The sequence below is a fragment of the Yimella lutea genome (genome assembly GCF_006715095.1).
Classification (GTDB): Bacteria; Actinomycetota; Actinomycetes; order Actinomycetales; family Dermatophilaceae; genus Yimella; species Yimella lutea.
This window is the reverse complement of record NZ_VFMO01000001.1, coordinates 3089032-3146702: the sequence shown is the minus strand read 5'-3', so window position 1 is coordinate 3146702 and position 57671 is coordinate 3089032. Positions and strand designations below refer to the sequence as shown.

Sequence of the window (57671 nt, the reverse complement as noted above, 5' to 3'; positions counted from 1 at the left end):
CAGACCTACCGGGACGCCGAAGGCCTATGACGGACCGACGTCGTGTCCACCATCGACCTGCGGTCAGTGATAGCCCGCGGCCTCACGTGTCAGTCACGTCGAGCAACATGGAACGGCGCCCGGTGCGCCCACCAGGTGGCCGGGTCCACGTGGATGTTCGAGGTGTCCCGCCGGTGGAGCGCAGTCAGCCGAGGAGGTGATGCGTGTAGCACCACCGCCACGCCTCGCCCGGCTCGAAGGACCTCATCACCGGGTGGCCGGTGCGTTCGAAGTGCGCGCTCGCGTGCTTGCCGACGGACGAGTCGCAGCAGCCCACGTTCCCGCAGGTCAGGCACAGCCGCAACGAGACCGGGTGGAGCCCGTCCCGCATGCACTCGGGGCAACTGTCGTGGGAGAGCGGTTCGACGGTGTCCGGCGCCTCGCGCAGTTCCTCGCACCCGAACTGTCGCTCCTGCGGCGTCAACAGCGTGTCGTCGCCGACCCGCTCGTCGCTGTCGTTGTTCTGGGCGATCATCGACTCCTCCACGTCGATGCCGGTCATGATCTCGACCAGCACCTCGTGGTCGATGACGCCCTTGTCGCGCAGCTTCAGCAGCTTCTCCCGCTCGGCATCGAGCATCGATTCACGCAGCCGGCGATAGGCCGTCGAGGGGTTCTCGACGTCGGGATCGTTGCGGCCCAGTCGTTCCCATGCTGGGTTGACCCGTCGCTTCGCCTGGTCCCGGAGTGCTTCGACGGTCGGCTCGGGGACATTGGGAGACTTCGCGATCTCCTCGTTCAGTCGTCGCTCCCCGGCGTTGACTGCCATCTGCAACATCTGCGCGTACTGCAGCGCCGTCTCGCGCGGGTCGGGTCCGTGCAGGTCGAGCTTGCGGGCGACCGCGCCGAGGGTGAAGCCCTGCAGGATGAGGGTGCCGAGCGTCACGACCAGCGCGGTGAAGACGAGCACGCCGCGTTCGGGTGCGTCCTCGGGGAGCAGTGACGCGGCTGCCAGTGTGACCACTCCGCGCATGCCGGCCCAGGACGCAACCGCACTTTCGCGCATGGAGAGACCGCCGTCGGTACCTCTGACACGACGCACCCAGGCCCATGCCAGCAGCCACACCGGTCGCACAACCACGACCGTCGCCAGCACCGCCGTCGCGACGAGCACGCTGCGTCCCAGACCGAGCGGAGAGGCCTGCATCTCCTGCAGGATCGTGCGCGCCTGCAGGCCGATCAGCAGGAAGACGAGGTTCTCCAGGATGAACTGGATCGTGCCCCAGTTCATCCGCTGCGCCACGCGGGCGGACGGTGTCTGGTCGACCGGGGAGGTGTGCGCCAACATCACGCCGCACACCACCACGGCGACGACACCGGAGGAGTGGACGAGTTCGGCCGGGATGTAGGCGATCCACGGCGTCATGAACGAGACCGCGACGTTGGTGGTCGTGTCGCGCAGGTGGCGGCGCACCAGTTGGATCAGCCGATAGGCGAGGAGTCCGATGAGGATGCCGCCCAGCGAGGAACGCAGGAACGAGACGAGGACGTCGACTCCCGTCACTTCTTGGGTGGACGCCTCGATGGACAGGCTGACGATGACGAGCGCGGTGGCGTCGTTGAAGAGTGACTCGCCCTCGAGGATGGAGACGATGCGGCGGGGGAGTCCGATACGTCGGGCGATCGCTGTGGCCGCGACCGCATCGGGCGGTGCGACCACACCGCCGAGCGCGAGCGCGAGTGCGAACGGAAGTGCGGCGAGGAGACCCCAGGCGACCGCAGCAACGGCGAACGCCGTTGCTAGCACGAGGAATACGGACAGCCCGATGATCGAGCGGCGCTCGCGTCCGAGGTCGATGAGGGACGTGTTGATCGCCGCGGCATACAGCAACGGCGGGAGGAATCCGAGCAGGACGACGTGCGGTTCGACATGTACGTCGGGCATCCACGGCACGAACGAGGCAACCGCGCCGATCGCGGTGAGGATCAGCGGAGCCGACAGGCCGAACCGTCGACAGACCGCCGTGACCGCGACGACCACGGCGAGCAGGGCAAGAGTGATCTGGGCGAATTCCACCGCGTCAGTATGGCCCCGCGAACGCTCATCCTGTAGCGCGCGCTGCTGTCGCTCCCGTCATACCGAACGCGCTGTGCACGAAGGAGATCAGGCGAGAACGGCCTCACGCAAGGTGTCGAGGCCGACACTGCCGATGTCGAGGGCGCGGCGGTGGAAGGTCTTGAGGTCGAAGTCGTCACCTTCGCGGCGGGCGACCTCGGCGCGCAATTCCATCCACAGGCGCTCGCCGATCTTGTACGACGGGGCCTGCCCCGGCCAGCCCAGGTATCGGTCGAGTTCGAAGCGCAGGAAGCCCTCGTTCATGTCGCAGTGCGCGTTGAGGAAGGTCCACGCCTTGTCGTAGGTCCATTCGCCGCCGCCCACTTCCTCGGGTGCCTCGAAACCGCAGTGGAACCCGATGTCGAGCACGACGCGGGCCGCACGCAGTGACTGACCGTCGAGCATGCCCATGCGGTTGCCCGGGTCGTCCATGTAGCCGAGTTCGTCCATCAGCCGCTCGGCGTAGAGCGCCCAACCTTCACCGTGTCCGGAGGTCCATGCATCCATGCGACGCCACTTGTTGAGCAGTTCGCTGCGGAACATCGTCTGCGCGACCTGGAGGTGATGCCCCGGGACCCCCTCGTGATAGACGGTGGTGAGCTCGCGCCAGGTGCCGAACTCGGTCACGCCTTTCGGCACAGACCACCACATGCGCCCCGGACGGCTGAAGTCGTCGGACGGGCCGGTGTAATAGATGCCGCCGGACTGGGTCGGGGCGATCATGCACTCGATGGTGTGGACGGGTTCGGCCACGTCGAAGTGCACTCCGGCGAGTTCGGTGATCGCCTCGTCAGCCTTCTCCTGCATCCATTTCTGCAGCGCGTCCGTGCCGTGCAACTGGTACTTCGGGTCGGCGTCGAGAGCAGCTGTGGCCTCCTTGACGGTGGCTCCGGGCTGGATGCGCTCGGCAACCGCGGCCATCTCGGCGGTGATCCGCGCGAGTTCCTCCTGCCCCCAGGCGTACGTCTCTTCCAGGTCGACGGCGGCACCGAGGAACTGGCGGCTGTACAGCGGGTACTTGTCGCGTCCGCAGCCGTCGGCCTCCGGCGCCTTCGGGAGGATCTCCTCACGCAGGCGACGGCCTGCGTCTGCGTAAGCCGTTGCGGCAGAACGAATCTGGTCGGCGATCTGCGGGTGCTGCTGCGCGAACGTCGTGAAATAGCCGTCGTCCGCGGTGTGGTCCTCGGTCTGCTTGATGCAGGCTTCGACCTGGCGCTTGGCGGCGACATCACCACGGGACGCGGCCTCGGCCAGCGACTCGAACCACTGGTCGAGCGCCCTCGGCAGCGTCTGCATCCGACGCCCGATGGTCTCGATCTGCTCGTCGGTGTCGGTCGGCATCAGGTCGAAGATGTCGCGCATCTCCTGCAGCGGCGACGCGATCACGTTGAGGGACGCGAGCGGGATGCCGGCCTCGAACGCCTCGACCTCGAGCTCGAGGCGCTCGCGCATCGCGCTGAGCGTCACCCGGTCGACGTCGTCCACCGGTTGCGCTGCGTCCAACTTCGTGAGCGTCTGCCGAGCGAGGTCGGCCTTCGCCCGGTGGCCGGGGGGCGAGAAGTCGTCCATCTCGTGGTCGTGCCCGGGCACGCCGAGGTAGGTGGCGGTCAGTGGGCTGAGGGCGACGGTCGCGTCATGGTGGTCGTCGGCGATCCGGTCGATGGCGGTGTATTCGCGGTTCGAAGTCACGCGCTCGAACCTATCCCGTCACCCGTCGGGTCGACACCGTATTTGTGACGGCGCGGAAGGCAGGTGCCGGGGCGGGCCGGGGACGGGTGCCTAGACTCGGCGGGTGAAACGAGTCGCCGCACCGGCCCTGCTCCTGGCCCTTCTGCTGGCGACCTTCGTAATCCGTGCGCCGGTCACCAGCGTCCCGCCGGCGCTCTCCCTCATCCGTGACGACCTGCACCTGAGCGCCGTCGCTGCCGGATTGGTGACGACGCTCCCGCTCATCTGCTTCGGTGTCTTCGCCTGTCTCACACCGCCGCTCGCGGCACGCGTCGGAGTCGAGCGAACACTCGGGGTCGCGGTCGCCGCCATCGTCGTCGGCATCGCCGTCCGTCTCGTCGTCACCCCGCCCACCTTCTTCACCGGCACGCTCCTGATCGGACTGGGTATCGCCATCGCCAATGTGGTGATTCCTGCGATCGCCCGGCTTCGGTTCCCGGCGCATCTCGCGTACGTGATGGGCCTGTACACCGTGGCCCTCCAGATCAGTGGAGCGAGCGGGGGGTTCCTGACCCGGCCGCTCATCGACGGTCTCGGCTGGCAGTGGCCGTTCGTCATCGGCCTCTGGCTGGTGCCGGCGCTCGCGGTGTTGGCCTGGTGGACGCTCGCGGCTCGACGCAACTGCAGTGACGTGGCTGCGTCCGCGCCGCCCGTGACCCGTATCCGCGCGGTCGCGGCCCGTCCCGGCACCTGGCTCATCGTCCTGGTGATGGGTCTGCAGTCGATGGCCTTCTTCACGCTCGTCAACTGGCTGCCGACGATGCTCACCGATCAGGGATGGTCACCGTCGTCCGCGGGAATCGCGTTGGGGTTGTTCAGTCTGCTCGGCTTCCCCGGCTCACTGTTGGGCACCCGGGTACTGGGTTCGAATCGGCGGATCACCTGGATCGCTGCGATCACCGCCACGTACGTCGCGGGACTCGTCCTGCTCGTGCTGGGCTCGGTGCCTGCAGCGTTCGGCGTGCTGCTGTGTGGCCTGTGCCAGGGGCTGCCGCTCGCCATTGCCCTCTCCGCGATCGCGCACCAGCACGACCCGTCCGATGTGCCCGCCGTCTCGGCGGTCGGTCAAGGTGCCGGTTACCTGCTCGCGTCCGTCGGCCCGGTGGCCGTCGGCGCGCTCTACGGTGCGTCTGCCGACTTCGTCCTCGCGGTCACGGTGCTGGCCGTGATGATGGGGATCTGGGCACTCGCCACGGTCGCCGTCGGACGCGGCCAGGATGCGGCGGCGGCCTGAGCTCGGTCGCGGGCGTCGTCCAAGAACGGATCAGGCGGACGCGGCCGCGGCCGGTCGCTCCTCATGCGCCGGGATGGTCTGCTCCTTGCGGTACGCACGCCAGCTGTAGCTGACCGCTGCGGCCCACAACGCGTACAAGGCTGCGTACACCACGTAGCGAGTTGTGTCGGATGCGTCGAGCCAGTCGCTCTTGAGCAGGGTGCGGGCGTTGGTGACCAGGATCAGTCCACCGACCGCCGAGCCGAGGATGCGCGGTGGTACGTGTCGCACCAGCCATGCGGCGATCGGTGCGGCGATGAGTCCGCCGATCAGCAGAGCGGCGACCCAGCCGAAGTTCACGCCCTGCGAACCGAGGGCGACAAGGAATCCGATGCTCGCGGCCACCGAGACGAGGAACTCGCTGGTGTCGATCGAACCGATCACCTTGCGCGGCTCCAGCCGACCGCTCGCCAGCAGGGCCGGCGTGCCGACCGGCCCCCAGCCACCGCCGCCGGTTGCGTCGACGAATCCTGCGAAGAGCCCCAGCGGAGAAAGGAATCGCTTGCGCAGCGGTTGACCGAGCCTGTCGGTGCGCAGCCCGCGCACGGTGAAGCGCGCGAGCACGTACAACCCCAGCGCGAACAGGATCAGAGCCATGACCGGCTTGGCCGTGTCGGTCGACAGGTTCGCCAGGAAGGTCGCTCCGGCGAACGCGCCCAGCGCACCGGGGAGTCCGACCTTGAACACGACGGGCCAGTCGACGTTCCCGAACCTCCAGTGGGCCGTCCCCGAAGCGAGCGTCGTGCCGATCTCCGCCAGGTGCACCGTGGCTGATGCGGCGGCAGGATTGGTGCCGATCGCCAGGAGCAGCGTCGTGGAGGTGACGCCGTAGGCCATACCCAGGCTTCCGTCGACGAGTTGGGCTCCCAGTCCGACAAGGGCGAGCAGGACGAGCTTGCGCATGCCAGTCTCCATTCATAACGTTGTGTTTGGAATAACAAAACGAAAGCTAATGGTGACGAGCGCGGAGACACCAGGCCTGTCCGGATGATGAAATGAGGTGGGATCGGTCATGCAGAACGCCCGGCCAGAAGGCCGGGCGTTCAGTCTGAATTTCGTTGTGCGGCACGGGCGCCGCTTCTCAGCGTGGCAACCGCTCCACGAACCTCGCGGCCGGAAGACCGCTGGTGCGCCAGCCGACGCGGGCGCGTCCGGCCCACTCCGATCGAGGCATCGATGAATCGCCTCCACCGCCACCGGTGGCGGACAGCACGGCGACGACCGCCGCCATCTCCTCGGGCGTGACTGCGGACGTCTCGAACCGGATGGTGCCCGGCTGCGCGCTCTGCTCCTGGCTCACAGCGGGATGTTTCCGTGCTTCTTGGGTGGCAGGCTCTCCCGTTTGGTCTTCAGTGCGCGCAGGGCACGGATCACCTGGGTGCGCGTCTCGGACGGCGCAATCACCGCGTCGACGTAACCGCGCTCGGCCGCGATGTACGGGTTGGCGAGGGTGTCCTCGTACTCCTGGATCAGTTCCTGGCGGCGCTTGTCGACGGCGGCCGGATCGTTGTCGGTCTCGGCGGCGACGGCGGCGATGTCCTTGCGGTACAGGATGTTTGCCGCACCTTGAGCGCCCATGACCGCGATCTGCGCGGTCGGCCAGGCGAGATTGATGTCGGCGCCGAGGTGCTTGGAACCCATCACGTCGTACGCGCCGCCGTAGGCCTTGCGGGTGATCACGGTGACCAACGGAACGGTCGCCTCGGCGTACGCGTACAGCAGCTTCGCACCGCGCCGGATGATGCCGCCCCATTCCTGGTCGGTGCCGGGCAAAAAGCCGGGCACGTCGACAAAGGTGAGAATCGGGATGTTGAACGCGTCGCAAGTACGCACGAAACGCGCTGCCTTCTCCGATGCGTTGATGTCGAGCGTTCCCGCCAACTGCATCGGCTGGTTCGCCACGACGCCGACGCTCTGCCCGTCGACGCGTCCGAAACCGGTGACGATATTGGGTGCGAACAACTCCTGCACCTGCATGAATTCGCCGTCGTCACAGACGTGTTCGATGACCGTCACCATGTCGTACGGCATGTTCGGCGAATCGGGGATGATGGTGTCGAGTTCGAGGTCGGCATCGTTGATCACGAGTTCGGCCTCGTCGACCGCGGCGAACACGTCGCCGGGATCGAGGTTGTTCGGCGGCAGGTAGCTCAGCAGCGACCGCACGTACTCGATCGCGTCGTCCTCGTCGCTGCCCATGTAGTGGGCCACACCGCTGCGGCTGTTGTGGGTGCGTGCACCGCCGAGTTCCTCGAAGCCGACGTCCTCACCGGTGACGGTCTTGATGACGTCGGGGCCGGTGATGAACATGTGCGAGGTCTGGTCGACCATCACCGTGAAGTCGGTGATCGCGGGGGAGTAGACGGCACCTCCCGCGCACGGGCCCATGATCAGTGAGATCTGAGGGATGACGCCGGACGCGTGGACGTTGCGGCGGAAGATCTCGGCGTACAGACCGAGCGCGACCACGCCCTCCTGAATGCGCGCGCCACCGGAGTCGTTGATGCCGACGACCGGGCAGCCGATCTTCATCGCGAGATCCATGACCTTCACGATCTTCTCGCCGAAGACCTCGCCCAACGATCCGCCGAACACGGTGAAGTCCTGGGAGAAGACGCACACCGTGCGTCCGTCGACGGTGCCGTAGCCGCTGACGACCCCGTCGCCGTACGGGCGCTTTTTCTGCTGACCGAAAGCAGTGGAGCGGTGCCGTGCGAGTGCGTCGAGCTCGATGAACGAACCCGGGTCGAGCAACTGCTCGATCCGTTCACGAGCGGTCTTCTTGCCCTTGGCGTGCTGTTTCTCGACCGCCTTGGCGCTGCCGGCGTTCACGGCTTCATCGATGCGCAGGTGCAGGTCGGCGAGCCGTCCCGCGGTCGTGTGAATGTCGATCGCCGGCGACTGCTTACCGGCGTCGTCGGCTCCGGAAGTGTGACCTGCCTTACCCGTCATGGGATCAGACAATAGCCTTGTGCGCATGGCACCCGTCCTGGAGTCCGAGCGGCTTCGCCGAGACGTGCCCTCTCCTCCGTGGAACGACGTGGAGGTGCTCGGGTCGGTCGACTCCACCAATGCCGTCCTCGGCGCCGACCCTCGTCCGTGGCGGGTGGTGGTCGCCGATCACCAGAGCGCCGGCCGCGGCCGGCTCGATCGTCAATGGCACGCTCCGCACGGTTCGAGCATCGCGCTGTCGGCAACTCTTCCGCTGCCGGATGATCCCCGCCGCTGGGGCTGGGTGCCACTCCTGGTCGGGCTCTGCGTCCGCACCGCGCTGAGCCGACTGACCCACCTGGACGTCGGACTCAAGTGGCCCAACGACATTCTGGTGTGCACCGAGTCCGGTACCTGGCGCAAGCTCGGCGGAATCCTGTGCGAGGCAACGGGTGGCGAACATCCCGGTGTCATCGTCGGCATCGGTCTGAACGTGTGGCAGAACGAGAGCGAACTGCCGTCGGACGCGGCAACCTCGCTGTCGATCAACGGCGTCTATCTGGATCGCGAGCCCATCATCGTCGCCATCCTCGACGAGCTTGCTGAGATCCAGAAAGTTTGGGGCACAAGCAATCTGGACGACGACTACCGGGCGGCGTGCGTCACGGTGGGGCAGCACGTGAAGGTCAGTACCGCCCACGCCGCGGACGCCGAGGGTGTCGCCGTCGACATCGACGAGTCCGGCCGATTGGTGCTCGAACAGTCCGACGGCGCCCGCACACCGCACGCGGTCGGCGACGTGGTGCACGTTCGTCCGGCGATGCCACCCGCCAGTGATCTGCGCCCCGTCGACCGAGCCCGGTTCGTCGACCGGATCGAGGAACAACTGCTGCACAGCCCCCGCACCCTGCGCCGCGCCGACGTCAGTGAACTGGCCGGCGTCGACTCCGACTTCCCCCGGCGCCTGTGGCGTGCACTCGGATTCGCCAACGCACGTGACGAGGACGTGGTGTTCAACGAGCGCGATGTCGAGGCCGTCCGTCGCATGGTCGAGATGGTCGGCCAGGGGCTGATCAACGAGCAGACCGCCATCGGTATCGCCCGCGCCGTCGGTCGCAGCACCGACCGGATGGCGATGTGGACCCTGCAACTGATCAGCGACATGATGCTGGCCGACGAAGGATTCGAGGTCGACACGGAACGCGCCGCCGACGTGGCCGAACGCATGGTCGCAGTCGCTGACCACCTTGTCCCGCTGGTCGAGCACGTCACCCGGCGCAATGTCGCCAACTCGATCGCGCGCATGGTCGCCGACGCCGAACCCGAGTCGCACGTCGGAGTCGTCCGCACCGTCGGATTCGCCGATCTGGTCGACTTCACCAAACGCGTCCGGTCGATGAGCGAACGCGACCTCGCGCTGCTGGTGATCCGCTTCGAGACGCTTGCCTCCGATGTGGTCGCGCAGGCCGGCGGAGCCGTGGTGAAGACCGTCGGTGACGAGGTGCTGTTCACGCACCGGACCATCTCGGGGGGAGTGCAGATCGCTTTCGACCTGCTGGCGGCGGTGGAAGCCGACCCACTGCTGCGCAAGATCCGGATCGGCGTCGCAACCGGCCGGGTGCTTGCTCGGCAGGGCGACATCTATGGCAACACGGTCAACCGGGCGAGCCGGCTCACGGCGCTCGCCGCGTCCGGCGAGGTGCTGGTCGACGAGGACGTCGCCGACGCGATGCGCAAGATCGACGGTGTCGACGTGTTCGCCGCCGGCCCCACCCAACTCGCCGGCGTCGGCGAGGTGAACGTGTCAGCCGTGAGCCGCACCGGCAGCCATACCCACATCCACGAGGAGTTCAATCGATGATCACCGTCCGACGCCACGCCGACGGTCACATCGCCGAGCTGGTGCTCGACCGACCCGAGGCGATGAACGCCGTCTCCACGCAGATGGCTCGCGCGTTGGCGGACGCCACCGGCGAACTCGCTGCGGACCCGAGCGTCCGGGCCGTCGTCGTGAGCAGCTCCCACCCGAAGGCCTTCTGCGTCGGCGCTGACCTGAAAGAGCGCAACGGGTTCAGCGACGCCGACCTCATCGCTCAGCGTCCGATCGCCCGTGCGGCCTACACCGGAGTGCTCGACCTGCCGGTGCCGACGATCGCGGCGGTCGACGGATTCGCGCTCGGCGGTGGCGCCGAGATCGCGCTCGCCTGCGACGTGGTCATCGCCGGAGAATCCGCCACCCTGGGTCTGCCGGAGGTCTCGGTCGGAGTCATCCCCGGTGGCGGCGGCACCCAACTGCTCGTGCGTCGGGTCGGCTGGGGCAAGGCGGCCAAGGTCATCTTCAGCGCCCGTAAGTTCACCGCGCAGGAGGCGCACGAGTTGGGCTTCGTCGAAGAACTCGCACCCGCCGGCGGAGCGCGGGACCGAGCCCTCGAGCTCGCCGAGACGATCGCGCAGAACTCGCCCGTGGGCCTTCGTAACGCCAAGAAGGCGATGCGACTCGGCTCGGGCACCGACCTGCACGCCGGTCTGGAGATCGAGGACGCTTGCTGGCACGCCACCGCGTTCTCACCCGACCGCGCCGAGGGTGTCCGGGCCTTCGCCGAGAAGCGTGCTCCGCGGTGGCCGGGGCCGTGACGGCTACGATTCGCGCCATGACCCGAGTCCTGCTGGCCGAAGACGATGCTGCGATCTCCGAGCCGCTCGCGCGCGCACTGCGCCGAGAGGGATATGAGGTCGACATCCGCCAGGACGGCAAGGACGCGCTCGAGGGCGGCCGCGACAGCCCCGACCTGCTGATCCTCGACCTCGGCCTGCCGAGGATGGACGGCTTGGAGGTCTGCCGCACGCTGCGTGCCGAGGGCTACCCCGTGCCGGTGCTGATCCTCACCGCACGTGCCGACGAGGTCGACACCGTCGTCGGACTCGACGCGGGGGCCGACGACTACGTCACCAAGCCGTTCCGGCTCGCCGAGCTGCTGGCTCGCGCCCGAGCATTGCTGCGTCGTTCGCCGCAGGACATGATCTGCGCCCCGCTGGTACGGATGGACGCCGAAGCCCGGCGCGCATTCTGCGGATCCGACGAACTCCAGCTCACCGCAAAGGAATTCGACCTGCTCCGCGTGCTCGTCCGAGAGCAGGGAAAGGTCGTCTCACGCGAACAGCTGATGCGCGAGGTCTGGGAGACCGCCTGGCTCGGCTCGACGAAGACCCTCGACATGCACGTGTCCGTCCTTCGTCGCAAGCTCGGGGACGATGCGTCCGACCCGCGGTTCATCACCACCATCCGGGGTGTGGGCTTCCGATTCGAGGCACCGGACGAGAGCTGACCGGCGGTGCAGCACAAACTCGTCCGCCAGGCCACGGCCTCCGTCGTCGTCGCCCTGCTGATCGTCGTCCTGCCGTCGATGATCTTCGCGGTCGGCTGGTGGCGGCGCCTGGGGATCGTCGTCCTGTGCATCCTCGCCGGGGTCGTCGGCTATGTGTTCGCACGACGCACCGCCCGTTCGGTCTCCGAACCGGTGCAACAACTCGCCGCACAAGCCGAACTGTTCGGTGACGGGTCTGCCGTCTTCACGCCGCTGCGCACGGACATTGACGAGGTCAACCGCATCTCGCATGTCTTCGAACGACGCACCAGTGAGCTCACCCGATCGCTCGCGGCGGAGCGAGAGTTCGCCTCCGACGCCAGCCACCAGTTGCGTACCCCGTTGACCGCACTGCTGATGCGGTTGGAGGAGATCTCGATAGCGGACGACCTGCCCGCCGCTCACGAGGAGGCGAAGGTCGGCATCTCCCAGGTCGAGCGGCTCAACGGCGTGGTCGACCAACTGTTGCAGAGGGCCCGCAGCACGCCGACGGCGTCCATGCCGGCGACATCGCTCGACTCGGTGATCGCGGCCTTGCAGCGAGAGTTCCAACCGGCCTTCGCCGACGCCCGTCGCTCGGTGCTGGTCAGCGGGGAGCGCGGTTTGTGGGTGATGGTGACGCGCAGTGCGCTGTCGCAGATCTTGTCGACGCTGTTCGAGAACGCCTTGCAGCACGGGTCGGGCACCGTCGAGGTCAGAGCACGCCGCAGCGGCCCGTCCGTGGTGGTCGAGGTGAGCGACCGCGGGGCGGGAGTCGACCCGGCAATCGCACCGAAAGTGTTCGACCGTCAGGTGTCGACCGGCGGCACCGGACTCGGACTGGGACTGGCCCGGGACCTCGCTGACGCGGCCGGCGGACGACTTGAGCTACGCAGTGCCCGACCGGCGATCTTCGCGTTGTTCTTGTCGGCAGGCGAGGCGCCGCAACGGACGATCGGGCTCGGCGACTGAGATCTGTCGTCGGGCGTCAGTCGACGCGAGCGGGTGTGTGCTGGTCGACCAACGCCAGGTCGTTCTCCTCGTCCTCCAACTCGGCGGAGAAGATGAAGCGCCGATAGGTCCAGAACCGGAACAGGGTGCCGAGACCGATGCCGATGAACGCATTGACGTTCAGCCAGACCGGGCCGTCGAGACCGAGCGTGTAGTGCGTGAACGCAACCCACAGCGCAGAGACGCCCAGGGCGATCCCGTTCACCAGGAAGAACAGCGCGACCTCGTGGTGCACCGGACGGTTGCGCCGGTGACGGAAGGTCCAGAAACGGTTACCGATCCAGGCGACACCGGTCGCGACCGCGCCGCTGATGATCTTGGCGGTCGTGATCTTCGAATCCATTGCGCCGTTCACCAACAGATTGAACAGACCCATGTCGACCACGAAACTGACGGCTCCGACGATCCCGAACTTCGCGACCTCGTGCCAGAGACGCTGGACGAGAGTCGGCTGGGGGGTCTGCTGCACAAGGAGAGGGTAGTCGGTGATCATCGGTTCCTCGTTATCGTGTGCGCTGTGAATTCACAGGGAAGCTCAGGCGGAACTCCACAACGCGCTCCGGGAGGTTTCCCGGTCGTCGGAATCATCGGTGGCGGGCAGTTGGCTCGGATGTGTGCCCCGTACGCGGTGAACCTGGGGGTCACCCTCACGGTGCTGTCCGAGTCCTGCGACGACCCGGCGGCGCTCGTCGTTCCGTCCTCGCCGGTCGGCGCACACACCGACCTGGACGCCGTCCGTGCCTTCGCGGCCCAGTGCGACGTGGTGACCTTCGACCACGAGCACGTGCCGCAGCACATCCTGCGGGCGCTCGTGGACGACGGGGTGCGGGTGCACCCCGGCCCGGACGCTCTGGCGAACGCGCAGGACAAACTCGTCATGCGGGCGCGGCTCACCCAACTCGGCATCCCCTGTCCGCCGTGGGCAGCGGTCGACTCGATCGACCAGGTGGAGCAGTTCGCGACCGAGCACGGCTGGCCGGTCGTGTTGAAGACGCCGCGCGGCGGGTACGACGGCAAGGGAGTGTTACTGGCCAAAAGCGTTGCGGAAGCGTCCGATTGGGTGGACCGTCTCTCGGGTGGCGAGCAGCTGCTGATCGAGCAGGCGGTGCCGTTCAGGCGCGAACTCGCGGTGCTCGTTGCGCGTAGCCCGAGCGGGCAGGCCGCCGTGTGGCCGGTCGTGCACACCGTGCAGACCGACGGCATCTGCACCGAGGTGATCGCCCCTGCTGCCGATCTCGACGAAGAACTCGCCGGACGCCTGACGCGCGACGCTCTGACCATCGCCGCAGAACTCGGTGTCACCGGCGTGATGGCGGTCGAGGTGTTCCAGATCGACGATGCCGACGGCAACTCGGCCTACGTGGTGAACGAGCTGGCGATGCGTCCGCACAACAGCGGCCACTGGACGATGGACGGCTCGGTGACCAGCCAGTTCGAACAGCACCTACGTGCGGTGCTCGACCTGCCGCTGGGTGACACGAGGGCCCGGAGCCGGTGGACGGTGATGGGCAACGTCCTCGGCGGTGACTATCCCGAGTTGTATCCGACCTACCGCCACTTGATGGCGCGCGACCCTGGTCTGAAGATTCACATGTACGGCAAGGATGTCCGCCCGGGCCGCAAGATCGGTCACGTGAACGTCTACGGCGATGACCTGCTCGCGCTGCGCGAGCGAGCACAGCATGCGACCGATTACCTGCAGGGAGTGATCACCGAATGAGTTCGCAAGACGATCAGAACCCCGTCGTCGGCATCGTCATGGGCAGCGACTCCGACTGGCCGGTCATGCAGGCCGCGGCCGAAGCGCTCGACGAGTTCGACATCGCCTATGAGGTGGACGTCGTGTCGGCGCACCGGATGCCGACCGAGATGATCGAGTACGGACGCGGCGCTGCCGATCGCGGGCTGCGGGTGATCATCGCAGGCGCCGGGGGAGCAGCGCACCTTCCGGGGATGCTCGCCTCCGTCACCCCGTTGCCGGTCATCGGTGTGCCGGTGCCGCTGAAGTACCTCGACGGGATGGACTCGTTGCTGTCGATCGTGCAGATGCCGGCCGGTGTGCCGGTGGCGACGGTTTCGGTCGCGGGCGCTCGCAACGCCGGACTGCTCGCCGCCCGCATCCTCGCGTCCGGTTCGGACGAAGAAGCACAGCGCCTGCGCCGCGAGATGCTGCGCTTCCAGGAAGACCTCAATGCTCAGGCGACGGCCAAGGGCGAACGGCTTCGCGCCGAACTGGCCGGTCGGGACTGACCGATCGCCGCCGGCGGCCCGGATCGAAAGGACCCGGGCCGCCGGCGCGGACGGAACGGGCACAACTGCCCATCGGCTCATGGGCGGGTTAGAACTGCGGACAACGTTGCGGCAGGACGACTTTTTAGGAGTCGATGCCGAAGATGTCGCGGGTGTAGACCTTGTCGGCGACGTCTTCGAGTTCGGGCACGCGGCGGTTGGCGACGATCAGGTCGACCGAGCTCTTGAACCTTTCCAGGTCGCGTTCCACCGGAGAACCGAAGAAGGTCTCCCCGGCGAGCTCGGGTTCATACACTATGACCGGAATCCCCTTGGCCTTCAACCGTTTCATGATGCCCTGCACGCTGCTGGAGCGGAAGTTGTCCGAGCCGGCCTTCATGATCAGTCGGTGGATGCCGACGGACTTCGGCTCGCGGCCGATGATGTCGAATGCGACGAAGTCCTTGCGGGTGCGGTTCGCCTCGACGATCGCGCTGATCAACGTCTGCGGCACGTCGTGGTAGTTCGCGAGCAGTTGCTTGGTGTCCTTCGGCAGGCAGTACCCGCCGTACCCGAACGAGGGGTTGTTGTAGTGCCGTCCGATGCGTGGGTCGAGCCCGACGCCTTCGATGATCTGTCGGGTGCTGAGCCCGTGGGTGAGTGCGTAGGAGTCGAGTTCGTTGAAGAACGCGACGCGCATCGCCAGGAAGGTGTTCGCGAAGAGCTTGATCGCCTCGGCCTCGGTGGGGTCGGTGAGCAGCACCTCGACGTCGGGTTCGAGGCTGGCTTCGACCAACAGGTCGGCGAACCGCCGTCCGCGCTCGCTGTTCTCACCGACCACGATGCGTGAGGGGTGCAGGTTGTCGAACAACGCCCGACCTTCGCGAAGGAATTCGGGTGAGAACAGCAGGTTCTCGGTGTCCAACCGCTTGCGGGCGTCCATGACGTAGCCGACCGGGATGGTCGACTTCACGACCATGACCGCCTCGGGGTTGAGTCGGGTGACATCGGCGATGACGCCGTCGACGGTGGTGGTGTCGAAGTAGTTGGTCTTCGGGTTGTAGTCGGTCGGGGTCGCAATGACGACGAACTCCGCACCGTCATAAGCGGTGTCCTTGTCCGTGGTGAACGTCAGGTCGAGGTCACCCTCGCGCAGCATGTCCTCGAGCTCGTCGTCGACGATCGGGGAGCGTCCCTGGCCCAGCCTCTCGATGCGTCCCTCGTCGATGTCGTAGCTGACGACCGGGTGGCGCTGCGAGAGCAGGACCGCGATCGACAGACCGACGTACCCGGTGCCGACCACGGTGACGCGGGTCGACGAAACGTTCACAGCGGCAGGACGCGGTGTGTCAGACATGGCGCACACGCTACCGACCGTGTCGATGAGTCGCCCCGGATCGACGCACGACGAGACATGAACAACCGGTGACACCGGTTCTAGAGTGAACCGGCAGCGGTACACACACGTCCACGGAGGTTTCGCACGATGCGTTTCGGCATGTTCATCCCGCAGGGCTGGCGGCTCGACCTGGTCGGCATCGACCCGGCCGACCAATGGAAGACGATGTCGGATCTTGCTCGGCGGCTCGACCGGAACGATGCCTGGGAGTCGCTGTGGGTGTACGACCACTTCCACACCACCCCGGACCCGCTGCCGGAGGCCACCCATGAGGCCTGGACGCTGATGTCCGCCTTCGCCGCGATCACCGACCGGGTGCGCCTGGGTCAGATGTGCACCTGTATGAGTTATCGCGAGCCGACCTATCTGGCAAAGGTCGCCGCAACCGTCGATGTGATCTCCGGCGGACGGGTGGAGATGGGTATCGGTGGCGGCTGGTACGAGCACGAATGGCGTGCGTATGGCTACGGATTCCCTTCTGCAGGAGACCGATTGGGTCGGTTGCGCGAGGGTGTCGAGATCTTCCGGCAGATGTGGACGACGGGCTCGGCGACGCTCGACGGCAAGCACTACCAGGTCGACGGCGCCCTCTGCCACCCGCAACCGTTGCAGACCACCAGCGCCGAGAATCGCATCCCGATGTGGATCGCCGGCGGTGGCGAGAAGGTCACGCTGAAGATTGCCGCGAAGTACGCCGATTACACCAACTTCGACGGCAGCCTCGATGGCTTCAAGAACAAGTCGTCCGTGCTCGAAGGTCACTGCAAGGACATCGGCCGTGACTTCTCGGCGATCACGCGATCGGCCAACTACAACGTGATGATCGGCGAGAACGACGCCCAGGTGCAGGACCGTCTGGCGTTCTACGAGGACCTCATGATCAAGGGCGGTCTGCCGAAGGAGCGCGCCGCCGAGATGCGGGCGAACATGGCGACCCAGCCCGCCGTCGGCACACCGGAGCAGATCGTGGCCATGTTCGAGCAACTGCAGGACGCGGGCATGACCTACGCCGTCACCTACTTCGCCGAGGCCGCCTACGACACCAGCGGCATCGAACTGTTCGAACGCGAGGTCATCCCCGCCCTCGCCGCGAAGTAGGTCGACCGGCATCTGCCGAACGGCCCGGACGTACCCGAAAGTAGGATGAGCCTGTGAGCGCAAACACTGACTTCGATCTGTTCAAGATCTCCGAGGACCACGAAGCCCTGCGTGAGGCGGTGCGTGCCGTTGCCGACGCGAAGATCGCCCCGCACGCGGCCGAGGTCGACGAGAAGAGCGAGTTCCCGCAGGCGGCGCTCGATGCCCTCGTCGCGGCCGACTTCCACGCCCCGCACGTCGCCGAGGAGTACGACGGCGTAGGTGCCGATGCACTGGCGACCTGCATCGTGATCGAGGAGGTCGCACGTGCGTGTGCGTCGAGCTCGCTCATCCCGGCGGTGAACAAGCTGGGCTCGATGCCGGTCATTCTCGGTGCGTCCGAAGAGGTCAAGGCCAAGTACCTGCCGCCGATGGCCCGCGGCGAAGCGATGTTCTCCTACGGACTGTCCGAGCGTGAGGCGGGCTCGGACACCGCGTCCATGAAGTGCCGTGCCAAGAAGGACGGCGACTCATTCGTCCTCAACGGGCAGAAGTCGTGGATCACCAACGCCGGTGTCTCGCAGTTCTACACGGTGCTCGCGGTGACCGACCCCGACGGCGAGCGGGGACGCAACATCACCGCGTTCGTGGTCGAGAAGGACGACGAGGGCTTCGGGTTCGGCGAACCCGAGCGCAAGCTCGGCATCAAGGGTTCGCCCACCCGTGAACTGCACTTCGACAACTGCCGCATCCCGGCCGACCGCATGGTCGGTGCTGAGGGCGAGGGTCTGAAGATCGCGCTGCGAACGCTCGACCACACCCGCGTCACCATCGGTGCGCAGGCCGTCGGCATCGCCCAGGGCGCCCTGGACTACGCACTCGGCTACGTCAAGGAGCGCAAGCAGTTCGGCAAGGCCATCGCCGAGTTCCAGGGGTTGCAGTTCATGCTCGGCGACATGGCGATGAAGCTCGAGGCCGCGCGCCAGATGGTCTACGTCGCTGCCGCGAAGTCGGAGCGGGGCGACGCCGACCTGCCGTTCTTCGGTGCCGCCGCCAAGTGCTTCGCGTCCGACGTCGCGATGGAGGTCACGACCGACGCCGTCCAGCTGCTCGGTGGCGCCGGCTACGTCAAGGACCACCCCGTCGAGCGGATGATGCGCGACGCCAAGATCACCCAGATCTACGAGGGCACCAACCAGATCCAGCGCATGGTGATGGCCCGTCAGCTGCTCAAGAAGTAGAAAATCCGCGTGAGAAAGCGCCCTTCGCCGGACCCGGCGAAGGGCGCTTTCTCACGCGGATTTCGTGGGCTCAGGGAGCGACGTTGGGGGAGCGGTCGTTGTTCAGAGCGTCGAAGAGCTCCTTGGCCTTCGCGTCGTCCCAGAGCACGGCTTCCCCGGCGTAGGTCGGGTAGGCGGAGTTCGCCACGGGAATCTGCACCGACTGGCCGGAGGAGGTGACGTTCTTCAACGCCCACGCGATCTTCACGGCGGTGATCGGCCCCATGTCGTTGTCGACAGCAAGACCCTGCGCACCGGACTCGCCGACGCCCTTGAGGTTCCACGGCACGAGCAGGTTGCCGGGGGAGGCGACCTTGTTCATCAGGGCGGAAAGGAACTGACGCTGACGCGTCACCCGGCCGAGGTCGCCGAGCGGGTCGGAGTAGCGGGCGCGGACGTACCCGAGTGCGTTCTTGCCGTCGAGGTCCTGGCAGCCGGCCGGCAGGTCGATGTGCGCCTTCTCGTCCTTCATCGGACGCTCCAAGCACATCCGCACCCCGCCGACGGCGTCCACCACGTTGGCGAACCCGCCGAAGCCGATCTCCATGTAACCGTCCATCCGCAGACCGGTGGACTGCTCGACGGTCTCCATCAACAGCTTCGGGCCGCCGATGGCGTAGGACGCGTTGATCTTGTTCTTGCGATGACCGGGTACCGCGACCCAACTGTCGCGCGGTACCGAGACCAAGGTCGGACCGCCGCTGTCGGGTAGGTGCAGGATCATGATCGAGTCGGTGCGTTTGCCCTCGATGTTGCTGCCGCCGGTGCCCAGCCGGGAGGCTTCCTCGCTGGTCAGACCCGCTCGGGAGTCCGAACCCACCAGGACGTAGTTCTTGCCCTTGCCATCCGATGGACGCTGACCGGCCGGGAGAGCGTCCAGCTTCTGCACGTTGTTCCATGCACTGTTCGCCGCCCACAGCAGGCCACCGACCCATAGCGCGATGATCAGCAACGGGATCATCAGCCACTTGACCCAGCGGCGTTTGCGGCGCGGGCGTCCCGGTCCTGTCTCACCGTTGCCGTCACGCGGTGGACGTCCGCCGTACCCGGGGCCACCGGGCGGCGGTCCGGGAGGGCCTTGGCGTGATCCTGGCCGTGCGCCCTGCGCGGGTCCGGCGGGACGTCGTCCGCCGACCGGGAGTCGCTGGGTGTCGTCGGGACCGGGGCGCCCGCCCGCCGCGGCGAAACGGCGGGCCGAGTCCGGGTCACGCTGAGCCGACGGGCGGGCATTCTGGTGTGGGCCGCCGGCCGCAGGCAGCACCTGGGTGGAGTCGTCCCCAGGGGCACGGTCGGCACGTCCCCGGTCGGGACGGGCCTGCTGTGGTCGCTGTGGCCGCTGTGGCATGCGGGCGGTCGCGGGTCCGTTGCCGGAGCCGGCACCGTTGCGTTCCACCGGGATTGCACGAGACTCGTCCTGGGACGGGCGCCGCCGCGGCCGGCGGGATGAGCCGGGCCGCGTGTCGAAAGTCAGGGCATCGTCTTCGTCAGGCACCGCGCAAGGGTAGCGGTGCAACCTGAGAGAGGGTTGTAGCCTGACGGGCGTGCCAACCACCGATCCCGAACCCGGCGACCCCCCGCAGCGGAACCACCAGGAGCCGGTGAACGGCACGCACGACCGGCTGGACGGGATGTCGGTGATCATGCCCATCCTCGACGAGGAGCCGTATCTGCAGGAGTCGGTCGACGCGGTGCTCGCACAGCGGTGGGACGGCCCGATCGAGGTGATCCTGGCGCTCGGTCCCTCGACCGACCGCACCGACGAGGTGGCCGCGCGCATCGCGGCGCAGGACGATCGAGTCCGCCTCGTGTCCAACCCCAGCGGACGTACCCCGGACGCGCTCAACGCGGCCATCGCCCACGCCCGTTACGACATCGTCGCCCGGGTCGACGGCCACGGCGTGCTGTCGTCCGACTACCTCGTGACCGCCGCACGCACCCTGCAGGACACCGGGGCTGCGAACGTCGGCGGAATCATGGACGCAGTCGGGCGCACTCCGTTCGAGAAGGCCGTCGCAGTCGCGATGAAGAGCAAGCTCGGCGTCGGCGGGGCGAAGTTCAAGCTCGGTGGGGAGGCCGGAGCAGCCGAGACCGTCTACCTGGGCGTCTTCCGGCGGCACTGGTTGACCGCGGTCGGCGGTTACGACTCGCGATTCAGCAGGGCCCAGGACTGGGAGATGAACTACCGCATCCGGCAGCGTGGCGGCCTGGTGTGGTTCACGCCCGCGATGCGGGTGGCCTACCGTCCACGCCCCAACGTGCGGCGGTTGGCGCGGCAGTACTACGAGTACGGCCAGTGGCGCCGTGTCGTGGCCCGTACCCACGAGGGATCCATCAACGCCCGCTACCTCGCCCCACCGGTTGCGCTCGCCGCGATCGCAGTGGGAACCGTCGGCGGTTTCGTCTGGCGTCCGCTCTGGGCGATCCCGGGCGGGTACGCAGCGGCGATCGGGGCCGGCGGTCTGGCGATCTCGTCCGACGAATCCGCCGAGGTGCGGGTCCGCGTCCCGGTCGTGCTCGCCACGATGCACATGGCGTGGGGCTACGGCTTCCTGACCAGCCGCATCCGGATCGATGAACCCGACGCGATGTCGGACACCTCACTCGGCGAGCGTCCGGGCGACACCGGCCGCGCGGACTAGGCTGGCCCGGATATGTCGAAGATGAGCCGTCTCGAGCGCATTTGGGACCACCGCAAAGTGCTGGGCACGCTGGTGCGCCGCGACCTACGAGTGCGCTATGCCCGCAGTTTCCTGGGCTACATCTGGACCCTGATCGACCCGCTGGCGAGCGCTCTCGTCTACGGCTTCGTTTTCGGGATCATCTACAGCACCCGGGGTGTCTCTTCCAGCCAAGGAGCACCGTTCGTGCTGTTCCTGGTGGCGGGTCTGTTGGCCTGGAACTGGTTCAACACGTGCGTGAATGAGAGTTCTCGTGCCCTCTATGCCGAACGTCTGCTGGTGCGTTCGACCAACCTGCCCCGCGAATTGTGGGTGATCCGGGTGGTGTTGTCGAAGGGGATCGAGTTCCTGCTCTCGTTGCCGATCCTGGTCGGCTTCATGGCCTACTTCGCGGTCATGCATCCGGACCAGACCCACCTCAACTGGCGGATCGTGTACTGGATCCCGGCGATCGCGATGCTGTTGATCCTCAACATCGGAGTCGGTCTGGTTCTGGCTCCGCTCACCGCCCTGGTGGACGATGTCGTACGGCTTGTCCGGATCGCCTTACGTTTGTTGTTCTACCTGACGCCGATCGTCTACTCGGTGCATCTGCTGGAGGAGAAGGCCCCGTGGGCTCGACCGATTCAGCAACTGAACCCGCTCACGGCGATCAACGACATGTTCCGGCTCGGTTTTCTCGGACCGGAACAACACCCTGACTATCTCGCGTGGGCGGCCGGCACTGTCATCTCGATCAGTTGGTTGATCGTTGGTATGTGGGTGTTCCGGAAACTGGAACCTGCGGTCCTGAAGGAGATCTGACATGAGCGAACAGGCACCGCCGAAGACGACCTGGCGCCCGCAACGGACCCAGAACGACCCGCCCGGGTACGACCCCGAGAACAAACTGACCTGGCAGGACTACGACTTCCCGACCGTCCCCGGCACCGTCGAGTGGAAGACCCCGGTCGGCGAGCCGGTCATCACGGTCGACAACCTCGGTATCGAGTTCCTGCGCGGACGCAAGCGGAATCTGTCGCTGCGCGAGATCATCTTCACCGGCAAGAGCGCGCACGATCGGGAGACCTTCTGGGCGCTGCGCGACATCAACTTCACCGTCGGTCGCGGTGAGGCGGTCGGTCTGGTCGGCGGAAACGGTGGAGGCAAGTCGACTCTGTTGAAGCTCATCGCCGGCACGCTGTTGCCGGACGAAGGCAGCGCCTCGGTCACCGAGGGCGTGGCACCGTTAATCGAGTTGACCGGTGGATTCATCGGCGACCTCTCGGCACGCGAGAACATCTACCTCACCGCCGGTCTGCACGGGATGAGTCGCGAGCAGGTGGACGAGCGGTTCGACGAGATCGTCGACTTCGCCGGGCCGGCGGTACGTGACGGACTCGATGTGCCCTACCGGCACTTCAGTTCGGGCATGCAGGTGCGGTTGGGGTTCGCGGTGATCACCTGTCTGGACGAGCCGATCATCTTGGTCGACGAGGTGCTGGCAGTCGGAGACGCCGCATTCCGGAACAAGTGCTACACGCGCATGGAGAACCTGCTTGACCAGGGACGCACACTGTTCCTTGTGTCGCACTCCGAAGGCGATCTGCTGCGCTTTTGCACTCGTGGGCTCTACCTCAAGGACGGCGGCCTCGAGATGGACGGTCCCATGGAGGACGTCGTCGAGAAATACATGTCCGACCTGATGGGCAAGGATCACCACAAGCAGAGCGACGCCGCCCGCGACGAGGCTCGGCTGAAACGTCAGGACAGCCGTGTTCGCCGACGTCTGCAGCGCGATGCCGAGCGGGCTCAGAAGTCCGCAGGAGCATCCACCGACTCCACGGCTGCCGCGAAGGGCTGACCTCAGCCCGGCGAAACACTCACGACACGGTCCACGCCTTCATCGAGAACCCGTCGAGCACGACGCGACTCGTCCTCATTGCGTACGAGAACAACAGAGCCTGCTGCCGCAAGGGTGCTTGCGGCGATGCGGAGCGTCTCGCCGGCATCAGTGTCCACGAGCATCACTCGCTCGGATGCCGGCACGGCAGGAAGGACATCCGCAAAGGTCCGGCCATCGAGGGCCAGGTCGTCCGGTGCTGCCTCGATCGAGGGACCGAACTGGTCGGGAAAGCCGGCGAGGTCACTGGCAGCCAGTGACGCCACCGGCTCGACCAGGTCGCCGACGCCATGCATGGAGACGGTTGCGTCGCTGTCGGCCTCGGTCGTGGACACCTCGGCACCGATCGACCAGACAGCGAACGCCCAGTAGATCGCCCGCCAGTGCCGGGCCGGCAGGTCGAGGTGGACCCGTCCGCCCGGATCGACGAGCATCTCGTCGGTGAGCCAGTGAGACCCCTTCGAGGCCCACATCGCCACCACCTTCGCCGACAGTTCGATGCGCTCACCGGACGCGTCGTCGTAGTAGGTCACCGCCGGGGCGGTGGCGTCGCGTTGAACGAGCCGAGGCAGGATCCGTGCGAGCTTCATCGAAGCATCTCCCGGACTGTCTGGATTTCGTTGTCGGACAATGGTTCTCGTGATGACAGATCAAGGTTGTACCGCATCTGCGAATCAGTGATCGCGCCGAGGGCGATCGACGCGACGGCAGGGTGGCCCAGGACATAGGCGACGGCAAGGTCTGCAACGCCTTCCCGGCCGACAGCGCGGGCCGCTTCGAGTAGCGCCAGGGACCGCGGGTGATCACCGGTGAGCAGAGCGCCCCCGCCGTACACCGAGTGCGCCAGGACGGTGACACCGCTGTCGGCGAGCGTGAGGACGGCCTGTGGCAGGGCCGGCGCGAGGACGTTGTACGGGAGTTCGAGGTAGTCCAGGCCGTCGAGTTCGCTCAGGGCCTCGGCCTCGCTGGGGTGAGCGAGGCTGACCCCGACGGCGCCCACCTCGCCCGTCGCGCGGTATTCCTGCAGGCGCTCCCACGCGCCACCCCCGCCTACCCCCACTTGCTCGACGCCGCTCAGCAGAGCGGCGGCGACGCGTCGACGACCGAGTTCGGCGAACGACCGCTCGAGGCTGGCCTCGGCGCCCAATCGGGCCACCGATGCGTCACCGGCGAGCAGTGGTTGGAGCCGCGAGATGAACCCGAGCCGCTGGGTCAGTTGCGGCTCTCCGCAACTGCGCAGAATCCTCTCGGCGTTTCCGTCTGCCCGGCCGACCTCGACGTGGGTAACTCCGTGGTCCACCGCGCGAGCCAACATCTGGCGGACCTCGGGCGGGGCACTGGCAAAGGGGCCGGACAACTGGGTTCCGCCGAGTGTCACCGCCGACTGCACGAACTGGCGGTGTGAGCGAACCGGCACCGTGCCACCCTCTGCGGCGATCAGTGTGCCGAGCTTGTCGATGAGTTCGCTCCAACTCACGCCGACGGGGTCGGTGACGTTGCCGAACAGCCGGGCGATGCGGTCGAAGTCGCCGAGGACGTCGACGGTGCAGCGGTAACGCAGTGGATCACCCGGGTTGTCCTCTGGCACGAACAGCAACTCACCCAGGTTGCGCCGCAACCAGGGGGTGACGTGCTCGCGGTCGTACGGCTCGCGGGTAGTGGCGTCCGCGCGACGCAGATCGCGCACCCAGAACGCCTCGGCACCCAGCCCCTCCGGTACTCGGTCGATGTCGACGCGACCGTACGCGTTCCCGCCGGCGTCCATGGCCGCGAGCAACTCGTCCACCAGATCGGCGTCGGCGACCGGGTTGTCACCCGTGAGGCGGACCACGCGATCGTCGTCATCCATGTCCGCGGTTGCGGTGACGAAGCGTCCGAGGACGTCGTCCAACGAACCGCGCATCACCGGCACGCCGACTCGTTCGAGGTGATCGGTGATGCGGGTGTCGTAATGCTCCTCGCTCGTCGCGACGATCACCTCGTGGCCTGAACGCGCGGCCCGGCGGGCGACGAGTTCGATCAGCGGCATCCCGGCGATCGTCATGAGAGCCTTGCCGGGCAGGCGCGAGGAGTTCAGACGGGACTGGATGACAACGCGTGTGCGGGGCAAGGATTCCTCCGAGTCGGACACGACCGGTGAGACGGTCGGGCTCCTGGAAGTTGGCGACAGGATCCCGGGTCGACAGGTCAGCCGGACCCGGGCGTCTCGAGCTTAGCCATGGGTGCGGCGGACTGCATCGGCCGCACGCGACACGGAAGCACCGCCTCGTCACGCGCAACTGACATGTGCACCCGTAAGCTCACCCCGACATTTTCTTGAAATGAAGGCCCACGCCATGACGTCGCCCATCTCTTCGTTCCCTGCGCGGGCAGAGCAACAAGGCTCGAACGACCCGTCGAAGGACGGACGGCCGACGCAGACGCTCGACCGGTGGGTGGGTGCGGCGTGCATCGTGGTGGCGCTCGTCGCGACGAGCGCCGTTCTGCACAAGTACGAACTCGGCTGGGCGGATCAGTCCCGGCTGTGGGCGGCGACCGTCGGCACGATCCTGGTGCCGGGATGGCTCATCGTCCGCCGGGTGCCGCTGGGGCACGCGGTCGTTCGAATCGGGGCGGCTTTCGTCACCGGCCTCGGCGCCCAATTGTTCGGCTGGGCGCTCGCCGTGCGCCTGCATCTGCCGTGGTTGCAGTGGATCGTTCCGCTGGTGTTCGCCGGTCTGATCGCAGGGGCGATGGCGCTGCTTCGTGGTCGATTCGGCCGACAGGATGAACCGGCCGACGGGTCCTGCGGTGAGGCACATGATGAGGCCGACGGACGACGCCGGGCTGTTCCCGCACGAATGCCTTGGTGGGCCAGCCTGGGTCTGCTGTTCAGCTGGGTGCTGTTTCTTCGCTCCTTGACCGCCGGCCTGTGGTCTATCACCCCGCTCGGCGGAACCATGCGTTGGTATCCCGACATGTACTGGCACACCGCAATCACCGCCAACGCGATGCATCACGTGCCCCCGAACGACCCGCAGTCCCTCGCGGACGGTGCGCTCGACTACCACTGGTTCAGCAACGCACATGCCGCCGGGCTCACGATCGCGAGCGGTGTTCAACTGGAGAAGGCCGCCGTCGTCTTCTGGTACGTCCCGGTCGTCGCTTCAATGCTGTTGCTCGTCTACGGGCTGGCCGCCTACCTGTCCCGTTCTGCTGCGGGTGGCCTCGTTGCAGCAGCGCTGTCGGTGCTCGCCCCGTCGGTCCTCCTCGTACGGGGTATCGACCCAGGTGCCTCCTCGGTCGCGTACTGGTTGAGCCCGTCCAACACGCTCTCGCTTCCGGTCGCTGTCCTAGCCACCTTCGTGTTGTGCATGGTGCTGCGGGCGAATGAACGGCGACCGGACATGCTCGCTTTCACGATCTACGTGCTCCTGCTGTGCCCGGGTTCGAAAGTGTCCTTGTTGCCGACTCTGCTCAGTGGGGTCGGTCTCGTCACCATCGTCACCATCGTCGCCGTGATCCGCCGCCGCGCCGTCTGGCATGACGTGGTGCGGCCGGTGTCGTTACTGGCCGTCGGGGCGGCCATCGTTGTCAGCTCCAGGCCACTGTTCGCGGGCGGCGGCGGCGGGTCGACCATCGAGCCGGGTGCCACCGCACGTCGGTCGAGGATCTGGACGGCTTCGCTGGCTACTGATCCGCCTCCCGGATCTGTGACACTGGCGCTGTTGGTCGCCGCCTTCGTCGGCACCTATCTCGCCGTCACGTTGGTGGCGGCGACCGTGGGTGGCAGCAGGGATCCTGCGCCGGTGCTCTACCTCGGAATGATGGTCGCGGCACTCCTGGCTATGTTCCTGATCGAGCACCCTGCGTTCTCCCAAGTCTACTTCATGAGGGGCATCGTGCCGGTGACCGCAGCCTTCCTCGGTTGGGGCGCGATCGCGGTGGTGCGGCGGCTGATCGGCGTGCTCGGCGCCCGCAGGGCGCCGGCGCTGATCACAGTCTGCGCGGTCGCGGGTGCTGGGATCGGGGAGTTCACGCAGAGTACGTCCGCCATGCAACAAAAGGAGCCGTTGCTCCAGCTGTCCTGGCTGCTCCCGATGGTCGTTGTGCTGTTCGTCACGGCGGTGATGACCGTGATCCTCCTGCTGCGTCGCGATCGAATCAGCGTGGTGGTCGGCGCGGTGCTTGCATTCAGCATCCTCGGTTTCGCTGTGGCACCGACCGCTCACGTCCTCGCCCAAGACCCGATCCCGCAATGGCACACCGGCGGCGTGGCTCGCGGCACGCACCTGAATCAGGACGAGATCAGGGGGGCGGCCGCTTTGGCGCGGGCGAACGTGAATGCTTCCCCGATGGCGACCAACGTGCATTGTTCGCGTATCAGGACCACGCCGCGTTGCGATCCGCGAGCGTTCTGGCCCGCGGCGCTGACGCGATCGCCGGCGTTCATCGGAGCCTGGGCTTACACCGCGAGTGGACGAGCTTCCGGAACCGCCGGCGTCAGTTTCCTCCAACAGCCGTACTACGACCAGCGGGCCTACGCCCTGAACGAGTCGGTCTTTCGGGCGCCGACTGCGCGCAGCGTCGCTGCCCTGCGTGCATACGGAGTGAGGTTCCTGTACGCCGACCGCAGGGCGTCGGCGGTGTCAGCCGATCTCGCCAGGTACGCCGACGTCATCTGGCGTTCGCCGACCGTGACCGTCTACGAACTGCGCTGAATCGAGCAGCGCATCCGCCACGCGTTCGCGGCCGCGCCCGTCGAACTGTGCCATCCCACGCCGGCGTAGATGGTGTTGAAGCTGCCCGTCTGTCAGCAGTCTCGCCAATGACTCGACTCCAGCCTCTCGCTCGTTGCAGTCGCCTGTTCGCAACCGCGTGAGGCGACCGGCCGGCACCACCAGCCCGGACCCCGTGGTTGCCCGGTAACCGGGCTCCTGGTTGTCCACGACGCAGACCACCGCGGTCGGGGTGCCGATCGTGAGCAACTCCCAGACGGTCGAACCGGCCGCGCTGACCGCGACGTCATGTGCGGCGGCCGTCGCGGCAAGGTTCGGAAGAACCGCGGTGACGGTGACGTGCTGGTGCGGTCCCTGTACCGGGACGGAACTGAGCCGGGCGCCACGTGCCGGGTCGGGGCACACCACGGTGAGCTGCATCGGCGCGCCGGTTTCGACCAACATGGGAACGAGTACCTCGGCGGCTCCGTGGGGATCGGTGCCGCCGAAGACGGCGAGGACTCGCGGCGCGGCGTCCGAGGTGACGCGGGTGTGCTCGAGGACGGGAGCCGAACGGACCGCAAGGACCTCGTCACGCAACAGCGAGTACGGCGGACCGGCCAGTGCGATGGACCCGTCCGGGCCGCCGACGTGGGGACGGGCACCGTAGTTCTGGTCCACGTACACGTCGGCGACCTGGCCTGCCCCGAACTCGTCGTCGACCATGGCCAGCACGCGAACTGCGTTGCTGCGCAAGCCCGCACCGAGTTCCGGGGAAATGTCGTAACCGTCGATCACGGCGTGCGTGACATGTGCACGGTCGATCTGCGAGGGCGACATGACCGGCACGCCGAGGCGTTCGTACGCGTCCGCCACCCACCCGATGTCCAGCATCCCGAAGACGGTCACCCGGACAGACCTGCGGCTCAGTTCCTGGACGAGGGCGAGACACCGCACCGCGTGCCCGACGCCGATGTTCGCGCTCGCGTCGACGCGGACCGCAACATGGATCTCCTCGCGTGCTCTCGCGGACACCACTGCCGTCCGGTGCTCGCGGGCGGACGCGAGTGACATGGATCCCCCTCTCCCTGCGTTGACTGGCTCGATCAGGTCGTGGCGGTCCCCCCGTGCCTTGAAGCAGTCGAGGGCCGCTCAATGCTAGCCTGAACCGCCCGGATGCCCGGCGCTCGGAGAGCCTTCCCGGCGGCTCGAGGCCAGGCAGCTGGCTGTCCTGTCATCACACGCGCGTCGCACGGGAGTCATCACGTGAGCATCCTCGAGGGTTCGTCAATCCTGATCACCGGTGGAACCGGTTCGTTCGGGAAGGCCTTCATCACCCGTCTGCTGCAGGACGTGAACCCCAAGCGGGTCGTCATCTACTCGCGTGACGAGCTCAAGCAGTGGGAAGCACGTCAGATGTTCGGCGACGATCCACGACTGCGCTGGTTCATCGGGGACATCCGTGACCTTGACCGGCTGCGCCGGGCGATGCACGGCATCGACTATGTGGTCCACGCGGCCGCGCTGAAGCAGGTCGACACCGGCGAGTACAACCCGCACGAGTTCGTGAAGACCAACGTGCTCGGCAGCCAGAACGTCATCGAGGCCTCGATCGACGCCGGTGTGCAGAAGGTGGTCGCCCTCTCGACCGACAAGGCGTCCAGCCCGATCAACCTGTACGGCGCCACCAAGCTCACCGCCGACAAGCTGTTCGTGCTCGGCAACCACTACGCGGCCGCCTACCCGACCCGATTCGCGGTCGTCCGCTACGGCAACGTCACCGGATCGCGTGGCTCGATCATCCCGAAGTTCCGCGCGCTGGCCACCGCTGGCGAGTCGCTGCCGATCACCGACCTGCGCTGCACCCGCTTCCTGATCACCCTGCCCGACGCGGTGCAGATGGTGCTCGACACCTTCGAGATGATGCAGGGCGGCGAACTCGTCGTGCCGCACATCCCCTCCCACAAGGTCACCGACCTCGCGCAGGCGATCGCTCCCGGCGCCAAGATGCACGACATCGGCCTGCGGCCCGGCGAGAAGCTGCACGAGGAGATGATCTCCCAGGAGGAAGGCCGACGCGCCGTCATGGTGATGGACGGCAAGTACTACATCCTCCAGCCGGAGGTCGCGACCTGGGGTTACGAACCGCCGAAGGACGCCGTGCCGGTGCCCGAGGGCTTCCACTGCGCCTCCGACAAGAACGACATCTGGATCGACGCCGACGACATTCGCAAGCTGCTGGAGTCCGGCATCTGATGGTGCTGCCGTACGGAAAGCAGTCGATCGACGACAGCGACATCGAGGCTGTCGCTGCGGTCATGCGTGGCGATTGGCTGACCACCGGTCCAGTCGTCGACGCCTTCGAGGACGATGTCGCGAAGGTGGCCGCAGTGGAGCATCGGGCGGTGTCGGTCACGTCCGGAACCGCTGCGCTGCACACCGCGTATGCCGCGCTCGAACTGCAGCCCGGCGACCAGGTGATCACCACGCCGCTCACCTTCTTCGCCACCGCCACGTGTGCAATGTGGCAGGGTGCCGAGATCGTGTTCGCCGACGTGAGCGCCGACACCGGCAACCTCGACCCCGAGTCCGTCGCGCAGAAGATCACCGAGCGCACGAAGGTCATCGCCGGTGTCGACTACGCCGGGCACCCGATCGACGCGCCCGCGCTGAAGAAGCTGGCGCACGACAACGGTGCGCTGTTGCTCGAGGACGCTGCGCACAGCATCGCCGGGAGCCTGAACGGTGTGCCGGTCGGATCGCTGGCCGACATCACGACGTTCTCCTTCTTCCCGACCAAGAACCTCACCACCGCCGAGGGCGGGGCCGTGGTTTCGCCGGACGCCGGCCTCGTCGACCGCGCCCGACTGTTCAAGGGCATCGGTTACGAGCGCAAGCCGGAGCTGATGGACGAGCACGGCGGCTGGTACTACGAGGTCACCTCGATGGGCCTGAACTATCGTCTGCCAGACGTGCTCGCCGCGCTCGGATCCAACCAGATGAAGCGTCTGGGACAGTTCAAGACGCGTCGTCAGGAGATCACCGACCGCTACAACGACGGCCTTGCCGGAATCGACGAACTGATCCTGCCCGCGCACCGCGAGGGCGCATCACCGATGTGGCACCTGTACCCGTTGCGCATCCAGGACGGTCGGCGACGTGAGTTGTTCGACCACCTGCGCGAGGGTGGGATCGGCGTCCAGGTCAACTACATCCCGGTGCATCACCAGCCGCTCTTCCAGCAGTTGGGTCACACCAAGGGCAGTTGTCCGGTCGCCGAGACCTACGCCGAGCAGGAGATCAGCCTGCCGATGTTCCCTGACCTGACCGACGCTCAGGTCGACCAAGTGATCGACCTCGTGCGGGGCTTCGTCGGGGCCTGACCCGTGCATCACGGCAACGTCTTCTACGGCCACGCGGCTGTGCTGGCCCGCTACTGCGGAATGCCGGCCGAGCCACCGCCGACGATCTGGGGCTATCTGCAGCACGGCTGGAACACCCACGACGGATTCGCCGTGGGGCACGAGTTCGTCCCGGGAATACCCAAACTCGTTTGGTCGGACGTGGTGGTGCGCCGCGGCTGGGCGCTCGGTCATCGTGATTACGTCGTCATTGGCTCACCCTGGGCCTATCTGATGCTGTTGCGTGCAGAGGAGATCGCCGCCGCCGGCCCGGGGGAGGGGTCGATCGTGTTTCCCTTCCACGGCTGGGAGGGCCAGCAGATCGTCGGCGACCACGCCGCTTACGCGGACGAGGTGCGTTCGGTCGAGGGGGATGTGCCCCTCACCATGTGCCTCTACTGGAATGATTTCGAGCGGGACGACGTGCGAAAAACATACGAGAACAAGGGTTTTCGGGTAATCTCGCTCGGTCGTCGAGGGTCGATGTACCGTGACGGCAGCCAGGATTTCCTCGACCGGCAACTCGAGGAACTATTGCGCCACCGGCGCGTGGTGAGCAACCGACTGGGGTCGGCGTTGTTCTATGCGGCGACGGTCAATCGCGAGATCGGTGTGTACGGCGACCCGATGGTCCTGCAGAACGATCATGGCGTGCTCGGCGGCATGCAGCGCCAGACCAGGATGTTCCCGCACCTGCACCAGGAACGCGTGCCCAGCCCGATTGCCGGGGCGGCCGCTCGGTCCGAACTCGGCCTCGACAAGGTGATGTCACCCACCGCCTTGCGGCACCGGCTCGGCTGGGATGATGTGCCCGACCTCGTCCCTACCGCGGACGAACTTCAGACGACCGGGAAGGGCTGACGTGGACTCGAGCAACCACTGGTACGGCCACGCACACATTCTGGCCGAGTACTGCGGGCTCGACCCGGAGAATCCTCCGCGGATCGACGGCGTCATCCAGCACGGATGGACGTTCGTCCATGGATTCGGTGGGGGACACAACCCGCCTCATGGGTTTGCGAAGTACGCGTGGTCCGACGTGTGCCGGCGGCGCGGTCAAGCGCACGGATGGCGTGACTACCAGGTGGTCGGCGCACCGTTCCTCTACCTCGACCGGGTGCTGCCCCCCGATCCGGATGCACCGGAACCCGAGGGCACGATCTGGTACCCGTTCCATGGAACGGTCGACTTCGAGAAGGTCGAAGGCGATCACTCCGACCTACTGCGCGAGATCCGTGAGACCGAGGACGGACCGGTCACCGTCTGCCTGTACTACGTCGAGTACGACCAACCCGAGGTGCGTCGCCACTACGAGGAGTCCGGCTTCCGGGTGATCTGCCACGGCCGCCGGGGGCAGTTCTGGCAGGGCGGAGACACGGACTTCCTGCGCCGCCAGTTGACCGAACTGAGGCGACACAAGCGAGTCGCCTCCAACCGTTTGACGACCGCGATCTTCTATGGCGCGGCGATCGGCCTGGAACCCGCCGTCTACGGCGACCCGATGGTGTTCGTCGATGCTCGCAAAGAGTTCGACGCCACCGACTGGCTCGAACACGTCTATCCCGAACTTCACGGTAAGACCATCGATCAGCCGACCGCGCAGCGAATTGCCTTGCGTGAGTTGGGTGCCGACGCACTGATGTCTCCGGAGGAGCTCCGGATCGCACTCGGGTGGCAGGACATCTGGCTGGCCCAGCACGAGGAGAGGACGTCCGCATGAGCGGGGACGAGAACGGCGCCGAGAAGGTCCTGCGGCTGCCGGGCAGCATGCAGAACTGGTCGGATCTCGACCGTGGACCGGCCGGTTCCGGCGCCGCCGCCCGTTCGATCGTGCGAGAGTTCGTGGCCGGCGCGCAGAATGTCGCGATCGTCGGGCCGCACTGCGCCGATCTCATCACCGGCATCGCAGATGTGGTCCCGCGCCTGACCGTGATCGTCCGGTCGGTGGTCGACAGTGCGACGATCGGCGACCTGCTGCAGGACACCCCGAACGCACGGGTGATCGCCACCGACCTCACGCTCGCTGCGCCCCAGGAGACCTACGATCTCGTCATCGCTCTCGACGATGTCCACCGCGTCTGCTCCCTGGAGACCGATCCGAACACCTGGCAGCAGATGTTCGACCTGATCACCGGCTTGGTCGCCGAGGGCGGACGACTGGTATTCGTCACCGAGAACGAGTTGGGTCTGCATCGCATGACAGCAGTTCGTTCGCGGTTCACGTCGAACGAGGACAGCGACTGGTCGCCGACCGAGACCTTCGACCGGTCCCGTCCGCGTGACCCGGGTGCACTGACCGCAGCGGTCCGAGCCGCCGGACTCACCGCCCTGCGTGGCGGGGTCGTACTTCCCACCTGGGAGGACCAGAGTGTATGGGTCGCAGGCGGCGACGAACTCGACGACGCCGGGCACGCGATCCTCGGGGCGCTCACCCTCGGCTCGCCCACCTTCCGACAGGTTGGTTCGGACCCGACGCGCCTCACCCGTGCGGCCGTGCTGGCACAGCGGTTGCCGCAGGTGGGCTCCGGCTGGTGGGTGGTCGCCGGCCGTGGGGTGGCGGGCGACCCCCAGGTCACACGCATCACGGCGTCCGCGTCCGACGGCAGCACGACCGCCTTCTGCTTCGACGGCGGTCGGGTGCTGCGCGACGATGAGTCCGTCACCGTTCCGGCCGATGGTCGGGCCTTCGGCGAGGAGCTCCTCGACGCCGCTGCCGATGGCGATCTGAGTGTGATGCGGTCGATGGTGCGGATGCTGGTCGGCTATGTCGACGAGCACGCCGACGAGGGATCTGTCGACATCGAGCACGCCGATGCACGACCCGACAACCTCCTCCTGAGCAAGAGCGGCCTGTACCCGGTGACCCGGGCAGCTGCCGCTGCGCCGCGCGACGAAGTCATTTGGCGGTCTCTGGCCGACTTCGTCCAGGTGATTCGGGCCCGTGGTGCGCGGCATCCCTGGCCATCGGCCACCGACGACCGGACGATGTTCGCCAGCCTGGCTGCGATGGCAGGCGTCGAGCTGCCCGAGGACGTCGACGAATGGGTGCTGCCGGCCGAAGACGAGGGCCGCGCTCCGGTGGCGGACGTGTCCGGACTCATTGCCGTGGTCGAGCGACTGACCGAGACCAACAAAGCGTTGGCCTCCCGCGCCACCTGGTACGAGCAGCGTCTGGCCAGCACCGAGCGCGACCTGAAGATGCGGACCGAACGCCACCGGGCCCAACTGGCGACCGCGGCGCGTCAGCAGGAAGTGCTGCGCGGCAGCGCTGAGGACCTTCGCCGGTCCCTGACCTACCGGTTGGGTAACGCGGTTCTCGGCCCCGTTCGCAACCTGCGCAACAGCACCAGAGGCGACTGACCGTCGCGGGACTGCGGCGGATGCGCCAGCCTCAGCGCATCCGTCGGATCTTCTTCACTCCGGTGTCGAGCTTGTTTCCGATCACTCGTACGGACTCCTTCGGGTCGGACAGCAAGGTGATGCGCCGCGCCAGCTTGTAGGCCCGTCCGCGTCGCAGCGCGGCCGTCTCGCGCTCGGCCTTCACTTTGTCCTCCTGCGCTTGGAGCAACTGCGAGCGCAACAGACGAACAGCCGTCTCCCGGATCTTCAGCTGGCTGTCCCGCTGCTTCAGCGCGTCGTTGGCGAGTCGAAGGCGCTCCTCCACGAGATCTGCTCGTTCACTGATCCTGTTGAGCGCCAACGCATTTCGCTGCTCGGAGCGCGTGTCCGAACTCGCGGGTGCCGGAAGTGCGGCGTCCTGGTCGGCTCCCGACATCCGCAGCCACGAGCGCACCAGGTCGACGTCGTCGGTGAGTTCGGGCCAGGGGAGTTGGTCGCGCCGGAAACCCAGGCGATGCATGAAGTCCCACCAGGCGTCGGCGAGCAACGCGTCCGCCGAGAGAGCGGTATCGGCCGGGGTGGGCGGCACGATCCAGCCGATCTGCCCACCGTCATCCATCAGATGGCGCAGTCGTAGCGAGCCGAGTGCGGTCGCTGCGGGGTCGGTGCGGACGAACGCGCCGATCCGATCGGCGAGCGATCGGAAGTCGGCCACCTCGGCCGAGACCAACGCCGCGCGCAACTGCGCCTCGACCGAATGTTCTGCCGGCAGGACGCGGTCGGGCAGGACCCACCGACGTCCGGAGTCGTCGGATTCGGCCCAGGTGGGCTGACCGTCCTGTTCGAAGTACAGGTCGTGACCGCGACCGCCGGCAACGGCGACGAAACCGGTGGCGGCAACGTCGAGGGCGCCGACCTGGGCTGCTCGATCGAGTGCATCCCCGGTTTCCAGCAGCGTCTGACCCGACGTGGATCCCATGAGGGCTTCTTCCACAGCGAGCGCCGGCAGCGTGCCGGGGCGGGCGCGGCGGGCAGCGTCTTCGGTGAGAACCGCCGAGGGTCGCTCGGGATCACCGAAGAGCAGATGAACGGTGGTGCCGCGCAGGCCGGCCGTGCGAAGGGCGTCCTTGAGTTGGGTCGCTGAGCGGGGCGTGGTCGAGTCGGTCACCGGGGCGGTCGGGACGCTGGTGATCAGGGTGGCGAGCGTGGACTCACCCTGCAGCCCCAGGATGAGGGTGCCGCCGGGACAGACGAGCCCGGCGACGCGGGCACATGCTTCCTGCCAGGTGAGATGTTCGTCGAGTGCGTACTGTGACAACCCACCGGCGGCGATCACGAGCGCGCAGGGTTCCGCGTCCGCGGTCGGACGACGTGCGCTGATGCCCCGCTCGTCGAGCAGTTCGGTGAGGGTGTCGTTCAACCGGTCGTCGGCATCACCGATCACATAGGCGTCCTTGGTGTGGGGGAGGACGTCGCGCAACAGCGCGCGCAACAGATCAGCCACGTCGGGCACTCCATTCGAAGAGGTCGTTCAACTCCTGCGGCTCGAGCATGTCACCGCGGCCCAGTTCGTCGTCGGTCATCGCGACCAACTCATCGGCCGTCGCTGCGGGCGGGCGCCCGTCCGGGGACGGACCCACCACCGCGATCGGTCGCTCGAGCGATGTCGCGTAGAACAATTCCTCACGTGCGGTGTTCGCCGCGACGTGGGCGAAATTCTTCATCAGGTGGTACAGCCGAAGCAGTTCGCGCGGTTCAGCGCTGCCGGAAGCGTCGGCAGCCGGACCCCGGTCGACAGTCTCGACGCCCAAAGCTTCGTACGCCGCGCGAATGGGCGCCGTCGCCGCGTCGCGGTGGGACAACGCCACGGTGATCGGGGAGTCGAAGGCGGCACGGGCGGCTTCGACGACCCGTGGAGCCAGCAGTCCGCCGTCCAGACCGTGCTCCACGAACAGCAAGGTGCCGGTCGGATCGATCTCTTCCTCCGTCCGTGCCTTCGGTTTGCCGGTCAACGGATCGACCGGCCGGGCCACCTCGAGCAGGTCGGGGTCGATCTGCAGCAGGTGCAGCCAGGGCGATCCGGTCGCCACCTGGTTGCGGAATCCGCGCCGAGCCCGTCGGCGCACGGCGCTGCGGCTCCACACGAAGGCCGTCAGCGCGCGGGGCAGGGTCGACTCCTGCGGGCACGGGGCGAACAGGTCGCTGGAGTGCTGGACGTGCCCCGGGATGCTCGGGACGGTCCAGACGCGGTTCTCGGCGGCGGCGACAGCGAGAATGTGGGCCGCGCCGTGAGCGCGGTTGTGTGGATGCATCAGCGCACCTGGGTGCGGGTCGTGCCCGCGATCGAGAGTGCGGTGAAATATCGTCCGAGCACGGCACGCTCCTGCGGCATCTGTTGGATCGCTCCTGGTTCGGCCGCCACGGCAACCTCGGCGTCCCCGATCTTGGTGAAAAGGGTCCAGTCCGCGGCGGGCGCTCCCGGCGCGACCGAGGTCTCGACATCGCAGGGAGGAACGAGATCGCCCAGGGGGGTACGACTCGTCCAGCTTCCGTCGTCCGAGAACACCGGCGAGGCATCGACGTCAACGTGGTCGTCGGTGCCGGGGATGTACCGGCGCCAGTTCATCCACTGCGGCGGTGCTCCACGCCACCACGCGCCGCCAACCTCGACCGCGTCCTGCGTGATCTCGAGTGTCCGGGTGGAAGGACGCAACGGGGTGTGGTGCAGCACGGCTGCTCCGTAGGCAGTGCGGCTCAGGCTGACCAACCGGTCACCGTCCTCCACGGCAGCATCGTGACGGTAGGTCGTCCACAGCATCGGGAAGGATCCGAGATCGGTCGTCAATTCGAGGCGACGGGCGGACGAGAGGGTGAACGGGTCGTCCGGGGCTTCTCCGGCCAGCACCGCGGCGATCGGCAGGTCGACGGCGAATCGGGTGCCGTCGCGGGTCAGTTCGAGCTCGCAGGCGACGGTGACGTCCTCGAGCGGGCGCCGGCGCACGACGACCAGATGAGCGTGTCGGCAGGTGCCGGGGATGAAGCCCTGCAGGGTGATGCGGTCATCACCGACTTCCGTGCGGTCGAGCACCACGGGGTCGACCTCGTTGCGCAAGGTGAACTGGGTGCCGGCCGCCTTCGTGGGTTGCACCCATTCGCCGGGGCCGAGCCAACGACCGGGTGGAAAGGACGGACTTCCGCCGCGGGCCCCGCGCAGGTTGCCGACCCGGTGGATGCCCTTGACGGTGGTTTCGACCTCGAAACGCAACGGCCACACGAGAGTGTTCTCCTGCGCCAGACGGTCGATGTCGACGAGGGCCTCGAAGCCGACCGGTGTTCGTTCGGCGTGCTGGTCGACCGCGTCGATCCGCCGCACCGGCAACGGGTGCCGGTCGATGCCGTTCACCAGGTTGATGCGCAGGTCGGAGTCGGCATCGGTCGCCAGGTGCGCGATTTCGGCGACGCCCTGGACTGCCAGGTGTCCCTCGCGCCATCGCACGTCGGTCACTGCGGTGGTCTGCACCAATGAGGTGATCGGGTACTCGTACGTGGTGCGTGGCGCGGTCGAGCGTCCGCGTCCGGGGAATTCGGCTTCGAACCGCCACGGACGGGTGCGCTTGCGGGTAGCGAGGACGCCGCCGATGTTGCCGCCGTCGCGTCGGAATACCGCGAGCTCGCGCAGGAGGTCGACGTCGTTGGCCTTCAAGGCGTGGTACTGCAGCTGATCGAGCCGAGGCCGACTCTTGATGTTGAAGTGGGTGAGCCGGTCGACCAGCCGGTGGGACAGGTCGAGCACAGGCTGCGCCTCGGCATCGTCCACGGCCGAGAAGGCCTGGACCAATGAGACGAAGTCGATCTCGCCGAGGTAGTTGTGCAGCCGCTGACGGACCGCGGGGGAGCCTTGGGAATCAGCGATGTCGAGGACCGCTTCGGCGGAGATGACGCGGTCGAGCATGTTGCCGTACTTGTAGACCTGCTGAGTGATCGAGTCGCCCGATTCACGCTCGCGCCAGTAGTAGCAGTGCGAGGACACGATATCGACGGTGAGCGCGTCCAAGTGCGCCTTGAGAGTGACCGGGTAGTCCTCGTACCTGATCGCAGGGAAGGCATATCCGTGGTCGTCCCAGAACGAGCGCCGGTACAGCTTGTTCCACACCATGCGGTCGCGGACCAGTGAGGGCCGCTCCAGGATGTGCGTGCCCAGTACCGTCCGCCTGGCGATCTCCTGATGCGTCCAACTCTGTCGCACGCCCGAGGTACGGCTGAATCGGCGGGCGTTGCTCAATACCAGTGACGATCCGCTGTACTCGATCGTCGACATCATCATCGCGAACGAGTGCCGAGTGACCAGGTCGTCGCTGTCGATGAACGTGAGGTATTCGCCGTTGCTGTTGGCCGTGCCGGTGTTGCGTGCTGGTCCCAGGCCCGCGTTCTCCTGGGTGATGATCCGGAAACGGTCGTCGCGATCCACCCACTGCTGGGCGACTTCCCGGCTGCCGTCGAGCGACCCGTCGTCGATCATGACCACTTCGATGTTGCGGTAGTTCTGGGCCGCGATCGACTCCAGGCAGTCGCCGATGTACGCCTCGACGCCGTAGAACGGTACGACGACCGACAAGAGGGGGTCGGGCATGCTCAGATCAGATCCCAGGACAGCGCAGTGCCCTTCGGGGTGTCGGCGGTGAAGGTGCGTCCTTCGACGCGCTCGAACTCCTCGGGAGGCAGGCCGTTCGCCGGGCGGATGGAGCGGACGTTGTGCGCGGTGACCGGGTCGCCGGCGCTGACGTCCTCGACGACGTACAGCGATCGGCGGAAGCGCAACCCTTCCTTCTCCTGTTGGCGGGCACCGATGCGTGCTTGTCCGAGGCACTGCCAGCCGATCCTGGTCTGTTCCACCAGCATTCGCAGTTCTTCGGGTTCGGAGGAGAACGCCGAGTCGACGCCGCCTTCCTCGCGCGACAACGTGACGTGCTTCTCCACGACACACGCACCGAGCGCGACCGCGGTGATCGCGGCGCCGATGCCCATCGTGTGGTCGGAGTAGCCGATGAGGGTGCTGAACGCGTCCCGCATGACCGGGATGCCGCGCAGGTTCGATTCGCTGGGGTCGGCCGGGTAGTTCGCAGTGCAGGCGAGCACGACGATCTGCTCGTTTCCGGTGGACCGCGCCGCCTCGACAGCGTTCGCGATCTCACGCACGGACGCCATGCCGGTCGAGATGATGATCGGCTTGCCCTTGCTCGCCGCCAGCCGGATGAGCGGCAGGTCGACGATCTCGGAGCTGGCGATCTTGTATGCGGGCACGTCGAGTGACTCGAGCAGGTCGATCGCGGTCGGGTCGAACGGGGAGGAGAACGCGGTGATGCCGAGTTCCTTCGCGAGCGCGAAGATCGGCTCGTGCCACTCCCAGGGAGTGTGGGCCTCCTCGTAGAGGTCCCACAGCGTGCGACCTCCCCACAGTTCGTGCCCTTCGGAGAGCCGGAAGTCGGGGGAGTCGGACTGGATGGTGATGGTGTCTGGCTTGTAGGTCTGCAGCTTGATCGCGTGGGCGCCCTGCTCAGCAGCCATCCGGACGATGTCAAGCGCCTTGTCGAGCGAGCCGTCATGGTTGCCCGACATCTCGGCGATGATGTACGGCTCGTGGTCGGGTCCGATCTGATGCTTGCCGATGCGGATCGAAGCGTTGTCAGTCATTCGGCTGCCTCCTGCGGCGGATGGTGTGAACGGTCGCGGGCTCGCCGTCGATCAGGCGTTCGTCGCTGGCGATCTCCTCGAACCCGTTGCGCTTGTTCATGCGCCGCACGGCCTCGTTGGCGTCCATGACCTCGCCGTTGAGTTCGTCGAGGCCGAGTTCACCGAACGCGAAGCGCACGGCACGCCGTTGGATGTCGATGAATGCGGGTAGAAGTTCGCCGCGCTCGGTGAGGCCGTCGTTGTCGAGATAGAAGCCCCACATCGCCGACTTCGCGTCGGGGTCGATGTCGAAGAACGTGACGACGCCCGCGGGCACGCCACCCTTCTCATACATGAACACTTTGCGGGTTTCGTTGTCGCGCAACGACTCCCAATAGGCGTCGTGTTGCTCGGGGGAGATCTCGTCACGGGTCAGGGACACCGCCCGCACCTCGGGATGGTTGCGCCAGACGCGCACCAGCTCCTTGTCGGCCTCGGTGACGGGGCGCAGCATCAAGCCTCCGGCGGTGTGATGGGGTGGCGAACGGACGCCGATAGACTAACCGACGGACCACGACGACCCCCGGAGGATTGATGACCACGCTGAGCCGTGACCAGGTGCGTTCGATGATGGCCGAGGTGCTGCAGGCCCAGGGCAAGGAGCTGCCCGAGGGTGACGACACCTCGCTGTCCGACATCGGATTCCGTTCGCTCGACTTCTCCGAGCTCGCCCTTCGGGTGGAGGACGAACTCGACACCGAACTGAACTTCGACGCTCCCGGCCTTCGCTCGATCGAGACGGTCGGCGATGTGCTCACGTTCATCGAACAGCTCCAAGAGGGCTGAGGTTTGACCGACCTGCCGGCCGGTTCGGGCAACCGGATCACCACGGCCTCCTTCCAGGGCACCTGGGCCGATCTCGGCGCCGCCGATCCCGCCTGGCCCGCGGCGTCCGCCTTTCTGGTCGACGACCACCTGCAGGCGCTGCGCGCCGTGTGGGCGCACGCGGCGGGCGGTCGCGAGACGCTCATCGCCGGCAGCGGCCGGGTCGGTGACGAACAGGCCGCCGGTTTCCAGGAGTCCGGTCTGGCTCTGGTGCGCGCCGATGGCGTGTCGCAGGCCACGGCCGATCACGACGTCGAGGACGGCCGGGTGTGGTTGCTCACCAGCGGCTCCACCGGGCGTCCCAAGCAGGTCGCCCACACGCTCGACTCGCTGACGACCGTCGCCGGCCAGCAACCGGCCCGCACCTGGCTGTGCCCCTACGCGGTCGGTGCTTATGCCTGGTGGCAGGTGGTCACGCTCTCGCTCAACCTGCCCGGTCAGGACGTGCTGTTCATCGAACCGTCGCAGTTGGAGCAGTGGCCGCAGCTCGCACTCGACGCGGGTGTCACCGCCGCGTCCGGCACCCCGACTTTCTGGCGTCAGGCGCTGTGGCGGTCGGGTGAGGTGATGGCGAAGCTGCCGTTGGAGCAGGTGACCCTCGGCGGCGAGCCCGTCGACCAGGCGATCCTCGATCGACTGCGCGAGGTGTACCCGGACGCTCGCATCTCCTGGATCTACGCCTCCTCCGAAGCCGGCGCGGCGATCGCCGTCCACGACGGAAAGGCCGGCTTCCCGCAGGCCTGGCTGGACCGTGAGGTCGAAGGCCGCCCGCGGTTGTCGGTGCAGGACGGCGAACTGGTGATCGCCTCCAGCAAGGCGGCCGAAGGCATGGATGCCGAGATCCGCACCGGCGACCACGTCGAGATCGAGGACGGGCGGGTAGTGATCACCGGTCGCATCGCCTCCGACGAGATCAACGTCGGCGGGTCCAAGGCCTCGGCCTCCAAGGTGCGTGGTGTCCTGCTCGACCACCCCGCCGTTGTCTGGGCCTCCGTGAAGGGGCGCAAGGCGCCCCTGGTAGGCATGGTCGTGGCAGCCGAGGTCGTGCTCGACCGCGACGCCGCGTCCGACCAGAAGCCCGTGACCGACGCCGACCTGCAGTCCTGGTGCGCAGAACGACTGCCCGACTACTCCGTGCCGCGGCGGATCCGCGTACGTGACGAGATCCCCTTGAAGGAGACGCTGAAGAGCGATGTCTGAGAACACCCCCATCCCCGCAGCCTCGTGCGTCCTGGTCTCCGGCGGTTCCCGCGGGCTCGGCCTCGAACTGGTCAAGGACGCCCTTGCCGGCGGAGCCAAGGTCGCGACCTTCGCCCGCACTGTCACTCCCGAGCTCGAGCAGCTCGTCGCCGACAACCCCGACCACGTGTTCGTCGGCCCGGTCGACATCACCGACGAGAAGGCGATCAAGACGTTCATCAAGGACGCCTCCGCCAAGCTCGGCCCCATCGACGCGCTCGTGAACAACGCTGCGATCGGCCAGGATTCGATGCATCTGCACACCTCGCCGGAGCGGATCGACCAGATCATCTCGACCAACCTCACGGCCACGCTCGTCCTGACCCGCGCCTTCCTGCGTCACGCGATGGCGAAGTCGGGACGTGGACGCATCATCAATGTCACCTCGATCTGCGCCCAGCGCGGATACGCCGGTCTCGTCGCCTACTCGGCAACCAAGGGGGGGCTCGATTCGGCGACGCGCGCGCTCGCCCGCGAGATGCACGGCCGGTTCCTGGTCAACTCGGTCGCTCCGGGGTTCTTCGCCTCGGAGATGTCGTCGGTGCTCGGCACCGAACAGTTGTCGACGATCACCCGTCGCACCCCGACCGGGCGTCTGGTCGAGCCGGAGAACATCTCACCCATCGTCCACTCGCTGCTGTTCGACGACACGAACATGAACGGTCAGGTCATCGTCGTCGACGGTGGCGGCTCGATCTGAGGCCGCGATGACCTCCGCCACCGGTTCCGCCGCACGCCAAGCTCTGCTGTCGCAGTACGCCGGCGCCGAACACCTGGTACTCGGTGCGCACGTCAACGGCGAGACCTACCCGGGTACGGCTCGCTCCTACCTCGCCGACGGTCGCGGGGTCGCCTGGCAGGTGCCCCAGCAGGACGGTCTGGCGTTCGCCATCGACGCCGAGATCGCCGACCAGCCGGTCTCCGCGATGCTCGGCCGTCGTGCCCGCTCGATGGACCCGGCCGTCGTCTGGCCGCTGTGGACCGGCTGCGAGGCCGCCGCGAAGGCGCTCGGGTTGCCGGTGCTTTCCTGGCTCAACTGGCCCGGTCTGAAGCTCCCCGCCGAGATCGCCGAGAAGGTGTCCCTTCAATGGGAGCAACTCGACGACATCCTGGTTTGCTACGGAGTCGCGTCGACGACGTGAGCCGCGAGGTCACGGGCGGGTCGAGTTCGCGGTTGCTGCCGGTGGTTTCGGTTCCTGCGGATTCTTTCGTCATCGGCAGGGCTCAACCAGCGGAGTCGGTCGAGCGCTCGGGGTGGGCGTTGTTACCGCTGGTTGAGCGCAGGACTGAGGAACGTAGTCCTACGCGCCGAAACCACGGCGAGTTGTGTTGGGGCTCAACCGATCCGGCGTCGGCGCAATGCTTCGCGGAGTCGCTTGGTCGGGGCGGTCATCAAGAAGTAAGCACGCTTCGCGCGAGGACCCGACTCTGTCGCCAGCGCATGTTCGAGGGCTCGCAGGTGACGACGGTCCTTCGCCAGGTCTGACTTGAGCGCTGCCAACTGGGCGTCCTTGCGGCGCACTTCCTCGATCAACTTCGTTGTCGCGTAGTCGGTTTCGGGTAGACGGCGAGCGAATGCCATGGTCTCGTAGGCCGACGCGGCACTCTGGATCTCGGCCTCGGGGTCGCTCGTGTCCGCCGCCAAGCGCATCAATTCGACGGCGATCTCGTTGCGCGTGCGCTCGGGACCGAACGGGTGAACGCCGGGACGGTCGACGAGCACGCCGGCCAGATCGACCATCGCCGTCGGCAGGTCGGCGTCCTCGACTGTGGGGTCGATCACCTCGAATCCGCTGCGCCCGGCAATCACATTGCGCAACAACGGGGCCGGGCGACCGTCGGCCCATCGCGCATACGCTCGCAGTCCGGCGCTGACTCGTTGCAGATCGCGCACCAGCAACTGGCGGACGCGGAACTCGACGGGCGTCCCGTCAGCGACCGGGAGTCCGGTCGCCACGACTCCACCCAGTCCTCGGTATGCGACGGCGTCCCCGCCGCCGAGAGTGCCGACCAACCAGCCGTTCGCGGCAAGCATCGGCGTGGCCAGGAGCGCGTCGAATCGCAGGTCGTCGCTGCACAGCGAACGCAGCAGCGTCCGGGCCTGTGCCCTGTCGATCACCACCGAGCCGACGACAGCCCGGTCGAACACCGCCGCCGATGCTTGTTCAGGCAGTTCCGCGAAGACCGGCGAGCGCAGGTCGTAACCGGTCCCGAAGGCGCTGAACTGATGGTTCTCCTGCGGTGCTCGTGCCTGTCGGTCGAGAGCCGCGGGGCTCGCCCCGTTGTCGAGGTACGCGACGTATGAGGACCCGAGTCGGCGTAACACATCGATGAATTCCAGTGCGCCGACGCCGTCCGACAGCGGCGGCAGGATGTCGTCCACGGAGTCCAGGGCGATGACCAGGTCGAAGCCGACTGGCGGTGTCCAGGCCTCGAAGGAGCCGCACACGACGTCGGCTCCTGAACCCGAGGCGGAGCGCGCATCCGACTCGCCGCGCACGAGTAGAGTCACCGAGAATCCCTGCCGCAAAAGATGATTCGCCAGTTTCGCGGCACGCGCTCCTACCAGGAGCGCAGAGCCGGGACCCTCGGGGAGGAGTTCCGAGACGTACCGGACCCGAAGATCGTCGGCGGGCACCGGATCGGACCAGCCGTCTATTTCGCCGCCGCAGTACTCGATCTCGCGCTCTGTGTGCTCGCCGGTCATGCGGTTCAGCCTATGGTCCCTCTGCGCATCCGCATCAGCGTGCGTGCGCCCACTCGACCTGCGGTGTGGCGACGTCGCGCAGCCGCAGCAGGTGCACGGCGTAGTTACCGTGCGGGTCGTACGGGTGCAACTCGTAGGTGCCGAACCTGGCCTCGATGGCGAGGCCGGCGGCGTACGCGTCCCGGGCGAACTCCTCTACCGAATACTCGCGGGAGTGCGGGGGCGTGGCGTCGGTGTGGAACCCGACGAGCAGGCGCCCGGACGGCGACAGCAGCGCGGCCATGCGTTCGAGCATGAGCACCTCGGTGTCCGGCTCGCCGAGGATCATCACGTTGCCGACGCACACGATGACATCGAAGGACGTCGGAAACGACTGTGCGGCAAGTGACTTCGCGTCCAGGTCATCGATCCGTGACTGCATCGTCGGTAACTGCGGGTAGGTGTCACCGGCCTGTCGCAGGAGTCCTTCGTCGAGGTCGACGCCGTACGCGTCGTGTCCACGAGCACGAAGCGCAGCAGCGACACGTCCCATGCCGCAACCGGCGTCCAGGATCGTGGCTCCGCGCGGCGCCATCACGTCAGCGAGACGCGCCTCGCCCTCGATATCGTCACCGGCTGCATGCAGATCGGCGAACTTCTGACCGTATCCGCGGTGGTCGGTCTGCTCCCAGCGGGTGGGCTGTCGTGGCATGGGCTCTAGCCTAGGCAGTCGTGCCGCCCGAAGGAGATTCAGTGCAGATGCAGGAGCGACCGAGCGTCGGTGTGGTCGTGTTGTCGATGGGCAACCGTCCCGTCGAACTCACCGAAGCCATCCGCACCGTCCAGATGCAGGAAGGTGTCGATCTCGACATCGTCGTCGTCGGAAACGGCTGGCGACCCGAAGGCCTGCCCACGGGTGTCCGCTCGGTGTACGAAGCGGAGAACACCGGTATCCCGGAGGGTCGCAACATCGGCGCGTCCGAGGCGATCGGTGAGTTCCTGTTCTTCTTCGACGACGACGCGACGATCCCGGAGCCTGACGTGCTCGCTCGACTGGCGGCCAAGATCCAGGAAGCGGACGACATCGCACTCTGCCAGCCCGGACTCACCGACCCCGAGACCGGTGAGGCGCCCCGGCGGTGGGTGCCGCGTCTGCGAGTGAAGCCGGGTGAGTTCCAAGGGGGCCAGGTGGCGACCTTCTCCGAAGGCGTCGTGATGATCCGGCGCTCCGCGTTCGTGCAGGTCGGTGGCTGGCCCGGCAGGTTCTTCTTCGGCCACGAGGGTATCGATCTCGCCTGGCGACTCATGGACGCCGGGTGGCGGCTCTGGTACGCCCCCGAGATTCCCGTCAATCACCCGTACACAGAGGCGGCTCGGCATGCCGTCTACTACCGCACCAACGCCCGTAACAGGGTCTGGGTGGCCAAGCGAAACCTGCCCGCACCTCTGGTGCCCGTCTACCTCGCCACCTGGACCGCGCTGACGCTCGCGCGGGTGCACGACAGGGAAGCACTCAAGGTGTGGTTCCGCGGATTCGGCGAGGGCGTGCGCACCGACGCCGGGGAGCGGTTGCCCATCTCGTGGCGCACCGTCCGTGCCCTGACAAAGGCCGGCCGGCCACCGATCATCTGATGAAGTACGTCATCACCGGGGTTCGCAGCAAGACCCACCTCGTCCACATCGCCGCCTACATTCGGCGCGAACTCGAGTCTGCCACAGGGGAACTCGACGTCGCCCACATCGGCGGTGGCCGTTTTCTCGCACGCTCGAGCGTGACGCCGGACGACGTGCGGCGCTTCCTGCCCGACCACCCCCGGCTGCGTTTGACCTTCCCCGAGGGCGCTGCCCGATGGCACCACGAGGCGGCCAACCTGACCTACATCGCAGTCGGCGCGCCCGGCATCAAGCCGTGGATCCGACTGCGCCGCGATGCCCCGTTGCGTCCCATCCACGTGGTCGTCACCGACGAGGGCATCGGCACCTACGGCGACTGGCGGACCCGCAGGGACGCGCTCGCTCGGCAGGGCGCGCACGAACCCTGGCGCACAGTGCGGCCCCTGGCCATTCGCGCCGCCGATCGCGGGCTCACCGGGGAGCGCTTCGCGATGTACGACAAGGCATCCGAGTGGGCGCTGGACGAGGCGATCGCGAGCGAGTTCCGACGTCTCGTTCCGGCTGCCGCGGTGCCCGGTGAGCCCAGCGACCGGGTGGTCTTCCTGTCTCAACCGTGGGTCGACCTGGGCATCCTGAGGCGGGACGCCCACCTCGCCCACGTCGCCGAGATCGCGGACGCCGTCGGCGCCCAAGGATTGCGGCTCGCCGTCCGACCGCACCCGGCGCAGGACAGTTCGATCTACGCGGGCTACGAGGTGCTCGATGAAGCGTTCACCGCCGAGGCCGACCCGTCGATCGTCCACGCCGCAGGTGTGGTCGGTGGGACGAGCACCGCGCTACTGAACCTGGCGGCGTTGTACCGCCTGCCGGCTGCGCGTCTGGTCGAGCCGGGACTGGAGCACCTCGAAGGAGAACTCGGCGCCGACCAGCGGGCGCTGTTGGACACCTACCTGCCGAAAGCCACCGAGGTCCGTCGGTGGGGCGGGTTACAGTCGTCGGTGTGAAGGGCAGGGTATCGACGGCCGACTCGGTCGCACGCTTCGGCAACAACCTGTCGTCCTCGCCTGCGGTGCAGCGTGTGGTCGACCGGGCTCGGCAAGCTGCGCGCGACACTGCAGCGCGTCTTCCGCAGGGCGAGGGAGCACCACCCGTGCGGGCTCTCGACCTGCAGCACATCCGGATGACCGATCTGCTCACCGACGGACGCGTGGCGCGCGACGCCCGGCGCCGGGCCCGCCGGCTCGGTCTGCCGCGCACCATCGACGACACCTCCGCCTGGGCCTCGCTCGGTGCGCTCGCCGCGCTGCTGCGGGTGGTGGACGACGGCTCGCGTCGCGCAGTGGTGCTCGATTCGGTGGGGGAGCGCTCGACCTTCAGCCGTTGGGCGACCAGCGCCGGCTTCGCACCGCTCGCGTTCGACGTCATGCGCGCCGACGTCGTGGGTGAACAGGTCGCCGAACGCAGCGTCGACATGGTCGTCCGGCTCCACCCGCACTCGGCATCGGCGGAGACGGTCGACGAACACCTCACCCGGGCGTCCTGGGCGGTCCGTCGGGGCGGCCTCATCTGCATCACGATGAAGCTCGGGCCGGCGCACGAGCACGGCGTCAGCGTGGCCGACATCCGGTCGTTGATCGCTCGCAGCGCTGACCGCGGCCTGAAGCTCGTCGGCCAACTCGACATCGACGACGGCCTGCGCGCTCGCGAGGCGTCCCGCCAGGAAACGGGATCGTTCGGGCTGGCGTTGCTGACGTTCCGCGTGTCGGTGCCGCACAGTTCCTCGTGACCGGCCGCCGGGACGAGCGTCTCGACACCGATTTCGCACCCGGTCGTCCGGTGCCGCTTCGGGCGATCATCGGCTCGCTGCGCCGTGGGGCGGGTGACCCGACCTGGCTGCAGACCGGTGAAGGGATCTGGCGCGCGTGCGTCACCCCCGAGGGCCCGGTCTCGATGCTCCTTCGGGTAGACCGGACGGGGGTCGGCGACCGGGTGGTCGCGCGCGCCCACGGGCCCGGATCATCGTGGATGCTCGCTCGGTTGCCGAGCCTGTTGGGGGCCGACGACCCGGCGCACGAGTTCGTTCCTCACCATGACGTGATTGCCGAAGCCTTTGCGCAGCAACGTGACTGGCGTCTCGGAAGGACGGGCCTGGTCATCGATGCACTGGTGCCGGCGATCATCGAGCAGCGGGTCACCGGGAAGCAGGCCTTCGGTGGGTACCGGATGTTGGTGCGCCGATTCGGGTCGCCCGCTCCGGGGCCCGCAGCCGATCTCGGGCTGCGGACACCACCGTCGGCGGACGGGTGGGCGAAGATCCCCTCCTGGGAGTGGCTGCGTGCGGGGGTCGACGCGCAGCGGGCCGACACGATCATGCGGGCGATGCGGGTCGCGCACGCCCTCGAGAAATGTGCCGATCTGCCGCGGGAAGAGGCGTGGAAGCGTTTGCGTTCGGTGCCGGGCATCGGGGTCTGGACGACGGCCGAGGTGGCGCAACGCGCGTTGGGCGACGCCGACGCCGTCAGCTTCGGCGACTACCACGTTGCCAAGGACATCGGGTACGCGCTCACCGGACGTCCGGTCGATGATCTCCAGCTCGCGGAGCTGTTGAAACCGTATGCGGGACACCGGTATCGGGTTCAGTACCTGGTCAATGCCGCGGGGTTGAATCGCCCGCGCCGCGGCCCGCGGTTGAGCCTGCCCACCCACCTTCCGAGTCGCATGTGACCAACCCGCTCCGACGTCAGCCTGCGACGTCAGCGCGGTTCGCGTCCGGCGCGGCGGATCGTGGCCCGTGCGAGCGATTCGATCGAGTCCACCAGCTCGCCCCGGCTCGACCAGCCCTGGGTCGCGTGGATCACCGACAGTTCGGTACACCCGAGCACCACCACGTCGCTGCGTTCGCGAAGGCGCTCGATGACGCCCTCGAGGCCGGCGACGTCGACCGGGCCGCCTGCCTTGACGCCGTCGTAGATCACCGACATCGTCAGCGACTGGTCGTTCTCGTCGGGGTACACACTGCGTGCGCCCAGAGAATCGAGCACCTTCTCGTAGACGCCGGCGGTCCGCGTGCCGTCGGTCACCAACAGGCCCACCCGCGAGCCATCGGCACCGGCCGATCGTGCTGCTGCGGTCAGAGCCGCTCGTGCGGTCGCGTCCACGATGGAGAGCACCTCCTGCGACGTGGCCGCCTGGATCTGAGGCAGGAAGTGGTAGGCGGTGTTGCAGGGCAGCACGATGAAATCGGTGCCGAGAGCGTCCAGGCGCGCCGCGTCCCGCGCCAGGACCGGTCCGGGGTCCGGTGCGTCGGCGGACAGAATGCGCGCGGTCCGGTCCGGCTGCGTCGAGTGCACCAGAACCACCAGGTCCAGATGGTCCTGATCCCGCGACGCCGGGGTGAGCTTGACGAGAACATCCTGGAACAGCGCAGTTGCTGCCGGGCCGTTGCCGCCGATCACGCCGACCACCGGACCGGGGTAGGCGTCGTCCTCGCGGACCGGTAGCAAGGTGGTCACACCAGCGCCTTCGGCTCCGGGTAGTACCGCCGGTACTTGCGCACGTAGTTGACCTGGTTCATCGCGATCCACTGCCAGCGCTTCGGGTGCTTCTCGGCACCGTAGAACCAGGGGTTTGTGACCTCGCCCGCCTTGATCAAGCCGTTCAGTTTCTGCTTGGTCGCAGGATCGGTCACGTAGCGCTTGAGCAGACGGATCGGCACCGCGCTGAACACGTGCTCGTCCATCGTTTCGACCACGGGTCGCCCTTCGAGCGACCGGCCCTTCACCCACTCGTTCACGTACCACTCGACGACGTTGTGACCGGCTGCGGTGATGTAGAAGCTGGTGCCGCCCAGGCGGGGGTTCAGTTCGAAGAACACGGTCTCGCCGGTGCGCGGGTCGTACTTCATGTCGAAGTTCGCCCAGCCGCGCCAGCCGACGTGTTCCAGCAGGCGGGTTGCCGCGGCCACCGCTTCGTGGTCGACCCCGGTCATGATCGCCGCCGGGAAACCACGGGTGTCGGGGGCGTGCTCCTCCAGCAGAACCCGACCGAAGCAGGCGAACTTCACCTCGCCCTGTTTGCTGACGTAGCAGGTGAGGACCCGCATGTTCTGGTCGTCGCCGGGGATGACGTCCTGCAGGATGAACTTGTCGGTGTAGCCGGAGCCTTGCAGCCGGGTCAGCAGGTCGTCCAGTTCCTGCCGCGAGGATGCGGAGTGCACCTTCTGCTTACCGGTGAAATCGACGCCGGCGTACGCCTCGGCGTTCGACGGCTTCGCGATGACCGGGAAGGTCAGCCCTTCCAGTTGCTGTGCAGCAGAGTCGGATCCGTGGTCACTGACGTCGTACACGACGGTCTGCGGGTGCGGAATGTCCAGTTCCCGGCACAGGTCGGCGAAGTTCTCCTTGCGCGTCAGCCGGTCGATCAGCTCGGGCTCGCTGTACGGAATCACGTAAAGATCCTCGAGCTGGTGCTTGACCCGGGCCAGGACGCTGACGACGTGGTCGGTGGTCGCCAGCAGCAGGCGCTTGTCCGACCCCACCTTCGGCGCGAGGTCGCGCAGCGTGCGCACCAGAAGCTCGGGATCCTCGAGCGAGGCGATCGGGCGGTGCTCGACCAGAGTGCTGTGTGCGATCGGTCCGGCGACCATGCGGGAGACGATCAGGGTGCGGTACCCGTACGCCATGTGGAACGAGCGCGCCAGGCTGTAACCCAGGCGGTCGCCGCCGAGTACTACGGGGACGAAGTCCTGTCCGGGGATGATGGCGTGGGGGCCGGGCGCGACGATGTCAGGCATGACACCCGAGCCTAATGGCGCGGCTGGGCGATCCCGACGCGGACGCTCCCCGGGTTCGGTGTGAGCTCGGCGACGAGGCGCTCGCCGGCCAAGGCCACCTCGAAGCGGGCTGCGATGCGTCCGAGCACATACGGATCGGCGCAGGTGACCGACCATTCCTCGTCGGCGCCGTCGAGGGCGGCGTCCTCCCCGGCGGGGTCGGGCAGGACGGCGGCCGACCAGGCTCGACGCACCCGGTCCGTCACGGTCTCGGGATGCACCGACTCGATGCCGACCTCGACCGACATCGCCGAACCCGCAGGCACGCCGAGGGCGTCACGGACGGCTTCGGCGCGGCCGAGCGCGAACCAGTCGGTCGGGCCCGAGCGCACCAGCGTCCGAGACCCGTCGGCGTCGGGATGCAGAAAGCGCCGGTCGAGGCCGCGGACGACCGCGACCGGCACCCGGTCGAGCTTGCCCTTGACGAGATCAGCCGCCGCTGCGACCTCGTCGGCGATGTTGCGCACGGTCACCGCGAGATCGTGCCCGTGGGTGTCGGCGAGACCGCGCAGGTCCTCGAGCGGGGTCAGGCCGTGCGTGCCGAGTGCGAAATCGGTGAGTCCGCTGCGCCACGCCCGGCCGGAGGTGTCGCTGAGCACGACGGCGAAGTCGGCGTGCCCCGCGACGTCGGCCAGGCGTCCGTGCAAGGACGCAGCTTCAGCGTCGGGCTCATGCGGCAACAACAGCCGTACGTCGTCATCGGCGTTCGAGGAGTCGATCCCGGCACCGGCCATCACCGGCCCGGCCTTGGCCTCGACGACCCGGGTGAACCCGGTGGAGGTCGTGCGCTCGGCCACGACCCGCTGCGACTCCTGCAGCACGAGGTCGGCACGCTCGACGTCGTTCGAGCCGAGGAGGCCGAGAGCCTTGGAGACCACCTTGCTGGTGACGACCACGACATCGCCGGGTTCGATACGCGTGGCTCGCGACTGGGCCACCGCTTCGTGGACGAGTGTGGCGAGATCGTCGCCGGCGCGGACCTCGGGCACCCCTGCCAGCGGCAGGATCGTGATCACGGGCGGTTCCGCAGACGCAGTCCGAGGTCGACCGCCGCTGCCGCCATCGCCTCGGCGGTGGGGAGGTCTTTCATCAACAGCGGGACAGCCTCGGTCGTCAGGCCTGCCGGTCCACCGAACGACTCGGCGTCGCCGCTGTCGATCAGCCAGCCGTCGAGGAAGTCGCGGTACAGCCCGGCCACACCACTGGGGGAGACCTCGACCCCGAGCGTCGCCAGGCAGGCGTCCGCGTGACCCCGCACCGGTCCGCCACCGACGATCGGGGAGACGCCGACGACGGGAGCAGCTGTGCCGCGCAACGCATCTCGGACGCCGGGCACCAGCAGGATGATGCCGATGGACACGACAGGGTTGCTCGGAGGAAGAATGACCAGATCAGCGGTCCGGATGGCCTCCAGGACCCCCGGAGCTGCCGCGGCACGATCGAGGCCCGCCACGACGAAGCGCTGCGCGGGCACCGCGGCCCGCAGTCGGATCCACCACTCCTGGAAGTGCACGGCCCGTTGCTCATCGCCGTCATCGAGCACGACGTGTGTCTCGACGAACGCGTCCGTCATCGGCAGCAGGCGCACGTGCTGGTCGGGAAGACCCCACCGCGTGGCCAGACGAGCAGTCACCTCGGACGGGGTGGATCCCTGGGCGAGCCACATGCTGCGGGCGACGTGGGTGCCGAGGTCCTTGTCGCCGAGTCCGAACCATTGCGGCTCGACACCGTATGCGGCCAGTTCACCCTGCAACGTGAAGCTTTCGTTCGCACGTCCCCAGCCCTGCCCCTCGTGGATGTCGCCGCCGAGGGTGTAGAGCAGGGTGTCGACGTCCGGGCTCACCCGCAGTCCGAAGAGCGTGATGTCGTCGCCGGTGTTCGCAACGATCGTGATCTCGTGCGGCCCGTCGTCCAGTCGGTCGAGATGGCTACGCAGTCCGCGCAGGAATCGGGCGCCGCCGACACCTCCGGCCAAGGCAGTGATCCGCATGCCGGGCAGTGTGTCAGTCCTGTTTCGTAGCATGAGGAGCGGGCCGCTGCCGGCTTTCTCACTTACTCCTTCGCACTTGACTTATGCGTAACGACACGCGTGTAATAACAGCGTTGTGATTTCGTCGACATCAGGAGGAGCAGTGCAGGAATTCTCATTGTTCGCCGTGCAGCCGCTCGATGTCGATGACGACGGAGCGCTCGCCTGGCAGGAGAACGCGCTGTGCGCGCAGACCGACCCCGAGGCGTTCTTCCCGGAGAAGGGCGGCTCCACTCGTGAGGCCAAGAAGGTCTGCATCGGGTGTGAGGTCAAGGCCGAGTGCCTGGAGTACGCCCTCGCCAACGACGAACGCTTCGGGATTTGGGGCGGCTTGTCCGAGCGCGAGCGCCGCAAGCTCAAGAAGCGGGCGGTCTAGCCGCCTGCGCCCGTGGTGACCCAGATGCTCACCTCCGACGCAGACGGGTCGCTGCTGGTCACCGATGACGACCGCCCGAGGCTGAACGTCACGACTATGCTCGTCGTCCGTGAGGGCGGCGAGCGATTACATGCCACCCTCCGGGCGCTGCTCGACCAACGTCGCAGGCCCGACCGGCTGGTGATCATCGACACCACCCCGGAACGGTCCACCCACCGGATCCCCGACGAACACCCGCAGATCCGTGCCGGCTTCCCGGATGTCTCTGTCGTCACCGTCCCGCCCGGCTCGAGCTTCGCCGACACCGTCGACATCGCCGTCGAGGCACTGCCCGATCCCGGCGAGGACGCGGTCGTCACCAAGCGCAGCCGCACGAGGGCCGACAAGCGTCCCATCCGTCCACGGGACCGGCATGAATGGCTCTGGTTGTTGCACGAGGACAACCAGCCGGACGCGAACGCGCTCGCCGCGCTCACCGAGGCCGTCGGCCGCACCACCCGCATCGGCATCGCCGGTTGCAAGGTGCGCGAGCTCGACCGACCCCGCCGCCTGGTCGACGTCGGACTCGACGTCACGCGTACCGGCCGCCACATCGGTGAGCAGGTGCAGGGCGAATTCGACCAGGGACAGCACGATCTGCGCACCGACGTCCTGGCGGTCAGCAGCAGCGGCCTGATGATCCGTCGGGACGTCTATGCGACCCTCGGCGGGTTCGACCCGGCCTTCGACGGCGACGGCGACGGACTGGACCTGTGCTGGCGGGCTCACCTGACCGGCCACCAGGTGGTCGTGGTCACCGACGCGATCGTGCACCAGGACGTCGATCCCACTCCCAGCGACGGAACGGGCAAGCGGCGTCCTGACCCCGACCTTCCCGCCTCGCAGAGCCCGCGGACGCTGCGCCGTCACCGGCAGGTCGCGCTCGCTCGCGCCTCGCTGTTGGGCTGGCCGTTGATGAGCCTGTGGATCCTGCTGTCCGGTCTCGTGCTCGGCGTCGGGATGCTGCTGGTGAAGCACCCGCGCCGCGCCTTGGCGGAATTCGCCCAGGCCACAGCGCCGTTCGGCCTCGGTCGCATCGTCGGCGCCCGGGCTCGGTTCTTCGGACGGGCCACCGCCCGTCGGCGTTACCTGCGTCCGTTGTTCGTGGGTGCGGGCGCCGCCTGGATGAGCGCCCGTGACTCGCTGCGCGCCGCCGTCACGCTCGACGACGTCCCACCCGAGCACGCTCTGGTCGACGAGGGAGCCGGCGAAACGGGGCCGGTCGACGAGCACGCACAAGCCCTCGCCGTGCCGCGGCGTCCACTCGCGCAGATGTGGCGCAGCCGCGGCCTGTGGACCGTCCTCGCCGCGCTGATCGCCGCCGGTGTGCAGTGGCGTGGATTACTCGGCAGCCACTCCTTCCAAGGGCGCTCCGGCGCGATCAGCGGCGGCGAACTGCGCGCGTTCGGCACCGACTCCGGCGGCATCTGGCGGCTGTATCGCGACGGCTGGACGGGCGCCGGCCTCGGCGAGCCGAATCAGCACGCCGAATACCTTCCTGTGCTGTGGCCGCTCGCCTGGCTGGTCGAACACGTTCCCGGTCTGGCGTCGGCAACCAGCGGTCACACGGCGGTCGTCTGGCTGCTGGCGCTGACCATGCCGTTGTCGGCACTCACCGCCTATCGCGCCGGACGCGTGCTGACTCCTCACGGCTGGCCCCGCGCCGTGGTCGCCGCGCTGTGGGCCAGTTCCGCGCTCGCCACCACCGCGTCTGCGCAAGGACGCCTGGGTCCCGCCATCGGTCACGTGCTCGCGCCGCTGGTCTTCGCCGGCGTGGTGGCCATCGCCCGCCCCAGAGGTTCGGCCACGATGACCTTCGCGACCGTCGCCGTCGCCGGGATCATGGGGGCGTTCAGTCCGATCCTCTTGGCGTTCAGCACGATTGCTGCGCTGCTGGTCGCCCTGTTCGGAGCCCGATGGGCGCGCCTACGCGGGCTGATCCTGGCGACAGTGCCGTGGGCGCTGTTGGGCGCCTACACCCGCCACCTGCTCTCCGACCCACGCCAGATCTTCGCCGGACCGGGCAACCTGATCACCGGCGCGCCGACGCAGGCGGAACCATGGCAACTCGCGCTGTTGCACCCCGGTGGTCCGGGCTCCTATCCGGTGCTGCTGGGCCTGCCTCTGCTCGTCCTGGCCGTGCTCGGCCTGTGCAGTCCCGGGCGTCACCGCTTCATGCTCGCCGCGTCCGCCCTCGCGCTGACCGCGCTCACGGGTGCCCTGCTGTCCCCGTCGCTGGTGGTGATGTCCACGCCGGACGGACCGCGAACTGCCTGGGCCGGAGTGCCGCTGCAGGTCTTCGCTCTGTGTTGTGCGGGGATCGCCCTCGCCGGACTGGCGTCGCCGTACCCCCGGAGCAAGACCGCGCGGGCGGTGCTGCACCCGGCGATGGGCGTGCTCGCCGGCCTGCTCGCTGCTGTCGTCGTCGGTTTCGCGGCTTGGGCCGGACAGGTGACAGCTCTGCGGCCGGTGGATCGGCCGCTGCCCGAACTCGTCCAGAAACAATTCACCGGACCCCGTTCGATACGTTCCCTCGTCCTCACCGTCGGCCGCGACGGCACCGTGGCCTACCGCGTGCAGGGCCGCGAGGTCGGACGTCCGGTGTCCGACCTGACGCTGCCCGCTCCGAGCGGCGCGGCTGATGCGGGACGGGCGGTCGATGCCCTGGTGCGCGGGCAGGGCGAAGCAGCTGCCGCCGGCCTGCACCGGCTCGCTGTGGGTTACGTGGTGTTGACCGGTCCAGGTGCAGCCGGTTCCGATGTCTCCTCCTCGCTGCAGAGCGGCGGTTCACTCCTACGGATGCACAGCGTGCGCGACGCCAAGGTCTGGCGGGTTGCTCCGATGACCACCCCCGCAGGCGATCGTTCGGTGGCCAGCAGTCGACTCGTCCTGCTGACCGCAGGCACCCCGACTCAAGAACTGCGCACCGACGATTGGCACGCCGCCACTTCGTTGCGCCTTCCGGCGGCGAAGGTCGCGCGAACGATCGTGGTCGCCGAGCCGGGTGGTTGGTCGAGCCGGGCCGAAGTCACGTATGACGGGGAGCCGCTGCGTGCCGAGGTGGTCGGGCCGACCGTCCAGTACGAACTGCCGACCGCTGCGGGTCAGCTGGAGATTGCGCCCCGTCCGGCGTTCGAGCGCACCAGGTGGGCGCAGGCGGGCTTGTGGCTGCTGGTCGTGTTCATCGCCCTGCCGTTCGGCAACCGCGCGTCCCGCAGGAGGGCGTGGTGAGGGGTCTGTCCGTCGTTCGGGCCGTCGTGGTCGCGGCCGCCGCCGGGGGAGTGGTGTTCGGGTCGGCCGAGGTCGACGTCGATGCCGACTGGTCACGCGCGAGCGACACCCGTGCCGCTCAGAACGCCAGTGCCGCTCTCAGCACCACGCTGGTGTGCCCCGGCCCCGATCGCCCGGGCACGCCCGGATACGAGGACGCGAAGCAGACCGTGGACCTCGCCACCGGCGGCGCTCCGGCAAGCGTGTTGAAGCCCCACGGTGAGGGCGCGGTCCGCGCCGCCCGCCTGCCCTCCGGTGCCGGCGCAGCGCCGCCCACCCGCACGGCGCCGGTTCAGGTTGCGCGCGACCGTGTCAGCGGTGCCGGCGGCATCCACCTCGATGGATCGGGCAGCGCCGCGACCGGTCTTGCTGCCCTTCAGTCCTGGGACGACGAGGAGCAGAGCGTCGGCGGCTTTGCGATGGCACCCTGTGGCGTCCTGACCAAGGACACCTGGTTTCCTCTGGGCGGCAACCAATCCGGACGTGTCGGACGTGTCGTGATCAGCAACCCTTCGTCTGCGCCGGTGACGGTCGACGCCGAAGTCCTCGGCCGGGGTGGCGTCGACGCCGGCCAGGGTGCCAAGGGCTTGGTCGTTGCGCCCGGCGACCGGGCGGTCGTCGGCGTGGGTGACTTCGGCGACGAACTCAGCAACGCCTTCGTCCATGTG

General features: G+C 67.6%; 52 protein-coding genes (2 of these 52 only partly in view). 30 read left to right on the top strand and 22 right to left on the bottom strand.

Going from position 1 to position 57671, the window contains the following annotated elements; translation table 11 throughout:
- Positions 1-30, top strand: the final stretch of a protein-coding gene (locus tag FB459_RS15130) for an HNH endonuclease (RefSeq protein WP_141929069.1). The gene continues 501 nt to the left of window position 1, outside the view; only the last 30 of its 531 coding nucleotides appear in the window; its start codon lies beyond the left edge, outside the window; its stop codon occupies positions 28-30.
- A 154-nt stretch (positions 31-184) separates the two neighbouring features.
- Here the strand turns inward: FB459_RS15130 and FB459_RS15125 are convergent, their stop codons facing one another.
- On the bottom strand, positions 185-2056 hold the full coding sequence (locus FB459_RS15125; protein ID WP_141929068.1) for a Na+/H+ antiporter: 1872 nt from the start codon (positions 2054-2056) through the stop codon (positions 185-187).
- An 87-nt stretch (positions 2057-2143) separates the two neighbouring features.
- Positions 2144-3784 carry a DUF885 domain-containing protein gene (locus FB459_RS15120; RefSeq protein WP_141929067.1) on the bottom strand — a complete coding sequence of 547 codons (1641 nt, stop codon included), beginning with the start codon at positions 3782-3784 and terminating at the stop codon, positions 2144-2146.
- A gap of 103 nt (positions 3785-3887) precedes the next feature.
- On the opposite strand from FB459_RS15120, the gene FB459_RS15115 reads away from it, so the two are divergent.
- Complete coding sequence (locus FB459_RS15115) at positions 3888-5057, top strand: MFS transporter (protein ID WP_141929066.1); 1170 nt, start codon at positions 3888-3890, stop codon at positions 5055-5057.
- A 30-nt stretch (positions 5058-5087) separates the two neighbouring features.
- Here FB459_RS15115 and FB459_RS15110 read toward each other — a convergent pair whose 3' ends face one another.
- The 3 genes from FB459_RS15110 to FB459_RS15100 form a co-directional block, all read right to left on the bottom strand.
- Complete coding sequence (locus FB459_RS15110; protein WP_141929065.1) at positions 5088-5999, bottom strand: sulfite exporter TauE/SafE family protein; 912 nt, start codon at positions 5997-5999, stop codon at positions 5088-5090.
- Between the two features lie 178 nt (positions 6000-6177).
- Positions 6178-6396 carry an acyl-CoA carboxylase epsilon subunit gene (locus tag FB459_RS15105; protein WP_141929064.1) on the bottom strand — a complete coding sequence of 73 codons (219 nt, stop codon included), beginning with the start codon at positions 6394-6396 and terminating at the stop codon, positions 6178-6180.
- The gene (locus tag FB459_RS15100) at positions 6393-8048 is read right to left on the bottom strand and encodes an acyl-CoA carboxylase subunit beta (protein ID WP_141929063.1); all 1656 of its coding nucleotides are present in this window, start codon (positions 8046-8048) and stop codon (positions 6393-6395) included. Before FB459_RS15100 ends, FB459_RS15105 begins: the two co-directional genes overlap by 4 nt.
- Before the next feature lie 25 nt (positions 8049-8073).
- On the opposite strand from FB459_RS15100, the gene FB459_RS17945 reads away from it, so the two are divergent.
- Genes FB459_RS17945 through FB459_RS15075 form a run of 4 tightly spaced genes read left to right on the top strand, consistent with a single transcriptional unit; the run spans position 8074 to position 12343 of the window.
- Complete coding sequence (locus FB459_RS17945) at positions 8074-9888, top strand: biotin--[acetyl-CoA-carboxylase] ligase (RefSeq protein ID WP_246092476.1); 1815 nt, start codon at positions 8074-8076, stop codon at positions 9886-9888.
- Positions 9885-10661 carry an enoyl-CoA hydratase/isomerase family protein gene (locus FB459_RS15085; protein WP_141929062.1) on the top strand — a complete coding sequence of 259 codons (777 nt, stop codon included), beginning with the start codon at positions 9885-9887 and terminating at the stop codon, positions 10659-10661. Before FB459_RS17945 ends, FB459_RS15085 begins: the two co-directional genes overlap by 4 nt.
- Before the next feature lie 17 nt (positions 10662-10678).
- Entirely contained in the window at positions 10679-11353 is a 675-nt protein-coding gene (locus FB459_RS15080) for a response regulator transcription factor (RefSeq protein ID WP_129625834.1), read from the top strand.
- A gap of 6 nt (positions 11354-11359) precedes the next feature.
- On the top strand, positions 11360-12343 hold the full coding sequence (locus FB459_RS15075; protein WP_240796015.1) for a sensor histidine kinase: 984 nt from the start codon (positions 11360-11362) through the stop codon (positions 12341-12343).
- A gap of 16 nt (positions 12344-12359) precedes the next feature.
- Here FB459_RS15075 and FB459_RS15070 read toward each other — a convergent pair whose 3' ends face one another.
- Entirely contained in the window at positions 12360-12875 is a 516-nt protein-coding gene (locus FB459_RS15070) for a GtrA family protein (RefSeq protein ID WP_129625833.1), read from the bottom strand.
- A 24-nt stretch (positions 12876-12899) separates the two neighbouring features.
- On the opposite strand from FB459_RS15070, the gene FB459_RS15065 reads away from it, so the two are divergent.
- Positions 12900-14102: a 5-(carboxyamino)imidazole ribonucleotide synthase gene (locus FB459_RS15065; protein ID WP_246092474.1), complete on the top strand. Its 1203-nt coding sequence runs from the start codon at positions 12900-12902 to the stop codon at positions 14100-14102.
- On the top strand, positions 14099-14632 hold the full coding sequence (purE, locus tag FB459_RS15060; RefSeq protein ID WP_141929061.1) for a 5-(carboxyamino)imidazole ribonucleotide mutase: 534 nt from the start codon (positions 14099-14101) through the stop codon (positions 14630-14632). Before FB459_RS15065 ends, purE begins: the two co-directional genes overlap by 4 nt.
- A 124-nt stretch (positions 14633-14756) precedes the next feature.
- On the opposite strand, the gene FB459_RS15055 is transcribed toward purE, so the two are convergent.
- Complete coding sequence (locus FB459_RS15055; protein WP_141929060.1) at positions 14757-15968, bottom strand: nucleotide sugar dehydrogenase; 1212 nt, start codon at positions 15966-15968, stop codon at positions 14757-14759.
- Positions 15969-16097: 129 nt separating this feature from the next.
- Between FB459_RS15055 and FB459_RS15050 the strand changes: the two genes are divergently transcribed.
- Complete coding sequence (locus FB459_RS15050; protein ID WP_141929059.1) at positions 16098-17108, top strand: LLM class F420-dependent oxidoreductase; 1011 nt, start codon at positions 16098-16100, stop codon at positions 17106-17108.
- A 53-nt stretch (positions 17109-17161) separates the two neighbouring features.
- Positions 17162-18328, top strand: a complete 1167-nt coding sequence (locus FB459_RS15045) for an acyl-CoA dehydrogenase family protein (protein WP_129625829.1) — start codon at positions 17162-17164, stop codon at positions 18326-18328.
- A gap of 70 nt (positions 18329-18398) precedes the next feature.
- Here the strand turns inward: FB459_RS15045 and FB459_RS17940 are convergent, their stop codons facing one another.
- Positions 18399-19859, bottom strand: coding sequence for an LCP family protein (locus FB459_RS17940; protein WP_246092472.1), 1461 nt, complete (start codon positions 19857-19859; stop codon positions 18399-18401).
- Positions 19860-20007: 148 nt separating this feature from the next.
- Between FB459_RS17940 and FB459_RS15035 the strand changes: the two genes are divergently transcribed.
- From FB459_RS15035 to FB459_RS15025, 3 genes are read left to right on the top strand one after another with little or no spacing between them, the layout of a single operon-like run.
- Entirely contained in the window at positions 20008-21006 is a 999-nt protein-coding gene (locus FB459_RS15035; protein WP_129625856.1) for a glycosyltransferase family 2 protein, read from the top strand.
- A 21-nt stretch (positions 21007-21027) separates the two neighbouring features.
- The gene (locus FB459_RS15030; protein ID WP_240796012.1) at positions 21028-21849 is read left to right on the top strand and encodes an ABC transporter permease; all 822 of its coding nucleotides are present in this window, start codon (positions 21028-21030) and stop codon (positions 21847-21849) included.
- A 1-nt stretch (position 21850) separates the two neighbouring features.
- Positions 21851-22888, top strand: coding sequence for an ABC transporter ATP-binding protein (locus tag FB459_RS15025; RefSeq protein ID WP_129625827.1), 1038 nt, complete (start codon positions 21851-21853; stop codon positions 22886-22888).
- A 2-nt stretch (positions 22889-22890) separates the two neighbouring features.
- Here the strand turns inward: FB459_RS15025 and FB459_RS15020 are convergent, their stop codons facing one another.
- Together FB459_RS15020 and FB459_RS15015 are read right to left on the bottom strand one after the other, a co-directional pair.
- Complete coding sequence (locus FB459_RS15020) at positions 22891-23517, bottom strand: TIGR03089 family protein (protein ID WP_141929058.1); 627 nt, start codon at positions 23515-23517, stop codon at positions 22891-22893.
- Positions 23514-25037, bottom strand: coding sequence for an aldo/keto reductase (locus FB459_RS15015; protein ID WP_129625825.1), 1524 nt, complete (start codon positions 25035-25037; stop codon positions 23514-23516). The genes FB459_RS15020 and FB459_RS15015 overlap by 4 nt, the downstream gene beginning before the upstream one ends.
- Positions 25038-25263: 226 nt before the next feature.
- Here FB459_RS15015 and FB459_RS15010 point away from each other — a divergent pair, with 226 nt between their 5' ends.
- On the top strand, positions 25264-27627 hold the full coding sequence (locus FB459_RS15010; RefSeq protein ID WP_129625824.1) for a hypothetical protein: 2364 nt from the start codon (positions 25264-25266) through the stop codon (positions 27625-27627).
- Here the strand turns inward: FB459_RS15010 and FB459_RS15005 are convergent.
- Positions 27556-28698, bottom strand: coding sequence for a PseG/SpsG family protein (locus FB459_RS15005; protein WP_129625823.1), 1143 nt, complete (start codon positions 28696-28698; stop codon positions 27556-27558). The genes FB459_RS15010 and FB459_RS15005 overlap by 72 nt on opposite strands.
- A gap of 192 nt (positions 28699-28890) precedes the next feature.
- Here FB459_RS15005 and pseB point away from each other — a divergent pair, with 192 nt between their 5' ends.
- From pseB to FB459_RS14980, 5 genes are read left to right on the top strand one after another with little or no spacing between them, the layout of a single operon-like run.
- Positions 28891-29880 (top strand): UDP-N-acetylglucosamine 4,6-dehydratase (inverting), encoded by a 990-nt coding sequence (gene pseB / locus FB459_RS15000; protein WP_129625822.1) that lies wholly within the window; start codon positions 28891-28893, stop codon positions 29878-29880.
- Positions 29880-31007 (top strand): DegT/DnrJ/EryC1/StrS family aminotransferase, encoded by a 1128-nt coding sequence (locus FB459_RS14995; protein ID WP_141929057.1) that lies wholly within the window; start codon positions 29880-29882, stop codon positions 31005-31007. The genes pseB and FB459_RS14995 overlap by 1 nt, the downstream gene beginning before the upstream one ends.
- A 3-nt stretch (positions 31008-31010) precedes the next feature.
- Positions 31011-31886 (top strand): hypothetical protein, encoded by an 876-nt coding sequence (locus FB459_RS14990; protein ID WP_129625820.1) that lies wholly within the window; start codon positions 31011-31013, stop codon positions 31884-31886.
- A 1-nt stretch (position 31887) separates the two neighbouring features.
- On the top strand, positions 31888-32745 hold the full coding sequence (locus tag FB459_RS14985) for a hypothetical protein (protein ID WP_141929056.1): 858 nt from the start codon (positions 31888-31890) through the stop codon (positions 32743-32745).
- Positions 32742-34385: a hypothetical protein gene (locus FB459_RS14980; protein WP_141929055.1), complete on the top strand. Its 1644-nt coding sequence runs from the start codon at positions 32742-32744 to the stop codon at positions 34383-34385. The genes FB459_RS14985 and FB459_RS14980 overlap by 4 nt, the downstream gene beginning before the upstream one ends.
- A 31-nt stretch (positions 34386-34416) precedes the next feature.
- Here the strand turns inward: FB459_RS14980 and FB459_RS14975 are convergent, their stop codons facing one another.
- The 5 genes from FB459_RS14975 to pseH are packed head-to-tail and all read right to left on the bottom strand — an operon-like array spanning position 34417 to position 40548.
- A complete protein-coding gene (locus FB459_RS14975; protein WP_129625817.1) occupies positions 34417-35868 on the bottom strand; it encodes a serine/threonine-protein kinase in 1452 nt (483 codons plus the stop codon).
- On the bottom strand, positions 35861-36676 hold the full coding sequence (locus tag FB459_RS14970; RefSeq protein ID WP_129625816.1) for a hypothetical protein: 816 nt from the start codon (positions 36674-36676) through the stop codon (positions 35861-35863). Before FB459_RS14970 ends, FB459_RS14975 begins: the two co-directional genes overlap by 8 nt.
- A complete protein-coding gene (locus FB459_RS14965) occupies positions 36676-38994 on the bottom strand; it encodes a glycosyltransferase family 2 protein (protein ID WP_129625815.1) in 2319 nt (772 codons plus the stop codon). Before FB459_RS14965 ends, FB459_RS14970 begins: the two co-directional genes overlap by 1 nt.
- A 2-nt stretch (positions 38995-38996) precedes the next feature.
- Positions 38997-40055, bottom strand: coding sequence for a pseudaminic acid synthase (gene pseI / locus FB459_RS14960; protein ID WP_141929054.1), 1059 nt, complete (start codon positions 40053-40055; stop codon positions 38997-38999).
- The gene (gene pseH, locus FB459_RS14955) at positions 40048-40548 is read right to left on the bottom strand and encodes a UDP-4-amino-4,6-dideoxy-N-acetyl-beta-L-altrosamine N-acetyltransferase (RefSeq protein ID WP_129625813.1); all 501 of its coding nucleotides are present in this window, start codon (positions 40546-40548) and stop codon (positions 40048-40050) included. The genes pseI and pseH overlap by 8 nt, the downstream gene beginning before the upstream one ends.
- A gap of 80 nt (positions 40549-40628) precedes the next feature.
- On the opposite strand from pseH, the gene FB459_RS14950 reads away from it, so the two are divergent.
- The 4 genes from FB459_RS14950 to FB459_RS14935 are packed head-to-tail and all read left to right on the top strand — an operon-like array spanning position 40629 to position 43300.
- The gene (locus FB459_RS14950; RefSeq protein WP_129625812.1) at positions 40629-40880 is read left to right on the top strand and encodes an acyl carrier protein; all 252 of its coding nucleotides are present in this window, start codon (positions 40629-40631) and stop codon (positions 40878-40880) included.
- 3 nt (positions 40881-40883) lie between these two features.
- The gene (locus tag FB459_RS14945) at positions 40884-42119 is read left to right on the top strand and encodes an AMP-binding protein (RefSeq protein WP_129625811.1); all 1236 of its coding nucleotides are present in this window, start codon (positions 40884-40886) and stop codon (positions 42117-42119) included.
- Positions 42112-42858 (top strand): SDR family NAD(P)-dependent oxidoreductase, encoded by a 747-nt coding sequence (locus tag FB459_RS14940; RefSeq protein ID WP_141929053.1) that lies wholly within the window; start codon positions 42112-42114, stop codon positions 42856-42858. The genes FB459_RS14945 and FB459_RS14940 overlap by 8 nt, the downstream gene beginning before the upstream one ends.
- 7 nt (positions 42859-42865) lie before the next feature.
- Positions 42866-43300: a hypothetical protein gene (locus tag FB459_RS14935; RefSeq protein WP_141929052.1), complete on the top strand. Its 435-nt coding sequence runs from the start codon at positions 42866-42868 to the stop codon at positions 43298-43300.
- A 194-nt stretch (positions 43301-43494) separates the two neighbouring features.
- Here the strand turns inward: FB459_RS14935 and FB459_RS14930 are convergent, their stop codons facing one another.
- Positions 43495-44865, bottom strand: coding sequence for a hypothetical protein (locus FB459_RS14930; protein WP_141929051.1), 1371 nt, complete (start codon positions 44863-44865; stop codon positions 43495-43497).
- Positions 44866-44899: 34 nt separating this feature from the next.
- Positions 44900-45556, bottom strand: coding sequence for a class I SAM-dependent methyltransferase (locus FB459_RS14925; RefSeq protein WP_141929050.1), 657 nt, complete (start codon positions 45554-45556; stop codon positions 44900-44902).
- A gap of 47 nt (positions 45557-45603) precedes the next feature.
- Here FB459_RS14925 and FB459_RS14920 point away from each other — a divergent pair, with 47 nt between their 5' ends.
- From FB459_RS14920 to FB459_RS14905, 4 genes are read left to right on the top strand one after another with little or no spacing between them, the layout of a single operon-like run.
- Complete coding sequence (locus FB459_RS14920) at positions 45604-46476, top strand: glycosyltransferase family 2 protein (protein ID WP_170222004.1); 873 nt, start codon at positions 45604-45606, stop codon at positions 46474-46476.
- Positions 46476-47462, top strand: a complete 987-nt coding sequence (locus FB459_RS14915) for a polysialyltransferase family glycosyltransferase (protein WP_141929049.1) — start codon at positions 46476-46478, stop codon at positions 47460-47462. Before FB459_RS14920 ends, FB459_RS14915 begins: the two co-directional genes overlap by 1 nt.
- Positions 47459-48244 carry a hypothetical protein gene (locus tag FB459_RS14910; protein ID WP_141929048.1) on the top strand — a complete coding sequence of 262 codons (786 nt, stop codon included), beginning with the start codon at positions 47459-47461 and terminating at the stop codon, positions 48242-48244. The genes FB459_RS14915 and FB459_RS14910 overlap by 4 nt, the downstream gene beginning before the upstream one ends.
- Positions 48241-49182, top strand: coding sequence for a DNA-3-methyladenine glycosylase family protein (locus tag FB459_RS14905; protein ID WP_239701332.1), 942 nt, complete (start codon positions 48241-48243; stop codon positions 49180-49182). Before FB459_RS14910 ends, FB459_RS14905 begins: the two co-directional genes overlap by 4 nt.
- Before the next feature lie 29 nt (positions 49183-49211).
- Here FB459_RS14905 and cuyB read toward each other — a convergent pair whose 3' ends face one another.
- From cuyB to cofD, 4 genes are read right to left on the bottom strand one after another with little or no spacing between them, the layout of a single operon-like run.
- Positions 49212-49970, bottom strand: a complete 759-nt coding sequence (cuyB, locus tag FB459_RS14900) for a cysteate racemase (RefSeq protein ID WP_239701333.1) — start codon at positions 49968-49970, stop codon at positions 49212-49214.
- Positions 49967-51250 carry a carboxylate--amine ligase gene (locus FB459_RS14895; RefSeq protein WP_129625803.1) on the bottom strand — a complete coding sequence of 428 codons (1284 nt, stop codon included), beginning with the start codon at positions 51248-51250 and terminating at the stop codon, positions 49967-49969. Before FB459_RS14895 ends, cuyB begins: the two co-directional genes overlap by 4 nt.
- An 11-nt stretch (positions 51251-51261) precedes the next feature.
- Positions 51262-52305 (bottom strand): coenzyme F420-0:L-glutamate ligase, encoded by a 1044-nt coding sequence (cofE, locus tag FB459_RS14890; RefSeq protein WP_129625802.1) that lies wholly within the window; start codon positions 52303-52305, stop codon positions 51262-51264.
- Positions 52302-53279 (bottom strand): 2-phospho-L-lactate transferase, encoded by a 978-nt coding sequence (cofD, locus tag FB459_RS14885; protein ID WP_141929047.1) that lies wholly within the window; start codon positions 53277-53279, stop codon positions 52302-52304. The genes cofE and cofD overlap by 4 nt, the downstream gene beginning before the upstream one ends.
- A gap of 157 nt (positions 53280-53436) precedes the next feature.
- On the opposite strand from cofD, the gene FB459_RS14880 reads away from it, so the two are divergent.
- The 3 genes in view from FB459_RS14880 to FB459_RS14870 are tightly spaced (at most 24 nt apart) and all read left to right on the top strand, a layout consistent with a single transcriptional unit that may run on beyond the window.
- The gene (locus FB459_RS14880) at positions 53437-53694 is read left to right on the top strand and encodes a WhiB family transcriptional regulator (RefSeq protein WP_129625853.1); all 258 of its coding nucleotides are present in this window, start codon (positions 53437-53439) and stop codon (positions 53692-53694) included.
- Between the two features lie 24 nt (positions 53695-53718).
- Positions 53719-56964, top strand: a complete 3246-nt coding sequence (locus tag FB459_RS14875; protein ID WP_129625800.1) for a glycosyltransferase — start codon at positions 53719-53721, stop codon at positions 56962-56964.
- Positions 56961-57671, top strand: the 5' end (the start) of a protein-coding gene (locus tag FB459_RS14870; protein WP_141929046.1) for a DUF5719 family protein. It continues 726 nt past the right edge of the window; 711 of the gene's 1437 nt are visible here — the first part of the coding sequence; the start codon lies at positions 56961-56963; its stop codon lies off the right edge, out of view. Before FB459_RS14875 ends, FB459_RS14870 begins: the two co-directional genes overlap by 4 nt.

Excerpts from the sequence above, each read along its gene's own strand:
- FB459_RS15110 (WP_141929065.1), bottom strand. The coding sequence starts at position 5,999 with ATGCGCAAGCTCGTCCTGCTCGCCCTTGTCGGACTGGGAGCCCAACTC.
- FB459_RS15100 (WP_141929063.1), bottom strand. The coding sequence starts at position 8,048 with ATGACGGGTAAGGCAGGTCACACTTCCGGAGCCGACGACGCCGGTAAG.
- FB459_RS17945 (WP_246092476.1), top strand. The coding sequence starts at position 8,074 with ATGGCACCCGTCCTGGAGTCCGAGCGGCTTCGCCGAGACGTGCCCTCT.
- FB459_RS15085 (WP_141929062.1), top strand. The coding sequence starts at position 9,885 with ATGATCACCGTCCGACGCCACGCCGACGGTCACATCGCCGAGCTGGTG.
- FB459_RS15080 (WP_129625834.1), top strand. The coding sequence starts at position 10,679 with ATGACCCGAGTCCTGCTGGCCGAAGACGATGCTGCGATCTCCGAGCCG.
- FB459_RS15070 (WP_129625833.1), bottom strand. The coding sequence starts at position 12,875 with ATGATCACCGACTACCCTCTCCTTGTGCAGCAGACCCCCCAGCCGACT.
- purE (WP_141929061.1), top strand. The coding sequence starts at position 14,099 with ATGAGTTCGCAAGACGATCAGAACCCCGTCGTCGGCATCGTCATGGGC.
- FB459_RS15055 (WP_141929060.1), bottom strand. The coding sequence starts at position 15,968 with ATGTCTGACACACCGCGTCCTGCCGCTGTGAACGTTTCGTCGACCCGC.
- FB459_RS15050 (WP_141929059.1), top strand. The coding sequence starts at position 16,098 with ATGCGTTTCGGCATGTTCATCCCGCAGGGCTGGCGGCTCGACCTGGTC.
- FB459_RS15035 (WP_129625856.1), top strand. The coding sequence starts at position 20,008 with ATGCCCATCCTCGACGAGGAGCCGTATCTGCAGGAGTCGGTCGACGCG.
- FB459_RS15030 (WP_240796012.1), top strand. The coding sequence starts at position 21,028 with ATGAGCCGTCTCGAGCGCATTTGGGACCACCGCAAAGTGCTGGGCACG.
- FB459_RS15025 (WP_129625827.1), top strand. The coding sequence starts at position 21,851 with ATGAGCGAACAGGCACCGCCGAAGACGACCTGGCGCCCGCAACGGACC.
- FB459_RS15020 (WP_141929058.1), bottom strand. The coding sequence starts at position 23,517 with ATGAAGCTCGCACGGATCCTGCCTCGGCTCGTTCAACGCGACGCCACC.
- FB459_RS15010 (WP_129625824.1), top strand. The coding sequence starts at position 25,264 with ATGACGTCGCCCATCTCTTCGTTCCCTGCGCGGGCAGAGCAACAAGGC.
- FB459_RS15005 (WP_129625823.1), bottom strand. The coding sequence starts at position 28,698 with ATGTCACTCGCGTCCGCCCGCGAGCACCGGACGGCAGTGGTGTCCGCG.
- FB459_RS14995 (WP_141929057.1), top strand. The coding sequence starts at position 29,880 with ATGGTGCTGCCGTACGGAAAGCAGTCGATCGACGACAGCGACATCGAG.
- FB459_RS14980 (WP_141929055.1), top strand. The coding sequence starts at position 32,742 with ATGAGCGGGGACGAGAACGGCGCCGAGAAGGTCCTGCGGCTGCCGGGC.
- FB459_RS14970 (WP_129625816.1), bottom strand. The coding sequence starts at position 36,676 with ATGCATCCACACAACCGCGCTCACGGCGCGGCCCACATTCTCGCTGTC.
- FB459_RS14965 (WP_129625815.1), bottom strand. The coding sequence starts at position 38,994 with ATGCCCGACCCCCTCTTGTCGGTCGTCGTACCGTTCTACGGCGTCGAG.
- pseI (WP_141929054.1), bottom strand. The coding sequence starts at position 40,055 with ATGACTGACAACGCTTCGATCCGCATCGGCAAGCATCAGATCGGACCC.
- pseH (WP_129625813.1), bottom strand. The coding sequence starts at position 40,548 with ATGCTGCGCCCCGTCACCGAGGCCGACAAGGAGCTGGTGCGCGTCTGG.
- FB459_RS14950 (WP_129625812.1), top strand. The coding sequence starts at position 40,629 with ATGACCACGCTGAGCCGTGACCAGGTGCGTTCGATGATGGCCGAGGTG.
- FB459_RS14940 (WP_141929053.1), top strand. The coding sequence starts at position 42,112 with ATGTCTGAGAACACCCCCATCCCCGCAGCCTCGTGCGTCCTGGTCTCC.
- FB459_RS14935 (WP_141929052.1), top strand. The coding sequence starts at position 42,866 with ATGACCTCCGCCACCGGTTCCGCCGCACGCCAAGCTCTGCTGTCGCAG.
- FB459_RS14930 (WP_141929051.1), bottom strand. The coding sequence starts at position 44,865 with ATGACCGGCGAGCACACAGAGCGCGAGATCGAGTACTGCGGCGGCGAA.
- FB459_RS14925 (WP_141929050.1), bottom strand. The coding sequence starts at position 45,556 with ATGCCACGACAGCCCACCCGCTGGGAGCAGACCGACCACCGCGGATAC.
- FB459_RS14920 (WP_170222004.1), top strand. The coding sequence starts at position 45,604 with ATGCAGGAGCGACCGAGCGTCGGTGTGGTCGTGTTGTCGATGGGCAAC.
- FB459_RS14915 (WP_141929049.1), top strand. The coding sequence starts at position 46,476 with ATGAAGTACGTCATCACCGGGGTTCGCAGCAAGACCCACCTCGTCCAC.
- FB459_RS14895 (WP_129625803.1), bottom strand. The coding sequence starts at position 51,250 with ATGCCTGACATCGTCGCGCCCGGCCCCCACGCCATCATCCCCGGACAG.
- cofD (WP_141929047.1), bottom strand. The coding sequence starts at position 53,279 with ATGCGGATCACTGCCTTGGCCGGAGGTGTCGGCGGCGCCCGATTCCTG.
- FB459_RS14875 (WP_129625800.1), top strand. The coding sequence starts at position 53,719 with ATGCTCACCTCCGACGCAGACGGGTCGCTGCTGGTCACCGATGACGAC.